General features: G+C 64.5%; 56 protein-coding genes, 1 tRNA gene, 2 pseudogenes and 1 riboswitch (2 of these 60 cut by a window edge). Of the genes and pseudogenes, 29 read left to right on the top strand and 30 right to left on the bottom strand.

The features are described from left to right. From fdnG to EGJ22_RS03485, 7 genes are all read left to right on the top strand, one after another. Positions 1-291: the final stretch of a formate dehydrogenase-N subunit alpha gene (gene fdnG, locus EGJ22_RS03515; protein WP_146073866.1), read on the top strand. 2778 nt of this gene lie to the left of the window's left edge; only the last 291 of its 3069 coding nucleotides appear in the window; its start codon lies beyond the left edge, outside the window; the stop codon is at positions 289-291. Further along, positions 291-1241, top strand: a complete 951-nt coding sequence (fdxH, locus tag EGJ22_RS03510) for a formate dehydrogenase subunit beta (RefSeq protein ID WP_009685687.1) — start codon at positions 291-293, stop codon at positions 1239-1241. Before fdnG ends, fdxH begins: the two co-directional genes overlap by 1 nt. Next, complete coding sequence (locus EGJ22_RS03505; RefSeq protein ID WP_009685688.1) at positions 1238-1894, top strand: formate dehydrogenase subunit gamma; 657 nt, start codon at positions 1238-1240, stop codon at positions 1892-1894. Before fdxH ends, EGJ22_RS03505 begins: the two co-directional genes overlap by 4 nt. 4 nt (positions 1895-1898) lie before the next feature. Continuing rightward, positions 1899-2819, top strand: coding sequence for a formate dehydrogenase accessory protein FdhE (fdhE, locus tag EGJ22_RS03500; protein WP_029885050.1), 921 nt, complete (start codon positions 1899-1901; stop codon positions 2817-2819). Positions 2820-2981: 162 nt separating this feature from the next. Beyond that, on the top strand, positions 2982-4409 hold the full coding sequence (gene selA / locus EGJ22_RS03495) for an L-seryl-tRNA(Sec) selenium transferase (protein WP_009685690.1): 1428 nt from the start codon (positions 2982-2984) through the stop codon (positions 4407-4409). After that, a complete protein-coding gene (gene selB, locus EGJ22_RS03490; RefSeq protein ID WP_125920119.1) occupies positions 4406-6328 on the top strand; it encodes a selenocysteine-specific translation elongation factor in 1923 nt (640 codons plus the stop codon). The genes selA and selB overlap by 4 nt, the downstream gene beginning before the upstream one ends. Positions 6329-6334: 6 nt before the next feature. After that, a tRNA-Sec gene (locus EGJ22_RS03485) sits at positions 6335-6430 on the top strand. A 36-nt stretch (positions 6431-6466) separates the two neighbouring features. On the opposite strand, the gene EGJ22_RS03480 is transcribed toward EGJ22_RS03485, so the two are convergent. Both EGJ22_RS03480 and EGJ22_RS03475 read right to left on the bottom strand, forming a co-directional pair. Further along, the gene (locus EGJ22_RS03480; RefSeq protein ID WP_029885048.1) at positions 6467-7453 is read right to left on the bottom strand and encodes an asparaginase; all 987 of its coding nucleotides are present in this window, start codon (positions 7451-7453) and stop codon (positions 6467-6469) included. A gap of 71 nt (positions 7454-7524) precedes the next feature. Further along, positions 7525-8967, bottom strand: a complete 1443-nt coding sequence (locus EGJ22_RS03475) for a sodium:alanine symporter family protein (RefSeq protein ID WP_029885047.1) — start codon at positions 8965-8967, stop codon at positions 7525-7527. Between the two features lie 178 nt (positions 8968-9145). On the opposite strand from EGJ22_RS03475, the gene EGJ22_RS03470 reads away from it, so the two are divergent. From EGJ22_RS03470 to EGJ22_RS03460, 3 genes are all read left to right on the top strand, one after another. Beyond that, complete coding sequence (locus tag EGJ22_RS03470) at positions 9146-9955, top strand: helix-turn-helix transcriptional regulator (protein WP_029885046.1); 810 nt, start codon at positions 9146-9148, stop codon at positions 9953-9955. A 98-nt stretch (positions 9956-10053) separates the two neighbouring features. Then, positions 10054-10938: a sugar nucleotide-binding protein gene (locus tag EGJ22_RS03465; protein WP_080709155.1), complete on the top strand. Its 885-nt coding sequence runs from the start codon at positions 10054-10056 to the stop codon at positions 10936-10938. After that, on the top strand, positions 10931-11863 hold the full coding sequence (locus tag EGJ22_RS03460) for an NAD-dependent epimerase/dehydratase family protein (RefSeq protein WP_009685699.1): 933 nt from the start codon (positions 10931-10933) through the stop codon (positions 11861-11863). The genes EGJ22_RS03465 and EGJ22_RS03460 overlap by 8 nt, the downstream gene beginning before the upstream one ends. 301 nt (positions 11864-12164) lie before the next feature. Here the strand turns inward: EGJ22_RS03460 and EGJ22_RS03450 are convergent. Next, positions 12165-12353, bottom strand: a pseudogene (locus EGJ22_RS03450) (transcriptional regulator); the annotation flags it as partial. Between EGJ22_RS03450 and EGJ22_RS03445 the strand changes: the two are divergent. Further along, a pseudogene (locus tag EGJ22_RS03445) lies at positions 12352-12789 on the top strand (MFS transporter); the annotation flags it as partial. The pseudogenes EGJ22_RS03450 and EGJ22_RS03445 overlap by 2 nt on opposite strands. Here EGJ22_RS03445 and EGJ22_RS03440 read toward each other — a convergent pair. The 5 genes from EGJ22_RS03440 to EGJ22_RS03420 all read right to left on the bottom strand — a co-directional run bounded on the left by EGJ22_RS03440 (position 12777) and on the right by EGJ22_RS03420 (position 16755). Beyond that, the gene (locus EGJ22_RS03440) at positions 12777-13460 is read right to left on the bottom strand and encodes an OmpW family protein (RefSeq protein WP_009685701.1); all 684 of its coding nucleotides are present in this window, start codon (positions 13458-13460) and stop codon (positions 12777-12779) included. The pseudogene EGJ22_RS03445 and the gene EGJ22_RS03440 overlap by 13 nt on opposite strands. A gap of 109 nt (positions 13461-13569) precedes the next feature. After that, positions 13570-14082: a DUF3299 domain-containing protein gene (locus tag EGJ22_RS03435; RefSeq protein WP_029886261.1), complete on the bottom strand. Its 513-nt coding sequence runs from the start codon at positions 14080-14082 to the stop codon at positions 13570-13572. 108 nt (positions 14083-14190) lie between these two features. Beyond that, complete coding sequence (locus EGJ22_RS03430; RefSeq protein WP_009685703.1) at positions 14191-15456, bottom strand: ABC transporter permease; 1266 nt, start codon at positions 15454-15456, stop codon at positions 14191-14193. Then, the gene (locus EGJ22_RS03425; RefSeq protein ID WP_029886262.1) at positions 15456-16166 is read right to left on the bottom strand and encodes an ABC transporter ATP-binding protein; all 711 of its coding nucleotides are present in this window, start codon (positions 16164-16166) and stop codon (positions 15456-15458) included. The genes EGJ22_RS03430 and EGJ22_RS03425 overlap by 1 nt, the downstream gene beginning before the upstream one ends. A gap of 1 nt (position 16167) precedes the next feature. Beyond that, a complete protein-coding gene (locus EGJ22_RS03420; protein WP_029886263.1) occupies positions 16168-16755 on the bottom strand; it encodes a DUF2796 domain-containing protein in 588 nt (195 codons plus the stop codon). A 128-nt stretch (positions 16756-16883) separates the two neighbouring features. On the opposite strand from EGJ22_RS03420, the gene EGJ22_RS03415 reads away from it, so the two are divergent. Further along, positions 16884-17228 (top strand): hypothetical protein, encoded by a 345-nt coding sequence (locus EGJ22_RS03415; RefSeq protein ID WP_029886264.1) that lies wholly within the window; start codon positions 16884-16886, stop codon positions 17226-17228. A 75-nt stretch (positions 17229-17303) separates the two neighbouring features. On the opposite strand, the gene trxA is transcribed toward EGJ22_RS03415, so the two are convergent. From trxA to EGJ22_RS03400, 3 genes are read right to left on the bottom strand one after another with little or no spacing between them, the layout of a single operon-like run. Further along, on the bottom strand, positions 17304-18176 hold the full coding sequence (gene trxA / locus EGJ22_RS03410) for a thioredoxin (protein WP_009685707.1): 873 nt from the start codon (positions 18174-18176) through the stop codon (positions 17304-17306). 31 nt (positions 18177-18207) lie between these two features. Further along, entirely contained in the window at positions 18208-18867 is a 660-nt protein-coding gene (locus EGJ22_RS03405) for a methyltransferase (RefSeq protein WP_009685708.1), read from the bottom strand. Further along, positions 18868-19320: a YbaY family lipoprotein gene (locus EGJ22_RS03400; RefSeq protein ID WP_009685709.1), complete on the bottom strand. Its 453-nt coding sequence runs from the start codon at positions 19318-19320 to the stop codon at positions 18868-18870. Positions 19321-19426: 106 nt separating this feature from the next. On the opposite strand from EGJ22_RS03400, the gene nrdR reads away from it, so the two are divergent. The 12 genes from nrdR (at position 19427) to EGJ22_RS03340 (ending at position 28134) form a co-directional block, all read left to right on the top strand. Continuing rightward, positions 19427-19891 (top strand): transcriptional regulator NrdR, encoded by a 465-nt coding sequence (gene nrdR, locus EGJ22_RS03395; protein ID WP_009685710.1) that lies wholly within the window; start codon positions 19427-19429, stop codon positions 19889-19891. 2 nt (positions 19892-19893) lie between these two features. Next, positions 19894-21024 carry a bifunctional diaminohydroxyphosphoribosylaminopyrimidine deaminase/5-amino-6-(5-phosphoribosylamino)uracil reductase RibD gene (ribD, locus tag EGJ22_RS03390; protein ID WP_009685711.1) on the top strand — a complete coding sequence of 377 codons (1131 nt, stop codon included), beginning with the start codon at positions 19894-19896 and terminating at the stop codon, positions 21022-21024. Positions 21025-21065: 41 nt separating this feature from the next. After that, positions 21066-21731, top strand: a complete 666-nt coding sequence (locus EGJ22_RS03385; protein WP_009685712.1) for a riboflavin synthase — start codon at positions 21066-21068, stop codon at positions 21729-21731. Between the two features lie 18 nt (positions 21732-21749). Further along, entirely contained in the window at positions 21750-22841 is a 1092-nt protein-coding gene (gene ribBA, locus EGJ22_RS03380) for a bifunctional 3,4-dihydroxy-2-butanone-4-phosphate synthase/GTP cyclohydrolase II (RefSeq protein ID WP_029886265.1), read from the top strand. A gap of 91 nt (positions 22842-22932) precedes the next feature. Then, the gene (ribE, locus tag EGJ22_RS03375) at positions 22933-23409 is read left to right on the top strand and encodes a 6,7-dimethyl-8-ribityllumazine synthase (RefSeq protein ID WP_003255395.1); all 477 of its coding nucleotides are present in this window, start codon (positions 22933-22935) and stop codon (positions 23407-23409) included. Further along, a complete protein-coding gene (gene nusB, locus EGJ22_RS03370) occupies positions 23406-23906 on the top strand; it encodes a transcription antitermination factor NusB (RefSeq protein WP_029886266.1) in 501 nt (166 codons plus the stop codon). The genes ribE and nusB overlap by 4 nt, the downstream gene beginning before the upstream one ends. Before the next feature lie 18 nt (positions 23907-23924). Beyond that, positions 23925-24893 (top strand): thiamine-phosphate kinase, encoded by a 969-nt coding sequence (thiL, locus tag EGJ22_RS03365; protein ID WP_009685715.1) that lies wholly within the window; start codon positions 23925-23927, stop codon positions 24891-24893. Next, positions 24890-25393, top strand: a complete 504-nt coding sequence (locus EGJ22_RS03360; protein ID WP_009685716.1) for a phosphatidylglycerophosphatase A — start codon at positions 24890-24892, stop codon at positions 25391-25393. The genes thiL and EGJ22_RS03360 overlap by 4 nt, the downstream gene beginning before the upstream one ends. Positions 25394-25409: 16 nt before the next feature. Continuing rightward, positions 25410-26153, top strand: coding sequence for an ABC transporter substrate-binding protein (locus tag EGJ22_RS03355; RefSeq protein WP_029886267.1), 744 nt, complete (start codon positions 25410-25412; stop codon positions 26151-26153). Positions 26154-26282: 129 nt separating this feature from the next. Next, positions 26283-26900, top strand: coding sequence for a GTP cyclohydrolase II (gene ribA / locus EGJ22_RS03350; protein ID WP_029886268.1), 618 nt, complete (start codon positions 26283-26285; stop codon positions 26898-26900). Next, a complete protein-coding gene (locus EGJ22_RS03345; protein ID WP_029886269.1) occupies positions 26897-27316 on the top strand; it encodes a hypothetical protein in 420 nt (139 codons plus the stop codon). Before ribA ends, EGJ22_RS03345 begins: the two co-directional genes overlap by 4 nt. After that, the gene (locus tag EGJ22_RS03340; RefSeq protein WP_029886270.1) at positions 27316-28134 is read left to right on the top strand and encodes a cobalamin-binding protein; all 819 of its coding nucleotides are present in this window, start codon (positions 27316-27318) and stop codon (positions 28132-28134) included. Before EGJ22_RS03345 ends, EGJ22_RS03340 begins: the two co-directional genes overlap by 1 nt. Here the strand turns inward: EGJ22_RS03340 and EGJ22_RS03335 are convergent. The 8 genes from EGJ22_RS03335 to EGJ22_RS03300 all read right to left on the bottom strand — a co-directional run bounded on the left by EGJ22_RS03335 (position 28106) and on the right by EGJ22_RS03300 (position 37436). Beyond that, positions 28106-29977, bottom strand: coding sequence for a TonB-dependent receptor domain-containing protein (locus tag EGJ22_RS03335; RefSeq protein WP_029886271.1), 1872 nt, complete (start codon positions 29975-29977; stop codon positions 28106-28108). The genes EGJ22_RS03340 and EGJ22_RS03335 overlap by 29 nt on opposite strands. Positions 29978-30118: 141 nt before the next feature. Then, a complete protein-coding gene (dxs, locus tag EGJ22_RS03330) occupies positions 30119-32014 on the bottom strand; it encodes a 1-deoxy-D-xylulose-5-phosphate synthase (RefSeq protein ID WP_029886272.1) in 1896 nt (631 codons plus the stop codon). 107 nt (positions 32015-32121) lie between these two features. Continuing rightward, positions 32122-33009: a (2E,6E)-farnesyl diphosphate synthase gene (gene ispA, locus EGJ22_RS03325; RefSeq protein WP_009685725.1), complete on the bottom strand. Its 888-nt coding sequence runs from the start codon at positions 33007-33009 to the stop codon at positions 32122-32124. Then, positions 33006-33248: an exodeoxyribonuclease VII small subunit gene (locus tag EGJ22_RS03320; protein WP_009685726.1), complete on the bottom strand. Its 243-nt coding sequence runs from the start codon at positions 33246-33248 to the stop codon at positions 33006-33008. The genes ispA and EGJ22_RS03320 overlap by 4 nt, the downstream gene beginning before the upstream one ends. Before the next feature lie 197 nt (positions 33249-33445). Then, entirely contained in the window at positions 33446-34096 is a 651-nt protein-coding gene (gene ribB / locus EGJ22_RS03315; RefSeq protein ID WP_029886273.1) for a 3,4-dihydroxy-2-butanone-4-phosphate synthase, read from the bottom strand. An 80-nt stretch (positions 34097-34176) separates the two neighbouring features. Beyond that, positions 34177-34318, bottom strand: a riboswitch (FMN riboswitch). Between the two features lie 95 nt (positions 34319-34413). Continuing rightward, a complete protein-coding gene (locus EGJ22_RS03310) occupies positions 34414-35316 on the bottom strand; it encodes an alpha/beta hydrolase (protein WP_029886274.1) in 903 nt (300 codons plus the stop codon). An 81-nt stretch (positions 35317-35397) separates the two neighbouring features. Beyond that, positions 35398-36744 carry a sensor histidine kinase gene (locus EGJ22_RS03305; protein ID WP_029886275.1) on the bottom strand — a complete coding sequence of 449 codons (1347 nt, stop codon included), beginning with the start codon at positions 36742-36744 and terminating at the stop codon, positions 35398-35400. Further along, positions 36744-37436, bottom strand: a complete 693-nt coding sequence (locus EGJ22_RS03300) for a response regulator transcription factor (RefSeq protein ID WP_029886276.1) — start codon at positions 37434-37436, stop codon at positions 36744-36746. The genes EGJ22_RS03305 and EGJ22_RS03300 overlap by 1 nt, the downstream gene beginning before the upstream one ends. A gap of 180 nt (positions 37437-37616) precedes the next feature. Between EGJ22_RS03300 and EGJ22_RS03295 the strand changes: the two genes are divergently transcribed. Next, complete coding sequence (locus tag EGJ22_RS03295) at positions 37617-39794, top strand: TonB-dependent siderophore receptor (RefSeq protein ID WP_029886277.1); 2178 nt, start codon at positions 37617-37619, stop codon at positions 39792-39794. 285 nt (positions 39795-40079) lie between these two features. Here the strand turns inward: EGJ22_RS03295 and EGJ22_RS03290 are convergent, their stop codons facing one another. The 9 genes from EGJ22_RS03290 to EGJ22_RS03250 form a co-directional block, all read right to left on the bottom strand. Beyond that, positions 40080-40781, bottom strand: coding sequence for an XRE family transcriptional regulator (locus EGJ22_RS03290; RefSeq protein WP_029886278.1), 702 nt, complete (start codon positions 40779-40781; stop codon positions 40080-40082). 176 nt (positions 40782-40957) lie between these two features. Next, complete coding sequence (gene ppa / locus EGJ22_RS03285) at positions 40958-41485, bottom strand: inorganic diphosphatase (RefSeq protein ID WP_003255365.1); 528 nt, start codon at positions 41483-41485, stop codon at positions 40958-40960. Between the two features lie 93 nt (positions 41486-41578). After that, positions 41579-42394: a zinc-dependent peptidase gene (locus EGJ22_RS03280; RefSeq protein ID WP_029886279.1), complete on the bottom strand. Its 816-nt coding sequence runs from the start codon at positions 42392-42394 to the stop codon at positions 41579-41581. 9 nt (positions 42395-42403) lie between these two features. After that, positions 42404-43051: a DedA family protein gene (locus tag EGJ22_RS03275; protein ID WP_009685738.1), complete on the bottom strand. Its 648-nt coding sequence runs from the start codon at positions 43049-43051 to the stop codon at positions 42404-42406. 189 nt (positions 43052-43240) lie between these two features. Continuing rightward, positions 43241-43699, bottom strand: coding sequence for an N-acetyltransferase (locus tag EGJ22_RS03270; protein WP_029886280.1), 459 nt, complete (start codon positions 43697-43699; stop codon positions 43241-43243). Positions 43700-43807: 108 nt separating this feature from the next. After that, entirely contained in the window at positions 43808-44626 is an 819-nt protein-coding gene (gene eutC, locus EGJ22_RS03265) for an ethanolamine ammonia-lyase subunit EutC (RefSeq protein WP_009685740.1), read from the bottom strand. Positions 44627-44634: 8 nt separating this feature from the next. Continuing rightward, positions 44635-46029, bottom strand: coding sequence for an ethanolamine ammonia-lyase subunit EutB (locus EGJ22_RS03260; protein ID WP_029886281.1), 1395 nt, complete (start codon positions 46027-46029; stop codon positions 44635-44637). Positions 46030-46075: 46 nt separating this feature from the next. Further along, positions 46076-47524 carry an ethanolamine permease gene (gene eat / locus EGJ22_RS03255; RefSeq protein ID WP_009685742.1) on the bottom strand — a complete coding sequence of 483 codons (1449 nt, stop codon included), beginning with the start codon at positions 47522-47524 and terminating at the stop codon, positions 46076-46078. Positions 47525-47709: 185 nt separating this feature from the next. After that, entirely contained in the window at positions 47710-49230 is a 1521-nt protein-coding gene (locus EGJ22_RS03250) for an aldehyde dehydrogenase family protein (protein ID WP_009685743.1), read from the bottom strand. A 254-nt stretch (positions 49231-49484) separates the two neighbouring features. Between EGJ22_RS03250 and EGJ22_RS03245 the strand changes: the two genes are divergently transcribed. The 4 genes from EGJ22_RS03245 to EGJ22_RS03230 all read left to right on the top strand — a co-directional run bounded on the left by EGJ22_RS03245 (position 49485) and on the right by EGJ22_RS03230 (position 53811). Beyond that, positions 49485-51485: a sigma-54-dependent Fis family transcriptional regulator gene (locus EGJ22_RS03245; protein WP_029886282.1), complete on the top strand. Its 2001-nt coding sequence runs from the start codon at positions 49485-49487 to the stop codon at positions 51483-51485. A gap of 66 nt (positions 51486-51551) precedes the next feature. Then, positions 51552-52901, top strand: a complete 1350-nt coding sequence (gene mpl / locus EGJ22_RS03240; RefSeq protein WP_009685746.1) for a UDP-N-acetylmuramate:L-alanyl-gamma-D-glutamyl-meso-diaminopimelate ligase — start codon at positions 51552-51554, stop codon at positions 52899-52901. Beyond that, positions 52898-53527, top strand: coding sequence for a flavin prenyltransferase UbiX (gene ubiX / locus EGJ22_RS03235; RefSeq protein WP_029886945.1), 630 nt, complete (start codon positions 52898-52900; stop codon positions 53525-53527). The genes mpl and ubiX overlap by 4 nt, the downstream gene beginning before the upstream one ends. After that, positions 53524-53811 carry a YceK/YidQ family lipoprotein gene (locus tag EGJ22_RS03230; protein WP_029886944.1) on the top strand — a complete coding sequence of 96 codons (288 nt, stop codon included), beginning with the start codon at positions 53524-53526 and terminating at the stop codon, positions 53809-53811. The genes ubiX and EGJ22_RS03230 overlap by 4 nt, the downstream gene beginning before the upstream one ends. Positions 53812-53838: 27 nt before the next feature. On the opposite strand, the gene EGJ22_RS03225 is transcribed toward EGJ22_RS03230, so the two are convergent. Both EGJ22_RS03225 and EGJ22_RS03220 read right to left on the bottom strand, forming a co-directional pair. Continuing rightward, positions 53839-54483, bottom strand: coding sequence for an oxidoreductase (locus tag EGJ22_RS03225; protein WP_009685749.1), 645 nt, complete (start codon positions 54481-54483; stop codon positions 53839-53841). A 27-nt stretch (positions 54484-54510) separates the two neighbouring features. Beyond that, positions 54511-55935, bottom strand: partial view of a C13 family peptidase gene (locus EGJ22_RS03220; RefSeq protein ID WP_029886943.1) — the 3' portion only. The gene runs 309 nt beyond the window's last position; the window shows 1425 of its 1734 coding nt (coding positions 310-1734); its start codon lies off the right edge, out of view — the gene reads right to left on this strand; it ends in the stop codon at positions 54511-54513.

Genomic DNA, 55935 nt, shown 5'->3' with positions numbered 1-55935 from the left:
GTCGAGATCGGCGAGGTGCTGGCCAATGAAAAAGGCATCAAGGCTGGCGACCGGGTGCGGGTGTCGAGCAAGCGTGGCCACATCGATGCGGTGGCGGTCGTGACCAAGCGGATTCGCCCGCTGCAGGTCAACAACCAGACCGTGCACCAGATCGGCATTCCGCTGCACTGGGGCTTCACCGGCGCAACCCGGCATGGCTACCTGACCAACACCCTGGTGCCATTCCTGGGTGACGGCAACACGCAGACGCCAGAGTCCAAGTCGTTCCTCGTCAAAGTGGAGAAACTCTGATGGCCAGCCAAGACATCATCGCCCGCTCGGCCACCACCACCGTGCCGCCCTCGGTACGCCAGCAGCAGGAAGTCGCCAAGCTGATCGACACCACCAAGTGCATCGGCTGCAAGGCTTGCCAGGTGGCGTGTTCGGAGTGGAACGAACTGCGTGACGAGGTCGGCCACAACCACGGCACCTATGACAATCCCCAGGACCTCACTGCCGAAACCTGGACGCTGATGCGCTTTACCGAGCACGAGCGCGACGACGGCAACCTGGAATGGCTGATCCGCAAGGACGGCTGCATGCATTGTGCCGAGCCAGGCTGCCTCAAGGCGTGCCCAAGCCCAGGGGCGATCATCAAGCATGCCAACGGTATCGTCGACTTCAACCAGGACCACTGTATTGGCTGTGGCTATTGCATCACCGGCTGCCCGTTCAACATTCCGCGCATCTCGCAGAAAGACCACAAGGCGTACAAGTGCACCCTGTGTTCCGACCGCGTGACCGTGGGCCTGGAGCCGGCCTGCGTGAAAACCTGCCCGACCGGGGCAATTGTGTTCGGCACCAAGGACGAGATGAAGGTGCATGCCGCCGAACGCATCGTCGACCTGAAATCGCGTGGCTACGACAACGCCGGGTTGTATGACCCGGATGGCGTCGGCGGTACCCACGTGATGTACGTGTTGCACCATGCCGATACCCCCAAGCTGTATGCCGGCCTGCCGGACCAGCCGGTGATCAGCCCGCTGGTAGGGTTGTGGAAGGGCTTTACCAAGCCCTTGGCGTTGTTGGCGATGGGCGCGGCGGTGCTGGCCGGGTTCTTCCACTATGTGCGGGTCGGGCCACAGCGGGTGGAGGAGGACGAACACCCGGCCGCAGCCGACCCGAGCGTGCAGACAGTGGACCCTGCAGTGCATGTCTATGATCCGAGCAAGCCCGGTGGGCAAGGGGAGCAGCGGCCATGAACGACAACAAACCCATCTTGCGCTACAACGCCAACGAGCGCAGCAACCACTGGCTGGTGGCGATCCTGTTCTTTCTCGCCGGGCTGTCGGGGTTGGCGCTGTTTCACCCGGCACTGTTCTGGCTCAGCAACCTGTTTGGCGGTGGGCCGTGGACGCGCATCCTGCACCCGTTTCTGGGGGTGGCGATGTTCGTGTTTTTCGTTGGCCTGGTGGTGCGCTTCTGGCGGGCCAACTTCATCACCGCGAATGATCGCCTCTGGCTGCGCCGGGTTGACCGGGTAATGCGTAACCAGGAGGAGGGCGTACCGCCAATCGGCAAGTACAACGCCGGGCAGAAGCTGCTGTTCTGGACCCTGCTGGTTTGCATGCTGGTCTTGCTGGTCAGTGGTGTGGTGATCTGGCGAGCGTATTTCAGCCACTGGTTCGGCATCGAGGTAATTCGCCTGTCGGCGTTGCTGCATGCACTGGCGGCCTTCGTGCTGATCCTCAGCATTATCGTGCACATCTACGCCGGTATCTGGATCAAAGGCTCGATTGGCGCCATGCTGCACGGCTGGGTAAGCCGCGCCTGGGCACGCAAGCACCATGAACTGTGGTACCGCGAGGTGACTGGCGACAAGCCGCCGAGTCATCACGGACGAAAAGAAGGATGAGCGCTTGAGCACGATACTCGAACCTGGGCAGATCGAAGCGTCGGCGGTGATGCCGCCGTTTCTGCACCTGCCGCCGGCCAACCTGTTTGAAGTGCGGGCTGCGCGTTTGGACACGCTGGCCCAGGGCAATGCCCTGGGCGACTACCTGAGGCTGGTTGCGCGGTTGTGCCGTGTGCAGCAGCAGCTTGTGGATAACCCCCCTGGCGCCCTGCCGGTGGCTGAGGCGCGCCAGCGCCTGTGCATAAGCCATGGTTTGCCGCCGCTGGCGGCAGACAGCCTGGTACGTGACGGGGCTTGGCTGGTCTGGCTGCAGGCCTTGCTAGGTCACTTTGGCGACGAACCCCAGGGTCCGTTGGCGGAGGCCTTGCAGGTGCTGCGTGGCAGTGATGACAACCAGCGCAAAGGCTGGGGGTTCGCGTTGCTGGCAGGGCAGTATGACGCGGTGCCGGCCGCACTGGTGCCATTGCTCGGGGCTGCGTTGCAGGCGGCCTGGTCCAGTTGGCTGCTGGCATTGCCGGCGCCTGAACTCAAACCCGCTGGCAGCCTGGCCCAGTGCCCGGCCTGCGGCTCGCCAGCGATGGCCGGGGTGGTACGCAACCGTGGCAAGCACAACGGCCTGCGCTATCTGGTGTGCGCGTTGTGTGCCTGTGAATGGCATGTGGTGCGGGTCAAGTGTGTGTACTGCGAGTCGAGCAAGGACTTGCGCTATACCAGCCTTGAGAATGACCGCCATCTACCCGGCAAGGCGCCCCTGCGGGCCGAGTGCTGCCCGGGGTGTGAAAGCTACCTCAAGCAGAACTACCTCGAAAACGATGCAGCGGCCGAGCCCTTGGCCGACGACCTGGCCAGCCTTGCGCTGGACATGCGCCTGGACGAGGAAGGCTTTCATCGCCTGGCGCCCAACCTGATGCTTGCGCCCGGTTAGTGGGTGAGTGTCTACACTGAAAAACCGAGTCGCCTGCTTCGCGGGTGAACCCCTTCCTTAAAGACCTGGTACAGGATCAGACACCTGCGCAGGCTTTTGTGGGGGCGGGCTCACCCGCGAACAGGCCAGTACCGACGACGGATCAATCCTAGGTAGTACCGCATGTCCAACAGCCTCGCCAGCGACACCCCACGCTTGCCGTCCATCGACACCCTCCTGCGCCATCCGGCCTGCCTCCCACTGATCGACCGCCACGGCCGCGATGCGGTGTTGAGCGCCCTGCGCCAATTGCTGGACGACCTGCGGGAGCCCGCGCGCAGCGGCCAGCTCAGTGCCGCCGAGCTGTCTCTCGAGATCCTTCTGGGCCGCGCCGGCGAACGTCTGGCCGCCCAGCAACGCAGCCAGGTACGCCGAGTGTTCAACCTCACCGGCACCGTGCTGCATACCAACCTCGGCCGTGCCCTGCTGCCGGAAGAAGCCATCGAGGCGATGCAGACCGCCGCCCGCTACCCGCTCAACCTGGAGTTCGACCTGGCCAGCGGCAAGCGTGGTGACCGCGACGACCTGATCGAGGGCCTTATCCGCGAGCTGACCGGCGCCGAGGCGGTTACCGTGGTCAACAACAATGCCGCGGCGGTACTGCTGGCGCTCAACAGCCTGGGTGCGCGCAAGGAGGGCATTATCTCGCGCGGCGAACTGATCGAGATCGGTGGCGCCTTCCGCATCCCGGACATCATGGCCCGCGCCGGGGTGAAGCTGCACGAGATCGGCACCACCAACCGCACCCATGCCCGCGACTACGAGGCTGCCATTGGCCCGCGAACAGGGTTACTGATGCGCGTGCACTGCAGCAACTACAGCATTCAAGGTTTCACCACCCAGGTGCCGACCGCCGAGCTGGCGCGAATCGCCCACCAGCATGACCTGCCACTGCTCGAAGACCTCGGCAGCGGTAGTTTGCTCGATCTCACCCGCTGGGGCCTGCCGGCCGAGCCCACGGTGCGCCAGGCCCTGGCTGATGGCGCCGATCTGGTGACCTTCAGTGGCGACAAGCTGCTGGGCGGCCCGCAGGCCGGGATCATCGTCGGGCGCAAGGCATTGATCGCCAGGATCAAGAAAAACCCGCTTAAGCGTGCGCTGCGGGTCGACAAGATCACCCTGGCCGCACTCGAAGCGGTGCTGGCGCTGTACCGGAACCCGGACCGGTTGGCCGAGCGCCTGCCCAGTTTGCGCTTGTTGACCCGTGGCCAGGCCGATATCCAGGCCCAGGCCGAACGCCTGCTGCCAGACCTCCAGGCCCGCCTTGGTGCGCAATGGGTCGTCAGCGTAGAACCTGCGTTGGGCATGATAGGCAGTGGCAGCCAGCCGGTTGCGCGCCTGCCCAGTGCAGCGCTGTGCCTGCGCCCACAGGTGTCGAAGAAGTTGCGCGGGCGCAGCCTGCACGTGCTGGAACGGGCCCTGCGGGGCCTGCCAGTGCCGGTGCTTGGTCGCATCGACGACGACGCGCTATGGCTGGACCTGCGCCAGCTGGACGACGAAGCCCAATGGCTGGCGCAATTGCCGGCGTTGCAGTTGGGGCCGGTGCAGTGATCGTTGGTACCGCCGGCCACATCGACCATGGCAAGACCGCACTGCTGAAGGCACTGACCGGCCAGGCCGGTGACCTGCGCCAGGAAGAGCGTGAACGGGGCATGACCATCGACCTGGGTTACCGCTACGCGGCGCTGGCCGAAGGTGCACCACTGACGGGCTTCATCGATGTGCCGGGCCACGAGCGGTTTATCCACAACATGCTGGCCGGGGCCCATGGTATAGACGTGGTGCTGCTGGTGGTGGCGGCAGACGATGGCGTCATGCCGCAGACACGTGAGCACCTGGCAATCATCGAGCTGTTGGGTATCCCCCAGGCACTGGTGGCGATCAGCAAGTGCGACCGCGTCGAGCCGGCGCGCCTGGCCCAGGTGCAGGCGCAGGTCAGTGAGCTGCTGGCGCCAGGGCCCTATGCCGGGGCGCGGCAGTTCCCGGTGTCGAGCCTTGGCGGGGAGGGCATCGACGCGTTGCGCCAAGCCTTGCTGCAGGCGCAAACCGCTGTGCGGCAACGCAGTGCGCAAGGCGGTTTTCGCCTGGCTATCGACCGCGCCTTCGCCGTTACCGGTGCGGGGGTGGTGGTGACTGGCACGGCGCTGGCCGGCCGGGTGAGTGCCGGCGATACCCTGGTCCTGGGCAAGGCCGGCAAGGCGGTGCGGGTGCGGGGCCTGCATGCACAAAACCAGGCCGCGCAGGTAGCGCAGGCCGGCCAGCGAGTAGCGCTCAATATCGCAGCCGAACGCCTTAGCGCGGAGCAAGTTCACCGTGGCGACTGGCTGCTGCCACAGTGGCTGCACGCGCCCAGTGTTCGGGTGGACATCGAGTTGAACCTGCTGCCGGGCGAGCTGCGGGCGTTCGAGCACTTCAGTGCCGTGCATGTGCACCTCGGCACCCAGGACGTGACGGCCCGTGTCGCGTTGCTGGAGGGTGAAACCCTGGCCGCCGGCCAGCGCATGTTTGCCCAGTTACTGCTCAATGCGCCGTTGCAGGCCGTGCATGGCGACCGCCTGGTACTGCGCGACCAGCGTGCTCAGCGCACCTTGGGCGGCGGCAAGGTACTCGATCCGTTTGCCCCCAGCCGCCAGCGCCGCAGCCACGAGCGTCTACGCCAGCTGCAGGCGCTGCGGGATGCCCAGGGCCTGGAGCAGGCGCTGCCGGCACTGCTGGCCAGTGCCCCCGGTGGTATCGACCCACAGCGCCTGGAGCGGCAGTTCAATCGCCTGCGCGAAACCTGGCAGCTACCGGCGAACGTGTTGGTGGTGGCCACGCGACAGGGCCAGCTGCTGTTCGCCAGCGCCCAGTGGCAGGCGCTGAAACGGCAGGTGCTGGCGCAACTTGCCCGCTTCCACGAGCAAGAACCCGATCAGCTGGGCCCCGACCGTGACCGCCTGCGACGCTTTACAGCATTGCCGTTGGAGCGGCCTGCGTTTGTCAGCCTGCTTGAGGAACTGCTAGAGGAAGGGGCGATTGCCGCCAGTGGGCCCTGGCTGCATTTGCCGGATCACAAGGTCCAGTTGAGTGAAGCCGACGAGGCACTGTGGGCGCGCCTGCAGCCCAGGTTGCTGGCGGAGCAGTTCGATCCGCCCTGGGTCAGGACATTGGCGGCAGAAGAGAACTGCCTTGAAGCCGACGTTCGTTTGTTGTTGCGCAAGCTGGCGCGTTTGGGCGTGGTGCACCAGGTGGTGCGCGACCTGTTCTACCCCGCAGCGACGCTACAGCGCATGGCAGAGCTGCTGCTGGGGCAGGCGGCTGGCACTTCAGTAGTGCAGGTTGCTGCATTTCGCGATATGTTGGGCATCGGTCGCAAGCGCAGTGTGCAGATTCTGGAATACTTCGACCGCATCGGCCTGACCCGCAGGGTGGCCGAGCAGCGTCACATTCGCGCTGACAGCGCCCTGGCCCAGCAGTACGCCAGGCACTGAGTTCAAGGAAGGCAATCGCGCCCGGTGGCGCGGCCGGGCTTCAAACCCGGTTGGGGACGGCAGCCGTTCCCGGGCAGGTTCGACTCCCGCTGCCTTCCGCCATCTTCTTTTCTTGCCCGGGCGAGTTGCGGGCAGCGCCTACGCCCGCTCCCCACACAGGTCCAGGGCAAACCAGCGTTCTGCTGATTCCACATCCAACCCTGCACCCAGCAGCGCAACCATCTTGCCCAGCGCTGCCTCGCGGGTCATGCCGCCGCCACTGACCAGGCCCGCGCTACGCAGTCGGTTGCCTGCCGCATAGGTATCGAATACCACCGAGCCTTCAGGGCATTGGCTGATTGCCGCCAGCAGCACCCCGCGCTGGCGCGCTGCACGCAGTACCTCGAGCAACGCCAGGTCATCCGACGGCCCGGTACCACTGCCATAGCACTCCAGCAGCAAGCCCTGCACGCCGCTGCCCAACAAGGCCTGCAGATGGCTGGCCTGCAGCCCGGGGAACACAGGCACGACCGCCAGGTTGACCGGCTGGCGCGGCTGGCGGTAATCCAGCTCGGCCGGGATGGCTGCCGCACGCTGGCTGTCGCGATGCCGCGGCAGGGCAACGAACGCATCGAACGCTTCACTGCGCAACTTGGTAGCCCGGCAACCGTGCACCAGCTGCCCATGGAAGTACAACTGCACGCCGTCTTCCAGCCCTTGTTCGAACAGGCGCAGCGCGCCACACAGGTTGGGCCAGGCGTCGCTGCCGGCAGCGCCGGCCGGCAGCATCGAACCGGTCAGCAGTACCGGCACGGGCAAGCCCAGCAGCAGGAACGACAAGGCAGCCGCGCTATAGGCCAGGCTATCGGTGCCGTGCAGCACCAGCACCCCATCATGGCCAGCATCCACCGCCGTGACGATGGCATCACGCATGGCCAGCCAGTTGTGCTGTTGCATGTTGGCGCTGTCCAGCAGCGGGTTCAGCTCTTGCAGGGTCCACTGCAGCTGGGGGGCATCGGACAGTTGCGCAAAGTGTTCACGCATCCGCCCGTCGAAACCGCCGGCCGGTGCCAGGCCCTCCGGGGTTTCGAGCATGCCGATGGTGCCACCGGTATAGAGAACGAGAAGATTCTTGACTGCACGCATGGAAAGCATCCGTGGCGGTGAGCGGAGAAAAAAGCCGCCCACGGACGGGGCGGCTTTGGCAGGGCAGGGTATCAGCGCTGTGGCTGGGCCTGGACGGCTGCTTTGTCAGCGGCTGTTTCCAGCTCAGGGTTGGCTGGCCAGGCATTGCGGTCCAGGTCCAGGTCGGCGAACTTGGTCGAATCGAACACTGGCTGCTTGATACCGGCCTTGCGCTGGTCGTCGTAGTCGCGCATCACCCGCAGGCCAATCTTGAACAACAGGGCCAGGGCGATCAGGTTGACGAAGGCCAGGCAGGTCATGGTGATGTCGGCGAAGGCGAACACGGTCGACAGGTCTTGCATCGAACCCCACACCACCAACGCCAGTACCAGGCCACGGAACACCATCAGTACCACGCGGTTGCGGCTGAGGAACTGCAGGCTGTTCTCGCCCAGGTAGTAGTTGTAGAGAATGCAGGTGAACACGAACAGCGACAGCGCAACGCTGACGAACACGCGGCCCCAGTCACCCACCACCGCGGCCAGCGAGTTCTGGGTCAGGACAATGCCGTCGCCCTCGAAGCCTGGGGTGTAGAAGCCCGACAGCAGGATCAGCAGTGCGGTGCAGGTGCAGATCACGAAGGTGTCGAGGAACACGCTGAAGGCCTGGACCACGCCCTGCGCGCCCGGGTGTTTCACTGCCGCCACGGCGGCAACGTTCGGTGCACTGCCCAAGCCTGCTTCGTTGGCGAACACGCCCCGCTTCACGCCCATGACGATGGCGCTGCCGAGCAGGCCGCCAAACGCAGGGTCAAGGCCGAAAGCGCTCTTGAATATGGTTTCCAGCATGGCGGGTACGTGGTCGATCTGGGTGCCGATCACGTACAGGGTCACGCCGATGTAGGCCAGGGTCTTGACCGGCACCAGCAGGTCCGAGACCGCCGCGATGCGCTTGATGCCACCGATGAAGGTGATGGCCAGCAGCACGGCCAGCACCAGCCCGGTGTGGCTTGGCTTGAAGTCGAAGGCATTTTGCAGCGAATGGGTAACGGTGTACGACTGCAGGCCGATGAAGGCGAAGCCGTAGGTCACCAGCAGCAGGATCGAGAACACGATGGCCATGCTTTTCAGCTTCAGGCCATGCTGAATGTAGTAGGCCGGGCCGCCACGGTACAAGCCGTCGCCATCGGCGCGTTTGTACATCTGGGCCAGGGTACATTCGAAGAAACTGCTGGCCATGCCGACCAGGGCAGTGACCCACATCCAGAACACCGCGCCAGGGCCGCCCAGGGTCACGGCAATGCCGACCCCGGCGATGTTACCGGCGCCCACGCGGCCAGCCAGGCTCAGCATCAGGGCCTGGAAGGAGCTCAACTGGCCTGCCTGGCCACGCAGCGATTCCTTGAACACGGCGAACATGTGGCCGAAATGGCGGAACTGTACGAACCGCGAACGGATGGTGAAGTAACCGCCGAGACCGACGATCAGCACGATGAGGAGTTTCCCCGAGAGGAAATCGTTGAGTGCTTCGAGCATTGGAAAATGACCTCGATTCTTATTCTTCGTGTGGATTGATCAGCGGACGGCAGGCGCACCGCTATTCGTTGGGGCGCATGGTTGGCCATGACAAGAGTCGTTACAATTTCGCGGGTTGCTCTGACTTGATGCGACTTGATGCTACAATGGCGTCATTCGCGTCACTTGGATTCCGCACATGAGTGAGCATTTCGCTACCAACCTCAAACTGGCTTGCAGCCACTACCGCTCTATTTCCGAAGTTTGCCGCCAGCTCTCGATCAACCGAGCGCAGTTCAACAAGTACCTCAGCGGGCAGAGCCGTCCGACGGCTTTCAACCTGAAACGCATCGGTGATTTCTTTGGCGTCGAGGATTACGAGCTGAACCTGCCTGCCGAGCAGTTCGCCCGCCTGATCGGTGCCCGCGTCTCGACCCTGGCCGAACAACCCAGCGACCCGATCAGTGAACTGTTCCGCCCTCTGCATGAGCACGCCGGCAACCTGTCGCGTTATTGCGGTTATTACTTCGAGTATTCGAACTGCATGTCGGTGCCCGGCACGATCCTGGTGTCGCTGGTGCACCTGTGGGAAGAGCGGGGGCGTTTCCTGTTCGAGCGCCAGGAGCGGCAGGAGCGCTCCAGCGCCACGGACCTGCATGCCGAAGTCCGTTGTCGCTATCTGGGCGCGGCGTTTCAGTTGCAGGACCGAGTGTTCCTCATCGACTACGAGTCGCTGACTTTCAACGAGATGAGCCAGACCATCCTGATTCCCAGCTTCAAAAGCCGGATCACCCGCCTGAACGGCCTGAAGGCCGGGGTTTCCAGCGGCGACCGGCGCAACCCGGCCTGCACACGGGTGGTGTGGGAGTACCTGGGTGAGGAGATCAATCGCATCAATGCCTACCGACAGGTCAAACTGTACCGCCCGGATGATCCGCGTATAGATGATGACGTCAGGGAACGGCTGAGCGTGGGGCCGTTGCGCAACAGTTTGTTTGAGATTGAATAGGCGGTTTGCCTCAATAAACCCTGTGGTTGGACTTCCCCGCCCGGAAACCGCAAAATGACCCACTTTCCTTAATCAACCTCTCCGGATCTGCTGACTCTATGCGTATGCGCCTAATGCTGTTGGGTGGTGGCAATGCCCTCGGGCAAGCGCTGATTCGTCTTGGGGCCGAGGAGGACATCGCATTCCTGGCGCCGCGCCCGCCCGAGAGCGGCTGGACGCCGGCGAGCCTGACCCAGTTGCTTGACGACCATCGCCCCGATGCCCTGGTGAACCTGGCCTATTACTTCGACTGGTTCCAGGCCGAGTCGGTCAGCGAGCCGCGCCTGGCGCAGCAGGAGCGGGCAGTCGAGCGGCTGGCAGAGCTGTGCCAGCACCACCAGATCACCCTGGTGCAGCCTTCCAGCTACCGGGTATTCGATGGCTCGCGGGCCACTGCCTACAGCGAGAAGGACGAGCCCGTACCCCTGGGGCTGCGGGGCCAGGCCTTGTGGCGGATCGAGCAGAGCGTGCGTGCGGCGTGCCCGCAACATGTACTGCTGCGCTTTGGCTGGTTGCTGGACGAAAGCATCGATGGCTCGCTCGGTCGTTTCCTCACCCGTGCCGAGCAACCGGCCGAGTTGCTGCTGGCCGATGACCGGCGCGGCAACCCCACACCTGTGGACGATGCGGCTCGGGTGATCCTGTCTGTGCTCAAGCAACTCGATTGCAACGCGCCGCTATGGGGCACCTACCATTACGCCGGCAACGAGGCGACCACGCCGCTGGTGTTGGGCCAGGCGATCCTGGCCGAGGCCGGCCAATATCGCCAGCTGGCAGTGCAGGCACCCACGGCGCAAGCGCATGCCGCGCGGCCGGATGCCAGCGAAGAGCCGCAGCATGCCGTATTGGCCTGCAAGAAAATCCTTCATACCTTTGGCATCAAGCCGCGTGCCTGGCGCGCCGGCTTGCCGCCCCTACTGGACCGTTTCTACCGCCATGGCTGATGCCCCCATCCTGATCACCGGCGGTGCCGGCTTCATTGGTTCCCACCTGTGCGATGCGTTGTTGGACAAAGGCTACGCCGTACGCATTCTCGATGACTTGTCCACTGGCCGGCGGGGCAACCTGCAGGTCGACCACCCACGGCTGGAACTGATCGAAGGCGATGTCGCCGATGCTGCTCTGGTCATGCGGGCTGCGGCAGGTTGCAGTGCCGTGGTGCACCTGGCCGCAGTGGCTTCGGTGCAGGCCTCGGTCGAAGATCCGGTGCGTACCCACCAGAGCAATTTCATCGGCACCCTCAATGTTTGTGAAGCCATGCGCGTGCACGGTCTGCGCCGGGTGGTGTTCGCCTCCAGTGCCGCCGTGTATGGCAACAATGGCGAGGGCGAGTCGATCGCCGAGGATACGCCCAAGGCACCGCTGACGCCCTATGCCGTGGACAAGCTGGCCAGTGAGCAATACCTGGACTTCTACCGCCGTCAGCACGGGCTGGAGCCGGTGGTGTTCCGCTTCTTCAATATCTTCGGGCCTCGCCAGGACCCGTCCTCGCCCTATTCCGGGGTTATCAGCATCTTCTGCGAGCGTGCTGTGCAGGGCCTGCCGATCACCGTGTACGGGGATGGCGAGCAGACCCGCGATTTCCTGTATGTAGGCGACCTGGTGCAAGTGATGGTGCAGGCGCTGGAGCAGCCGCAGGTCGAGGAGGGGGCGGTGAACATCGGCCTCAACCAGGCAACGTCGATCAACCAGATGCTCGCGGCGCTGCAGAAAGTCGTGGGCAGCTTGCCAGCGGTGACCTACGCGGCGGCGCGTGCCGGTGATATTCGCCATTCGCGGGCCGATAACCAGCGCTTGCTGGCGCGGTTTGCATTCCCGCAGGCTACGCCGATGGTCGAGGGGCTGGCCCGGCTACTGGGTAAAAGCTGAAGTCACGGGCCAAGCGTTGCCCTGCCTGCACGGCCTGTAGGATCAACTGTCTTTCTCAAAATTTGAAAAGCCTGCGCGATCCATTGTGGGAGCGGGCGTGCCCGCGAAGCAGGCGACGCGGTGTCTGGCACCGGCTGCGCCGGTGTTCGCGGGCACGCCCGCTCCCACAGGAACCGTGTGATCTTCGAGTCCTGCATTTTGGCTGTTGATCTACACCCTCTTCGGCTGAGGCAACACCAGATCCCTCTCTCAAGACACAAGCGGCCTTGTGTCGCGACAGGGCTGCGCAGCAGCCCCGGGATCAGCCATGGCGCACCACCTTGCGCACGCAGTCCTCGGGGTTCAACATCCGCCCATCCAGGCTTCTCACCTGTAACGGTTCAAGCCCCTGCCCGCTGCCGGCGTCCACCAGCGCTGAACGCGTTTCACCCGCCTCGAACAAATACCGTTCCCCCCATTGCCGCAAACCCACCACCAGCGGAAATACAGCGGGCACGGTGGTCGCATCGCGTGCCGGGCGCTTGGCCGACCAAGGGCAGGGTGAGCGGACCACGGGGCTGGCGCTGTTGCTGCTGACGCTTTCATGGCTGCCCACGGCCATGCTCGGGCAATCCGTGATGGCCTTTGTCCTCGGCGTGCTGATGCTGGATTTTGCCGTGCAGGCGGTGCATGTCACCAACCAGACGGTGTTGCTGGCCGGGCGTGGCGAAATGGCCAGCCGCCTGATTGCGGCCTACATGTGCTGTTATTCGCTGGGGAGCGGGGTGGGGGCGGTGCTGGCGAACTGGTGTTATGCGCACTGGGGTTGGGTAGCGGTGTGCGGCCTGGGCATGGCCATCAGCGCGGCGGCCCTGGCTTATTGGCTGTGGCTGCAACGCGCAAGGGCGGCCGAAGCCGCCCTGCAGTGTTCCGGTCAGAACTTGTAGCCTAGGCCGACCATGTACACCCATGGGTCGACATCCACGTCGACCTTGGTCTTGCTGTAGCCCAGCGCGGTGGGGCCGTTGACGCTGGCCTTGGTGTCGATGTCCACATACCAGACCGCGGCGTTGACCAGCAGGTTGTCCGTGAGCATGTAGTCCATGCCCAACTGGCCGGCGATACCTACCGAGTCTTGTAGCTTCAGGTTACTGAAGCCCTGCTGCTTGCGGGCGCTGCTGAGGTCTTCATCGAAGAACAGGGTGTAGTTGATACCTACGCCGGCATACGGCTGGAACTTGGAGTTCGGTTCCATCGGGTAGTACTGCAGCGACAGTGTTGGCGGCAGTTGCTTGATGTCGGCCAGCTTGCCGTCCAGCCCGCCACCCAGGCCTTTTACGCCTACGGTGTGCTTGAACGGCGTAGCCGCCAGCAGCTCCAGGCCAACGTGGTCGGTGAGCATGTAGGCGAACGCCAGGCCCAGCTGGGTGTCGCTGTCCAGTGTCGCCTTGGTGCCCGAAACCTTGTTGCCGTCGAATTTCAGGTCGCTGCTGCTCTCATTCGGCGCAGTGGTGATTGCACCGGCGCGAACGATGACATCACCCGCCTGGTGGGCGTGGGCAACAGGGGCGGCGAAGGCCAGTGCCGCGAATGCGGCCCCGAGCAAGGACTTGTTCATGGAAGCTCCCAGAGGACGTTAATAATCGAGTAGTCCAATGGTACGGATGGGTCTAAACAGAATGTTTGACCCAGCTCAACGAAGCGTCTTCATGAACCGGTAATAGCGCTCACTTCAGCTCATAAGCGTAGATTTTTTCGGCTTCCATCTGGTAGCCGGCATCGGCCAGTTCGCTGCTGGAGGCTTTGACCTGCATCTTTCCCTCGATCCAGTAGGGTTGATAAAGGTCTTCGACGCGCACGCCCATTTCGCTGAAAATGTGCACGATCTGGTTCGAGGGCGGTGGCGGCACATGGATGCACGCGCCGTAGTAAGGCACCAGCAGAAACTCGGTGGTGCGCCCCTCCTCGCTGACTTCCAGCGGCACGATATACCCGGGCAGTTTGACCTGCTGGCCATCGAGGCTTTTCACCACCGGCGCGTTCGGCGCCTGCTGCCGGGCTGCTGGCGCAGACTCGGCGGCCAGGGCGTTGCTCAATTGCGACATGTCGTGCAAGGGGGTGAGTTGCGGTGGAATGACCGGGGCGCCTTCCGGGATCAGCGCTGGCCAGTCGAGCTCCTTGGGTTCGGCGGCCCACAGCGGCATCGCTGCCGCAAGCAGCAGGATCAGCAGCGTTTGCAGTGCCGGCTTCTTCGCGGGTGAACCCGCACCTACACGGGGAACGCGACCCGATGTAGGAGCGGGTTTACCCGCGAAGCAGGCGGTGAGGTGTTTGATCATTACGCGCACTCATAGGTGTATGGACAGGCCATCGGCCAACGACTGCCGATAGGCGCGCCACGCTGGCACGCTGCCCATCAGCAGTGCAGCCCCCAGGATGATAGCCAGCAAGCTCCATTCATGAGCGCTCGGCAGCGCCAGCGGCAGGTACAAACCATAGTTGGCCTGTACATACCCCTGTGCCAGGGCGATACCCGCATACAGCAAGCCCAGCCCGGCGACGATGCCGACTGCCGCCAGTGACAGCGCCTCCAGCACCAGCAGCCCGGCGATATGCCACGGCCTGGCCCCTACGGAACGCAAGATCGCCATCTCCCGGCGGCGTTCGTTGAGGCTGGTGAGAATGGCCGTGAGCATGCCGATCAGGCCCGTGAGCACAACGAACAGCGAAACCACGAACAAGGCTTGTTCGGCCGTGCCCATCAGGCTCCACAGCTCCTGCAAGGCAACGCCAGGCAGGATCGCCAGCAGCGGTTCGTTGCGGTACTCGTTGATTTCCCGCTGCAGGCTGAACGTGGCGATCTTGTTGTTCAGGCCCAGCATGAACGCCGTGATGGCGGCAGGTTGCAGGTCCATGCTGCGTGCTTGCTCGGCGCTGATGCGCCCGGCGCCACGTGCCGGCACGCCATTGTGCCAGTCGATATGGATCGCCTCCATGCCGCCCAGGCTGATGTGCAGGGTGCGGTCGACCGGTGTGCCGGTACGCTTGAGCACGCCCACCACGGTGAACGGTTTGTCGTCATGCTTGACCAGGCTGATTGCGGCCACACCGTGCGCCAGCACCAGCTTGTCCCCCAGCTTGTAATGCAGTGCCTCGGCCACTTCGGCACCCAGTACCACCTCGAACGGGTCACTGGCGAATTCGCGGCCCTGGCTCAGCTGCAGGTGCTGTTTGCGGCCGTACTGGTAATGCTCGAAGTAGTCGGCAGTGGTGCCCATTACCCGATAGCCGCGGTGCGAGTCGCCCAGCGAGATCGGAATCGCCCACTTCACCCGTGGGTCATGGGCGTAGTGCTGAAAGCTGTCCCAGCGGATGTTGTTGGTGGCGTTGCCGATCCGGAATACCGAATACAGCAGCAGGTTCACCGAGCCCGAGCGCGCGCCCACGATCAGGTCGGTACCGCTGATGGTACTGGCGAAGCTGGCACGGGCCTCGGTCCGCACCCGCTCCACGGCCAATAGCAGGCAGACCGACAGGGCGATGGCAAAGGCCGTGAGAAAAGCGGTGAAACGGCGGTTGGCCAGGCTGGCCAGGGCAAGGCGGAGCAGGTACATCAGGCCTCCACGGGCTTGGCGGCACGGTTGAGTTCGGCCAGCGACAGGTGGCGATCGAACAGCGGCGCCAGGCTCTGGTCGTGGCTGACGAACAGCAGGCTGGCACCAGCGGCCCGGCACTCATCGAACAGCAGGCGGATGAACACCTCACGGGTGTCGGCGTCCAACGCCGAGGTCGGCTCGTCGGCGATCACCAACTCGGGTTGACCGATCAGCGCGCGGGCTGCGGCAACCCGCTGTTGCTGGCCTATCGACAGGCTGTCGGCACGGCGCGCCAGCAGTGCCGGGTCGCCCAGCCCCAGGTGGGCGAGCAGTTCGCCTGCCGCCTGGTGAACACTGCCATGGCGCTGGATGGCCCGTTCCGCCCGGCTGCGGGAGAAGCGGCATGGCAGTTCGACGTTCTCCCTTACCGACAGGAAGGGCAGCAAGTTGAATTGCTGGAAGATATAGCCGGTGTGGTCGACGCGGAACCGGTCGCGTGCACCTTGGCCTAGCGCGGCCAGGTCCTGGCCAAGCAGCCGGATTCGCCCTTGGTCCGCCCGGTTCACCCCGCCCAGCAGGCCCAGCAGGGTGGTCTTGCCACTGCCGCTGGGGCCTTTGAGAAACAGGGCCTCACCGGCTTGCAGGCGAAACGCCGGGATGTCCAGCAGCGGCGCTTGGCCGGGCCAGGCGAACACCAGGTCCTGTAGGTCAATCAGTGCCTGATTCATCTCAGAACGCGACCATGGCCTTGGCGGGCGAGGTTTCAACACCTTTCTGGCCGTTGGGGCCGATTAGCTGCACGTTGATTTTTTGCGTGGCCGGGAAGGCTTTGTACAGGGGGGCCAGGTCCAGCTGGGTGAGTTTCTCCGGGATGGCGCATGTCAGCTGGTAGTGGGCATTGATATCGCTGTGCATGTGGCCCTTCTCATGCTCGTCACCGTCGTCGTCCGCTTTGGCGGCGTCACCGAACAACGGGCTTTCCAGCGCTTGCTGGTCTTCCTTGCAGCCGGCTGCCGAGGCCAGGCCGAACAGCTTCAACGGTTGTTCCAGCTGCTGGCGCACCGCGGCAACCTTGGCCTTGTCGGCGTCGCTGCTGGCAGCGTGCTCGAAACCAACCAGGTTCATGGCGGGGCTGTCCAGCTCCAGTTCCAGAGTATTGCCGTCGAGCACGACATTGAGCTTGGCCACGCCGTGTTCATGCGCGCCCAAGGTGCCATGGGTGTGGGCGTGGTCGTGATCATGGTCATGGTCTTCGTGGGCATGGGCCACGGCCAGTGGCAGCAAAGCGAAGGGCAGGGCGAGCAACAGGCGACGCATGGAAGGCTCCGGGGCGGACTGGATGATTGGGTTATGTTATAACAACTTTTCTGCGTCCTGCCAGCCCGCATGGCGCAGGTTTCATCTTGCGGTAGCATGGGCCATCGACCTTGCTCAAGGAATGCATCGTGAGAATTCGTGGACAGATTGGGGAATGGCCGGTGGACCTGACCATCGAGCTTGAGCCTGAAGAGTGGGCGCAATTGGGGCGGCAGACCGAGGTGCCTGCGGCGGCGCATGCCGTTGCGGCGGCCCCGGTGGCTGCGCCACGGCAGGATGACGGGCAATGGACGGCGGCGCGCGAGGTGTTGCGCCTGGCGGGGCAGATGAGCGGGCCGCAATTGCTCGACCGGCTGGAAGGGCTGGCCGGCAGTACAGCGGCGGGCAAGCGGCTACTGGTGCGTTTGCGCCATAGCAGTGAGGTGAAGGTGGAAAACGGTGGGGATGCACCGGTTTATCACTGGGTTGGATAAACCGGTGTTGAGGTCCACCTTGTGGGAGCGGGCGTGCCCGCGAACGCGGGCGAAGCCCTCGCCCCCAGCTTCAGGTCAGAACATCGCCGCCGACAGCTTGCGACGATAAACCCCAACCAGCGGGTGATCGCCACCCAGCAGTTCAAAGACCTGCAGCATCGCCTTCTGCGGCAGCCCATTGTCATAGCTGCGGTTACGCTGGAACAGCTTCAGCAACCCTTCCAGCGCCGCCTCATACTGCTGGCGTGCCAACTGCTGGACGCTCAGCTGGTAGGCGGCTTCATCATCCTCAGGGTTCTGGGCCAGGCGGCTTTTCAGCTCCGCCACCTCCGGCAGGCTGGCCGCTTGGCGCAGGAAGGTCAGCTGGGCCTTGGCGCCGGCCAGTGCGGCCTTGTGCTCATCGCTCTTGACCGCGTCCAGTACCACCTGCGCCTCCCCCAGCTCGCCACGCTCGGCCAGGCAACGGGCGTACAGGATCAGTGCCTCGGCATTGCTGTTGTCTTCACCCAGCAGGGCCTGCAACAGCGCTTCTGCTTCGGCGAAACGGCTTTCGGCGAACAGCGCCTTGGCCTGTTCCAGCGGCGATGCCTGCGGTGCGGCAGGCATTTGCACGTGCGGCTCGAGCATGGCGCGGATCGCCGATTCCGGCTGGGCACCGGCAAAGCCGTCCACCGGCTGGCCGTCCTTGAACAGCACAACGGTCGGCAGGCTGCGAATGCCGAACTGGGCGACCACCTGTTGTTCCACGTCGCAGTTGATCTTGGCCAGCAGCAGTTCGCCCTGGTAGCCCTCGGCGATCTTCGCCAGCAAGGGCATCAGTGCCTTGCATGGCGCACACCACTCGGCCCAGAAATCTACCAGCACCGGTTTGTGGAAGGAGTTCTCGATCACCAGCTGCTGGAAGGTGGCATCGGTAGCGTCGAAAATGTAAGGCGTGTCTTGGCTCATTGCGCTTCTCGCAAACTCGTGAATACCACCACTATAAGGTGTCGCGGCTGGCGTGGTACAGGCTGACCCGGCGGAATTCGTGCGGCTCGGCCAGGTCGGGCAGGGTCAGCGCTTCAAGCACCCCCAGCTGCTGATAGAGCGGGTGGCTGAAGTCGCGTACCCGCGAGTCGGCCACCAGGGCCTGGCGACCCCGGCCGAGGAAGGCATCCAGAAGCGGCAGGTTGGCTCGGTCGTACAGCACGTCGGCGACCAGGATCAGGTCGAAGCGGTCGTCCTCGGCGAAGAAGTCGTCGCTGTAGCCCAGTTGCACACCGTTCAGTGCGGCATTCGCGCGGCAGGCTTGCAGGGCCAGTGGGTCCAGGTCGCAGGCCACCACCTCCCGGGCACCCGCGCGGGCGGCAGCAATGCCGGCAATGCCGGACCCGGCGCCAAAGTCCAGCACCCGCTTGCCGGCCACCCATTCCGGGCGCTCGGCCAGGTAACGGGCCATGGCCAGGCCACTGGCCCAGCAGAAGCTCCAGTAGGGCGGGTCTTCGAGAATGCGCCGGGTTTCGTCGCTGCTGAAGGCACGGTCCATGTTCTGGTCGTCGATCAGCCACAGTTTCAAGGCGCAGCCGGGCAGTTCGCTGACGACCAGCCGCGCTTCACCGATCAGGCCGCTCAGGGCCTGCTGCAGGGCGAGCGGTGCCACTCAGGGCGCCTTCTCGAAACGTAGCGGCCCGGTGGCCTGGGTCTGCGCCTGGGTGATGCGCAGGGGCGGCAGGTGCATGATCAGCTGGCCGGAGCGGCTGGCGCGGCCACGCAATTCCACGCGTGCACCGGCCGGGAAGGCTTCGGGGTTGAAGCGCAGTTGGTAGGGCAGGGCCTGGCCGGTAGCGGTCAGGTTGCTGCTGGCCAGCAGGCGCTGCGGGCGGTCGCGTTCGTCGATCACCAGCAACGCCAGTTCCACGTCGGCGCCGGCCGGGATTTCCAGCAAAGTGCCGCTCAACTCGCGCTGGTAGGCCGGAAGCGGGCCGGGCGCTTCGGCGGTTTTGGCCACGCGGGCCGGTGCCGGCGCAACGGAGGTATCGGTCTTCGGCCTGTCGCTGCCGCAGGCGGCGAGCAGGGCGGCGCAGCACAGCACGACGAGCGCTCGGTAGTGCATGGAGGAGTCCTTAACGGGCAGATTTCCCATGGATGTTAACCCCTTTGGCTTGTCTTGCCAGTGCAATGCGCTACCATGGCCCTCCCTTTTTTTGTTGCCTGCCACCATGCACTGTCCCTTTTGCGGTGCCAACGACACCAAGGTCATCGACTCTCGCCTCGTCGCCGAGGGCGAGCAGGTGCGCCGCCGCCGCGAATGCGTGGCCTGTGGCGAGCGCTTCACCACCTTCGAAACCGCCGAGCTGGTGCTGCCCCGGCTGATTAAGCAAGACGGCACGCGCCAGCCTTTCGACGAAGACAAGCTGCGTGCCGGCATGCAGCGGGCGCTGGAAAAACGCCCGGTCAGCGTCGAACGCCTGGAAGCGGCGCTGGCGCACATCAAGAGCCGCCTGCGTGCCACTGGCGAGCGCGAAGTCAAGTCGCTGGTGGTGGGTGAAATGGTCATGGCCGAGCTGCGCAAGCTCGATGAGGTGGCCTATATCCGCTTTGCCTCGGTGTACCGGCGCTTCCAGGACCTCGACGAGTTCCGTGAAGAAATCGACCGCCTGGCCCGCGAGCCGGCCAAAGAGTGAGCATGCCCAGCCAAGCCGCGATTCTTGACGCCCACTACATGGCGCGTGCGCTGGAGCTGGCGCGCAAAGGCCTGTTCACCACCCACCCGAACCCCCGCGTAGGCTGCGTGATCGTGCGCGACGGCGAAGTGGTCGGGGAGGGCTGGCACGTGCGCGCCGGTGAGCCCCATGCCGAAGTGCATGCCCTGCGCCAGGCCGGAGAACGCGCCCGTGGCGCGTGTGCCTATGTCACCCTGGAGCCTTGCAGCCACCATGGCCGCACGCCCCCGTGCGCCGAAGCGCTGGTCAAGGCCGGTGTGGCCCGGGTGGTAGCAGCCATGCAGGACCCTAACCCGCAAGTGGCAGGGCGGGGGCTGCGGCGCCTGGCCGAGGCCGGCATCGAAGTGGCCAGCGGTGTGCTCGAGGCCGAGGCCCGCGCCCTGAACCCGGGCTTTCTCAAGCGCATGGAGCATGGCGTGCCGTACGTGCGCGCCAAGCTGGCCATGAGCCTTGACGGCCGTACCGCCATGGCCAGTGGTGAAAGCCAGTGGATCACCGGCCCGGCCGCGCGCTCGGCCGTGCAGCGCCTGCGCGCCCGCTCCAGCGTGGTGCTGACCAGCGCCGCCAGCGTGCTGGCCGACAACGCGCGCATGACCGTACGGGGCAGCGAGTTGGGCCTGGATGCCGAAACCACCGCCCTGGCGCTCAGCCGCCCTCCACTGCGCGTGTTGGTCGATGGCCGCCTGCGCCTGCCGCTGGATGCGCCATTCTTCCAGGCCGGGCCGGCCCTGGTGGTAACAGCTGTCGCAGATGACCCCGGTTATGCCGCTGCCGGCCACGAACTGCTCTGCCTGCCGGGTGACAATGGCCAGGTCGACCTGGCGGCGCTGCTGCATGCCCTGGGCGCGCGTGGTGTCAACGAAGTGCTGCTGGAAGCCGGTGCCAGCCTGGTCGGTGCCTTTGCCCGCCTTGGCCTGGTGGACGAGTACCAGTTGTTCGTCGCCGGTACCTTCCTCGGCTCCCATGCCCGCCCATTGCTGGACTGGCCGATGGAGCGGATGAGTGAAGCACCGCGGCTGAAAATTACCGAAATGCGCGCAGTGGGCGATGACTGGCGGGTCACAGCCGTGCCCCTGCCGGCGCCCGGCGTATAATGCCGGGCTTGCCCCGTGCAAACCGTTTTGAGGAAGACCCCATGTTCACCGGCATCATCGAATCCATTGGCAGCATCCGCAGCCTGACCCCAAAGGGCGGCGACGTTCGCGTCTACGTCGAAACCGGCAAGCTGGACCTGGGTGACGTCAAGCTGGGCGACAGCATCGCCGTCAACGGCGTGTGCCTGACCGCCGTGGAACTGCCTGGTGACGGCTTCTGGGCCGACGTCAGCGTCGAAACCCTCAAGCGCACTGCCTTCATCGACCTCAAGAGCGGCAGCAAGGTCAACCTGGAAAAAGCCCTGACCCCTACCACCCGCCTTGGCGGGCACCTGGTCAGCGGCCATGTCGACGGGGTGGGTGAAATCATCTCGCGCAGCGATAACGCCCGCGCCATCCAGTTCCGCGTACGCGCACCGAAGGAGCTGGCCAAGTACATCGCCCACAAGGGCTCGATCACCGTCGACGGCACCAGCCTGACGGTCAACGAAGTCAATGGCGCCGAGTTCGAGCTGACCATTGTCCCGCACACCCTGTCCGAAACCATCATGGCCGACTACCGCGCAGGGCGTCGGGTGAACCTTGAGGTCGATCTGCTGGCCCGTTACCTGGAGCGCTTGCTGCTGGGTGACAAGGCCGCCGAACCGAGCAAGGGCAGTGGCATTACCGAAAGCTTCCTGGCCGCCAACGGCTTCTTGAAATCCTGATTGAGAAGGGGGTGCCGCGTGGCGCTCAACAGCATCGAAGAACTGGTCGAAGACATCCGCCAGGGTAAAATGGTCATCCTCATGGATGACGAAGACCGCGAGAACGAAGGCGACATCATCATGGCCGCCGAGTGCTGCCAGCCCGAACACATCAACTTCATGGCCAAGCATGCCCGTGGCTTGATCTGCATGCCGATGACCCGTGAGCGTTGCGAAACGCTGAAGCTGCCATTGATGGCGCCGCGCAATGGCTCGGGCTTCGGCACCAAGTTCACCGTGTCGATCGAAGCCGCCGAAGGCGTCACCACCGGCATCTCCGCCGCCGACCGCGCGCGCACCGTGCAAGCCGCTGCTGCCCGGGACGCCAAGGCTGAAGACATCGTCAGCCCTGGCCACATCTTCCCGCTGATGGCCCAGCCTGGCGGCACCCTGGCGCGTGCCGGCCACACCGAAGCGGCCTGCGACCTGGCGCGCATGGCCGGTTTCGAGCCAAGCGGCGTGATCTGCGAAGTGATGAACGACGACGGCACCATGTCGCGCCGCGCCGAGCTGGAAGTCTTTGCTGCCGAGCATGGCCTGAAGATCGGCACCATCGCCGACCTGATCCACTACCGCATGATTCACGAGCGCACCGTGCAACGGGTCTCCGAGCAACCGGTAGAGAGCGAGCTGGGTGAGTTCAACCTGGTCACCTACCGCGACGCGGTGGAAGGCGACGTGCACATGGCCCTGACCCTGGGCAAGATCTGCGCCGAAGAGCCGACCCTGGTGCGGGTACACAACATGGACCCGCTGCGCGACCTGCTGCTGGTCAAGCAACCGGGCCGCTGGAGCCTGCGCGCGGCCATGGCGGCCGTGGCCGAAGCCGGCAGCGGCGTGGTCCTGCTGCTGGGCCACCCGCTGGACGGCGACGTGCTGTTGGCGCACATCCGCGAAAGCGCCGGCGACCTACCGGCCAAGGCACCGACCACCTACAGCACCGTGGGTGCTGGCTCGCAGATCCTGCGCGACCTCGGGGTGCGCAAGATGCGCCTGATGAGTTCGCCAATGAAGTTCAACGCGATATCCGGATTCGATCTGGAAGTTGTAGAATACGTGCCCTCCGAGTGACTTGAGGCGGCAATGACGCCCCCAGCTCGAGTCCAGACCCCTGTCGAGGCCGCTTGCAAGCGGCCTCGCTCTTGAATATGAGAATATCGGAATGACCCTGAAGACCATCGAAGGTACCTTCATCGCCCCCAAAGGTCGCTATGCTTTGGTGGTTGGCCGCTTCAACAGCTTCGTTGTCGAAAGCCTGGTAAGCGGTGCCGTTGACGCCCTGGTTCGCCACGGTGTCAGCGAAAGCGACATCACCATCATCCGTGCCCCGGGTGCATTCGAAATTCCGCTGGTGGCACAGAAGGTCGCCCAGCAAGGCGCCTACGACGCGATCATCGCCCTGGGCGCCGTGATCCGTGGCGGTACCCCGCACTTCGAATACGTGGCGGGCGAATGCACCAAGGGCCTGGCCCAGGTGTCCATGGAGTTCGGTGTTCCGGTGGCCTTCGGCGTACTGACCGTCGATTCCATCGAGCAGGCCATCGAGCGTTCCGGCACCAAGGCTGGCAACAAAGGTGCTGAAGCTGCCCTGTCCGCTCTGGAAATGGTCAGCCTGCTGGCGCAGTTGGAGGCCAAGTGATTAGCGACGAAAGCGATCGTTTCAACCCGCGCGATCCAAAACCTGCGGATGCCGGCAAGCCCTCCAAGAGCGCCAAGCGTCGCGAAGCCCGCAAGCTTGCGACCCAGGCCCTCTATCAGTGGCACATGGCCCAGCATTCGCTGAACGAGGTCGAAGCGCAGTTCCGGGTGGATAACGATTTCACCGACGTCGACGGTGCCTATTTCCGGGAGATCCTGCATGGGGTCCCGGCAATCAAGGACGAAATCGACAAAGCGCTGGCCCCGTGCATGACCATTGGCCTGGACGAGCTCGACCCTGTGGAACTGGCCGTGCTGCGCCTGTCCACCTGGGAGCTGATCAAGCGCGTAGACGTACCGTACCGTGTGGTCATCAACGAAGGCGTGGAGCTGGCCAAGGTCTTCGGTGCTACCGACGGTCACAAGTTCGTCAACGGTGTGCTCGACAAGCTTGCCCCGTCCCTGCGTGAAGCAGAAGTCAAGGCGAACAAGCGCTGATCCCGGCGCTGCCTGGCCATGGGTGAATTCGAGCTGATCAACCATTACTTCGCCGCCGCGCCCTGCGCGCAAGGCGGCGAAGGCGTGGCCCTGGGGATCGGCGACGATTGCGCCTTGCTCGACCTTCCCCCCGGTGAACAATTGGCGGTGTCGACCGACACGCTGGTAGCCGGGGTGCATTTCCCTGCCGTGTGCGACCCGCAACTGCTGGGCCAGCGGTCGCTGGCCGTGGCGGCCAGTGACCTGGCTGCCATGGGCGCGACCCCGATCGGTTTCACCCTTGCCCTGACCCTGCCAAGCGTTGGCCCGGACTGGCTTGCAGCCTACGCCAACGGCCTGAGCCGCATGGCGCACCGCTGCCGCATGAGCCTGATTGGCGGCGACACCACCCGTGGCCCATTGAGCATCACCGTGACCGTGTTCGGTCGGGTGCCGGCTGGCCAGGCGTTGCGCCGCAGCGGTGCGCGGCCAGGCGACTTGCTGTGTGTTGGCGGCACCCTGGGCAAGGCCGCCGGTGCCTTGCCGCTGGTACTGGGCGAGCGCCAGGCGCCCGCCGAGCTGGCCGAGCCGCTGCTGGCCCATTACTGGTCGCCGATGCCGCAGCTCACCCTGGGCACATGGCTGCGGGGCAGGGCCACGGCGGCGCTCGACGTCTCCGATGGCCTGCTAGCCGATTGTGGGCATATCGCCAAGGCGTCCGGGGTGGCACTTGAGGTGAACCTGGCCCAGGTGCCAGTGTCTCCTGCCTTGCAGGCATTCCTCGGCCACGAGGCGGCACTGCAGGCAGCACTCACCGGTGGCGATGATTACGTACTGGCATTCACCTTGCCGCCTGCAGCACTGCCGCCCCTGGCCGAGCTTGGCTTCATCGAGGTACACACCATTGGTCGTGTGCTGCAAGGTCGCGGTGTGACCCTGCGCGACGCACAGGGCCAGGACATCACCCCCGCCCAGCGGGGCTATCAACACTTTAGGGAGACACCGTGACCGATCACCCCAACCAGGTGCCTGCGGAGTTCGTTCCGCCTTCGGTCTGGCGCAACCCATGGCACTTCATCGCGTTCGGCTTTGGTTCCGGCACCTTGCCCAAGGCACCGGGTACCTGGGGCTCGCTGGTGGCCATACCGTTCATCCCCCTGTGGCAGATGCTGCCCGACTGGGGCTACTGGCTGTTGCTGGGCATCAGCATGCTGTTCGGTATCTGGCTGTGCGGCAAGGTCGCCAATGACTTGCGTGTGCACGATCATGAAGGCATTGTCTGGGATGAAATCGTTGGCATGTGGATCACCCTCTGGCTGGTGCCGGAAGGCTGGCAGTGGCTGCTGGCGGGGTTCCTGATGTTCCGTTTCTTCGACATCCTCAAGCCGTGGCCCATCCGCTGGATCGACCGCCATGTGCACGGGGGCGTCGGCATCATGCTCGACGATATCCTGGCCGGTGTGTTCGCCTGGCTGGGCATGCAGGTTCTGGTATGGGCGGTTGCCTGAAACAGGGAGCGCGTGAATGGCCATGAGGGTTGTGCTGCTGGCGATGCTGCTGAGTGTCGCCCCGTGGGCGGTGGCTGCCGAAGGCCTGCCAAAGCAGATCCAGCTGGTCAGCGAGGAGTGGATCGACTACACCAATGCTGACGGTACCGGCGTTGCCTGGGACGTTCTGCGCAAGGTGTTCGAGCCGGCCGGGGTCAAGGTGGTGACCCAAAGCGCACCCTACAGCCGCGCGGTCGGGCTGGTGAAACGTGGCGAGGCGGATGCCTGGGTCGGCTCCTACAAGGAAGAGAACGGCGACAACCTGTACCCGCGCTGGCACTTCGATATGGATCATATCTATGCGCTGGGGCTGGCCAGCAAGCCTGTGCCCACGTCGCAGAATGTGGGCAAGTACCGCTTGGCCTGGGTACGTGGCTACGACTACGGCAGCTACTTGCCCGATGTGCATGAGTTCCGTGAAATCCAGCGCCGCGAAGGCATCCTGCCGATGCTGGAGCATGACCGTGTGGACTTCTACATCGATTCCCAGACTGAAGTCGATTACGTACTGAACCAGTCATCCCAGCCCGAACGCTTTCGCCGCACCCACGTGGCCGAGCTGCCGCTGTACCTGGCCTTTGCCCGCAACGACCAGGCCAAGGCCCTGCGCGACCTGTTCGACAAGCGCATGGCCGAGCTAGTACGCAGTGGCGAGCTGAAGCCGATTTTCGAGCACTGGCGGCAACCGTATCCGTTCACTGCGGATAGCAAACCGCACTGAGGCCGGGCCTGCCTGGCCTAAGTATCGAACTTTTCGATCTTACCCCGCGGTATTCAGCCAGCCCATAGTGTGCAACCTGCTGATACAATCGGCTCACGAGATATGTCCCACTTTTTCCAGGAGCACAACGTGCCCGTCGTCTTTGTTGCCGCCTCTAAACTCCCGACGCCCTTCGCGACCTTCACCATGCATGGCTTTCTTGATGAAGCCACCGGCCGGGAGCATGTGGTGCTCAGCCTGGGTGACATCGCGGATGGTCAGCCGGTGCTGGGGCGCCTGCATTCCGAATGCCTGACCGGCGATGCCCTGTTCAGCCAGCGCTGCGACTGCGGCTCGCAGCTGGAGGCCGCACTGCAGGCAATCGCCCGCGAGGGCCGCGGCGTATTGCTGTACCTGCGCCAGGAAGGCCGTGGCATTGGCCTGCTGAACAAGATTCGTGCCTACGAGTTGCAGGACGGCGGGGCGGACACCGTGGAAGCCAACGAGCGCCTGGGGTTTGCCGCCGACCAGCGTGACTACGCCATGTGCCTGCCCATGCTCGAACACCTGGGCGTGAAGGCGCTGCGGCTGATGACCAACAACCCACGCAAGGTCAAAGCCCTGACCGACATGAGCATCGTGGTTGCCGAGCGAGTACCGCTGCATACCGGGCATAACCCGCACAACCGCTACTACCTGGCAACCAAAGCCGGCAAGCTTGGCCACATGCTGGGCAACGAACACCAGGGCGAGGTGCCCCAGGCGTGACCCGCGCCGAGGTCAAGCGGCGGCTGGCGCTGGCCTGGTGGCAGTACCTGGCGGTGGGCCTGCTGCCGCTGCCGGTCATGAGCTGGGCTTTTGGCGGCGGTGAGGCGCTGGTGCCGATTCTGGCCATGCCGTTGTTCATTGCCGGCGCGGCCACCATGTTCCTCAGCCTGCCACGTTTCGGTGCCTACAAGCGTGCACTCATCGCCACCTCGAAAGCCCTGGGTACTGCTGAAGAGCCTGCCGCGTGGATCGAGCTGGCACGGGTACGGCGCCTGGCCATGTTGTACGCCTGCTTCCCGGCCTGGGTGGCGGCCCTGTCTGTAGGGGTCGGTCTTGAAGCGGTGCCGCAGATCCTGTTGGCGATATCCACCGTGGTGGTGTTGTCCCTCTACCGCATTCCACGACAGCTCGGCTGATGCGCCTGCTGCCTGGCCTGCTGGCACTGTTCGCCTGTGCCGCGCTGGCTGGCGAACCCTTGCGAGTGGTCAGCCTGGCGCCTTCGATGACGGAAATCATGCTCGAACTGCAGGCCGATGACCTGCTGGTGGGTGTGCTTGATGGGGGCGAACGGCCAAATGCGTTGCGCGATTTACCCTCGGTAGGCCGCCAAGGCCAGCTGAACATGGAGCGCCTGCTGAGCCTGCGCCCCGACCTGTTGCTGCTGTGGCCAGGCAGCGTGCCGCCGGCGCAACGCGAGCAGCTCAAACGCCTGGGTATCACGACCTTCAGCGCCGAACCCCATGACCTGGACCAGCTCATCGAGCAGATCGCCGCGATTGGCGAGCGCGTCGGCCGTGCCGAGCAAGGGCAGCAGTATGCCCGGGCCCTGCGCGAGCGGTTGCGGCAACTGCGCCAGCAGTACCGACGTGACGAGCCTTTGCAGGTGTTCTACCAGGTGTGGGATCGGCCTTTGTACACCCTTGGTGGCCGCCAGGTGGTGAGCGACGCACTGGCCGTATGCGGGGCGCGCAATGTGTTTGCCGACCTCAGCCAACCGGCGCCGCAGGTGAGTGTGGAGTCGGTGTTGCTACGCAACCCCCAGGTCATCCTGGCCGGTGACCAGGCGCAGTTGACCGGCTGGCTGGCCTGGCCGCAGTTGCGCGCCGTTGCCCACGCCGGTTTGCTGGTGGTACCCGACAAAGGCCTGGAGCGCCCGAGCGGGCAAATGATCGAAGCCACCGCCCGCTTGTGTGCGTTGCTGGCCGCTAAAGCCCCGGCGTCCACGTCACGCTGAACAGCACCGTGCGGCCTTCTTCGCGGTACGGGTAGTAGGCCCCTTCGTAGCTGTACAGGGCGCGGCTATAGCGGCGGTCCAGCACGTTATCCAGTCTGGCTTCCAGTTTCACTTCGTCGCTGGCAGCCCAACTGCCACGCAGGCCCAGCAAGCTGTGGCCACCGATGCGGTTACGGTTGGCCTCATCGTCATAGCTGCTGCTGACGGCCTGCCAACTGGCGCCCGCGCTGAAACGCCCGAAGTCGCGGTCCAGGTCCAGGCTCAACGTGCGCCGGGCGCGGCGGGCCAGGGTGTGGCCAGTGTCGCGGTCACGTGGGTCGATCAGTGCCATGCCCAACTGGGCGTGCCAACTCGCCCACTGCTGGGACAGGGCCATTTCCAGGCCGTTGATGCGTGCCGAGGCGACGTTGCGCGGGATCGAGTCCTGGCCAAATACGATTGCGTCGCGCAGGTCGGTCCGGTACAGCGAGGTCTCCAGGCGGGTGGTGGTCGCCAGCTGGCTGCGCCACTGCAGCTCATAGCTTTTCGAGTGCTCTGGGTCCAGGTTCGGGTTGCTGTATTGCGGGTAATACAGGTCGTTGAACGTCGGTGCGCGGAAGCCTTCGCTGTAGGACAGCAGCACATCGTTATCCGCGTTCAGCGGCACGGTCAGGCTGCCACTCCAGGTGGTCTGGCCGCCAAACTGCTGGTTGCGGTCGTGGCGCACGCCCAGCTCGGTGGAAAACTGCTCGCCCTGGTAGCGGTGCTGGGCAAAGACCGCCCGGTTCCAGCGGCTGTCTTCGGTGAAGTCGGTACTGGCATGGACACGGTCTTCATACCAGTCCCCACCGATCAGCAATGTGTTTTGTTCGCCCAGGGCGAGGTCGTTCTGCCAGGTCAGCTGATCGCGGTAGGTGTTGAACACGAAGCGCTCGGCGCTCAGCTTGTCACGCTTGTCGTCGCGGTTCTCGCTGTGGGCCAGTTCCAGGCGCGAGCGCCAGGCATCGTTGAGCTGCGCAGCGAAATAGCTGCCCAGGCTGCTGACGCTGAAGTCCGTGTAGGGCTTCTGGCCGAAGCTCTCGAAGGTTACCGGGTCGAACCCCCCGAACGGGTTGTCGTATTCACTGCGGCCACGGCTGTCGAGCAGGTTGACCCCGGCCTCGAAGCGCTCGCTGAAGGTGTGGCTCAGGCTCAGGTTGAAGGACTGGTTACGGTAGGCATCATGGTCGCCGTCACTGGCGAAGGATGGGCCAGTCGAGTCGATGCCGGCTGTTTCATCCAGGCTGGCACCGAGGTTGAAGCGGGTCGCGTCGTTGCCGCCGGAAAGCCCCAGGCTACGCTGGACGGTCTGGTGGCTGCCTGCCGCGATGCGCAGCCGCGGCTGCAGGCCGGGCGTGTTGCTGCGGCGGGTGAAGATCTGGATCACCCCGCCGATGGCATCGCTGCCGTACACCGCCGAGCGCGAGCCACGCAGCACTTCCACCCGTTCGATCTGGTCAACGTCGAGGAACTGCAGGCCGCTGTCGCCCGAAGTGGCGTTGGCAATGCGTACGCCATCCACCAGCACCAGGCTTTGCGCCGCCTTGGTACCGCGTATGAAGATGCCCGGCAGGCTGCCACGGCCGCCAGTGGGGGCCACTTGTACGCCGGGTACGCGGCTTAGCAGGTCGGTGATGCTGGTGGGTTGCAGGCGGTCGATGTCGGCGCGGGTGAAGACCGTGTTGGCGGCGCTGGTGGCGGTGCGTGACTCGACCTGGCGGCTGGCGCTGATCAGCACGTCGGGGAGCTTCAGCGCGTCATCGCGTTCGGCGGCGATTAACAATGTGGGGGCGCAGAGTAGCGCGGCACAGGCAGATTTCTTCATAAGCAGTACCATTTTGCGAGGGCTGCGCCCTCGATCGCGACACAAGGCCGCTCCTACAGGTATTGCACAAACCGGTAGAGCGGCGCGGTCTCTGTAGGAGCGGCCTTGTGTCGCGAAAGGGCCGCAACGCGGCCCCGGGGATTACAAGCCGAGCTTGGCCATGCGGGCTTTCACCGAAGCCTCAATCCCGGCCGCATCCAGCCCGCACTCGGCCAGCATCTGCGCCGGCTTGGCATGTTCGACGTAGATATCAGGCAGGCCCAGGTGCAGCAGTGGCTTGACCACGGCCTGGCTGGCCAGGAACTCGCCTACCGCAGCGCCAGCGCCACCCATGATGGCGTTCTCTTCGACGGTGACCAGCAGCTCATGGCTGCCAGCCAGTTCCAGCACCAGGGCTTCGTCCAGAGGTTTGACGAAGCGCATGTCGACCACGGTGGCATCGATCAGCTCGGCAACCTGCATGGCCTCTGCCAACTGCACGCCGAACACCAGCAGGGCGACTGTCTGGCCTTGGCGGCGGACCACGCCCTTGCCGATTTGCAGCGGCTCGAGGTCGCCGCTGATCGGCGCGTTCGGGCCGGTGCCGCGGGGGTAGCGCACGGCAGCCGGGCCGTTGTACAGGTGGCCGGTGCTGAGCATCTTGCGCAGCTCGTTCTCGTCGCTGGGGGTCATCACCAGCATGCCCGGGATGCAGCGCAGGTAAGACAGGTCGTAGCTACCCGCATGGGTCGGCCCGTCTTCGCCCACCAGCCCGGCGCGGTCGATGGCGAACAGCACATCGAGGTTCTGCACCGCCACATCGTGGATGAGCTGGTCGTAGGCGCGCTGCAGGAAGGTGGAGTAGATCGCCACCACGGGCTTGCTGCCCTCGCAGGCCATGCCGGCGGCCAGGGTGACCGCGTGCTGCTCGGCGATCGCCACATCGAAGTAGCGTTGCGGGTAGCGCTCGCTGAAATCGACCAGGTCGGAGCCTTCTTTCATCGCCGGGGTGATGCCCACCAGGCGGTTGTCAACAGCGGCCATGTCGCACAGCCACTGGCCGAACACCGCGGAGTATTTCGGCCCGCTGGGCTTCTTCGGCTTGACAGGCTTGTCGGCGGGCTCCAGCTTGGTGATGGCGTGGTAGCCGATAGGGTCGAGTTCGGCGGGGGCGAAGCCCTTGCCCTTCTTGGTCACCACGTGCAGGAACTGCGGGCCCTTCAGGTCACGCATGTTGCGCAAGGTGGCGATCATGGTCGGCAGGTCATGGCCGTCGATCGGGCCGATGTAGTTCCAGCCCAGCTCTTCGAACAGTGTGCCCGGCACCAGCATGCCCTTGGCGTACTCTTCGGTGCGCCGGGCGATTTCCCAGGCACCGGGCAGGCGCGACAGCACTTTCTTGCTGCCTTCGCGCATGCTTGCGTAGGTGCGGCTGGACAGGATCTTGGCCAGGTAGTTGGAGAGGCCGCCGACATTGCGCGAAATCGACATGTCGTTGTCGTTGAGGATCACCAGCATGTCGGCATTGACTTCCTGGGCGTGGTTCAACGCCTCGAAGGCCATGCCGGCGGTGAGGGCGCCATCACCGATCACGGCGATCGACTTGCGCGCGCTGTTCTGCAGGCGGGCGGCAATGGCCATGCCCAGCGCTGCGCTGATCGAGGTACTGGAGTGGCCCACGCCAAAGGTGTCGTACTTGCTTTCGCTGCGGCGCGGGAAGGCGGCGATACCGTCCTTCTGGCGCAGGCTGAGCATGCGGTTACGGCGCCCGGTCAGAATCTTGTGCGGGTAGGCCTGGTGGCCCACGTCCCACACCAGCCGGTCGTCCGGGGTATCGAACACGTAGTGCAGGGCGATGGTCAGTTCGATCACGCCCAGGCCGGCACCAAAATGCCCACCGGTCTGCCCCACGGTATACAGCAACTCCTGGCGCAACTCGTCGGCCAGGGTCTCCAGGTCGGCTTCGGCCAGCCGGCGCAGGCCGGCAGGCGTGTCAGCGCGGTCGAGCAACGGCGTGACCGGGCGTTCGCGGGGAATCTCTTGAAACGTCGTGGGCATCAGGCGAGTCGTTATAGGTGTGTGAAGACGCGGCAGTTTACCCCATTGTGGGAAAAGTGCCCATTCGACCACTGCTTGTGACACCCCAATGGCGCGGGTATCCGTGCTTAGTTGCGGCGCTCGACGATATAGCGCGCCAGTGCCCGCAGCGGCTCGGCTTTTTCGCCGAACCCTTCCAGTGCGACCAGCGCCTGGTCGCGCAGTTCGATCGCATAGGCCTTGGCCGCGTCCAGGCCCAGCAGGGCCGGGTAGGTCGGTTTGTCACGGGCGATGTCTGCCCCTTGGCGTTTGCCCAGGGTGGCGGTGTCGCCTTCCACGTCGAGGATGTCGTCCTGAACCTGGAATGCCAGGCCAATGGCCTGTGCATAAGTTTGCAGGGCGTCCAGTTGCTGCTGGCCGGCACGGGCGCTGGCCAGTGCGCCCAGGCGCACGCTGGCCTCGATCAGGGCGCCGGTCTTGTGCCTGTGCATGAATGCCAGTGCCCGCTGGTCGAGCTTCAGCCCGACCGAGCCAAGGTCGATGGCCTGGCCGCCCACCATGCCGGCTGGGCCGGCGGCCGTGGCCAGGGCCTGGACCATGGCCAGGCGGACGCTGTCGGCCTGCGGGCTGAGGTGCGGATCGAGCAGGGCGCTGAACGCCAGGCTCTGCAACCCGTCACCGGCCAGGATGGCGCAGGCTTCGTCGAAGGCCTTGTGCGTGGTGGGCTGGCCCCGGCGCAGGTCGTCGTCATCCATGGCAGGCAGGTCGTCATGCACCAGCGAGTAGGCATGGATCAGCTCCACCGCACAGGCCGCGCCGTTGGCCTGTTCGGCAGGGGCACCCAGGGCTTCGCACGCGGCGTAGGCCAGCAGTGGCCGCACGCGTTTGCCGCCGTTCATCACGCTGTAGCGCATGGCGGCATAGAGGCGTTCGAGTTCTTTGGTCGGGGCGACGAACAGCGGTTCGAGGGCTGCATCCACCCGCCTCTGGCAACTGGCCTGGTAGCTGCCGATCATGCTTCGGGCTCCGCGTCGAAGGGCTGGGCAGCCAGCTCGCCGTCACGCTCCAGCAGAATTTGCACCTTCTGCTCGGCCTGGGCCAGGGCACCTTGGCATTCTCGGGTCAGCGCGATGCCTTGCTCGAAAGCGGCCAGCGACTCTTCCAGCGACAACTCGCCGTTCTCCAGGCGCTCGACCAGTGTTTGCAGGTCTGCGAGGGATTGCTCGAAATCAAGGGAGGATTTTTTGCGGGCCATGGCGACTGTCTCGGAGGCATTCAGAACGGCGCGACACTAGCAGAGCAGGGCGGGGGGAGCAAACTTCCGGGGCCGTGAGGTTGGTTTCACAGGCCCTTTCGCGGGCACGCCCGCTCCCACAGGTCCATCACAGCCTTCAAGCGCTGCGCCATACCTGTGGGAGCGGGCGTGCCCGCGAATTGCCCCAAAGTGGCTTATCAGGCCGGCTCGGCTTCCAGCACCACCATCGCCTCCCGGTACCGCGCCAGCTCTTCGATGGTCAGCACCGGCAAATTGTACTGCCGCGCGTACACTGCCACCTGTTCGCCACGGGCCATGGTCCCGTCCGGGTTCATCAGTTCGCACAGCACCGCCGCCGGGCGCAGGCCGGCAAGGCGGGCCAGGTCCACCGAGCCTTCGGTATGCCCACGGCGGGCCAGCACGCCGCCATTGCGGGCACGCAGCGGGAATACATGCCCCGGGCTGACGATATGACGCTGTTCGGCGCTGGAACGCAGTGCCGCAGCAATGGTGGTGAGGCGGTCCTGGGCAGAAACCCCGGTGGTGATCCCTTCGGCCGCCTCGATGGTGACGGTGAAGCCGGTGCCATGGCGGGCCTGGTTGTTCTGCACCATGGGCGCCAGTTGCAACGCATCGACGGTGGCTTCGTCCAGGCACAGGCAGACGATACCGCTGCAATCGCGAATCATCATGGCCATGGTTTGCAGCGTAATGTTTTCGGCGGCGGCAATGATGTCCGCCTCGTCTTCGCGGTCGTCATCGTCCAGCAACAGGACAGGGCGCCCAGCCTTGAAGGCGGCGATGGCGGCGGAAACATTGGGGTAGTGCGCGTGGTGCTGGGTGGACATGAAACGCTCCTCGTGAATGATCGATGAACGTCTCGGGGCGAACAAAATGCGTGCGCAGGGGCGCCCGGATGGCCCCTGCCTGACGCCTTCTTTCATCCGGACTATGACCGTCGGCTCTGGAGTTGCACCAGATCTGCTGACCCCCGGCATGGCCGGGGCGCTCGCGGGCTCATCTTTCGATTTACCGCCGGTGGGGACTTTCACCCCGCCCTGAAGACCGCCACAGCATACCGCACGTGGCCACCCCGCTGGCAAGCCGCGGTTCTACGACCTTGGGCGGTAGCGTGGGGCGGGCTTTGTGGAAGGTGCTGACAGGCTTACCGCGACATCCCTTCAATCACCTGCTTCAGCGAAGCCGGCAACATAGGCCCATGCCCCAACCCGGCAAACCGCTCGAAACGAACCTGCAAGCCTGGCACCCTGGCCAGGCTTGCCACCAGCTCACGCGCCGGCCGCTCGACATCGCCTTGCACCTGCGTGCGCGGGTTCGCCGGCTCTTCACTGCCACGCATCAGCAACAGCCGCGGCCGGCTGCTTCCCAGGCGCTGCTCGAGCCCCTGCGCCTCACCCACGATCGCGCCGTCGTGCCACCATAGCGAAGGGCTGGCAGCCGCGTAGTCGCTGAATGACCAAGGCCGGGTGAAAAGCGCATGCAAAACGGCCAGCCCGCCATAGGAATGCCCCCACAATGTCTGCCGTTGCAGGTCGATCGGTGCCACATCTGCCACCATCGCCCGTATGCGCCCGGTCAGCAGGTCCAGGAAAACGTCGGCACCGCCACTGGGCGCTCCGGTCAGTGGGTCAAGCTGCTCAGCCTGGCCAGGCACCGCCGGGGTGTAATCCCGGGTGCGCCCGGCACGGTCGATACGCTGCTCGGTCTGGTACCCCACCGCCACCAGCAATGGCGCCTGCCCTGCGGCAAGCCGGCCCAGCTGCTGGCCATCCAGTGCGCCCAGCGCGGCATTGCCATCGAGCATCCACAGCACCGGGTAGCCCGCCGCTGGCGCCGGCTGGTTCGGTTTGCCGACCCACAGCCGGTAATGCCGCTGGCCGTCGGCCGAGTCCAGGTCGAGCTGAGTGAAGCGGTAGGCCAGGTCATGGCGCTGCAGCAGTGAGGTGTCCATCTTCTGCTCATGGTCGGGCTGCGCAAGGGCAACATGAGCAGCAAGCGGCTGTGCCAGGCACAGTGCCATCGTCACGGCCAGGGTCAACTTGCTCATCAGGCATCTCTTCAGGGCTTTGCAGGCGCGCAAAGCGGGAACAGCAAGATGATAATCAGTCCTGATTGAGGGTAAAGCGCATTAACTTTCTAAACAGTCCCGGGCCGCCGGCAAGGTCATGTGCAGGCACAGGCCTGGGTGGCCATTGCTGGCCCACAAGCGGCCACCCTGCAGTTCGATGGCGCGGCGGGCGATGGCCAGGCCCAGGCCAAAGCCAGCGCCACTTTCGGTCAGCCGCTGGTAAGGCTGGAAGATGCGCTCCAGGTCGGCGTGCGCGACCCCCGGCCCCTGGTCACTCAGGCGCAGGTGCCAGTAATCCCCCTCGCGCCAGCCATCCAGGCTGATCCGGCCTTCGGCGGGCGAGTGGCGAACGGCATTGCGGATCAGGTTTTCCAGGGCCTGGGCCAGGCTGTCGAGGTTGGCCTGCACCCGGCACGCGGTGCCCAGCGAACAAGGTAGGCGGCTTGGCGCCCAGCCACTTTCGAAACAGACGTCCTGGCACAAGGCTTCCCAGACGGCCACCATCAGCACCGGCTCGGTCGGCAGGCTGGGCTGTTCGGTGTCCAGCCAGGCCAGGTCCAGGGTGTCCTCCAGCAGCTTTTGCATGTCGGCGACTTCGCGGTCCAGGCGCTCGCGCAACTGCGGCGGCGGCAAGTCGCTGTCATGGGCGATGCGCAGCCGCGCCAACGGCGTGCGCAGCTCGTGGGACAGCGTACGCAGCAGCAGGCGCTGTTGCTCCAGGCTCTGGCGCAGGCGTACCGCCATGTGCTCGAAGGCTTGGGCCAGCTCACCCAGCTCATCGCGGCGCTCCTGCAACGGCAGTGCGGGGCTGTCTAGGTCGTCGGCCCGCAAGGCGTCGGCCCGGTCGCGCAGGCGGTTCAGGGGAACTACCAGATGGCGGTACAGGGCCAGGCCCAGCAACAGGGCAAGCAGGGTGGGGGCGACCCCATGGGTGATCAGGTGGGTACAGGGCGTAAGGCCAGTGGGTAGCAGGCGTTCGGGTAATTGCATCACCAGCCGGCCATTTTCGGGGTGTTGCGGGAACGCGATGCTGACGTACGGCAGTTCGTCCTGCAGGCGCCGGCTCATGGGCCAGTTCAGCTTGCGCATGAAGGTAAGGTGGCTGGCCTCCTCGGCGCTCAGTGGCGTGGTGCCCAGGCTTTGCAGGTCGGGGCCGATCAAGGCTGCCCAGGTGCCTTCGGTACGTTGCAGCTGCCTACGCCAGGCTTCGGCGCCCGTGGCGCCGCCTTGGTTCCAGGCGTGTTCGGCCTGTTGCGCGTAGCGCGCCAGGTATTGCTGGTCAGCCGGCGACAGGAAGTAGGTACTGCGTTCCACCGACAGCCCCCAGGTCCAGATCAGCCAGGTCAGCAACAGACAGAAACCGACCTGCAGCAGCGCCAGTTTCCACAGCAGGGGGTGCCGCCGCATCAGGGCTGGTCCGTGTCTATCAGGATGTACCCTTGGCCCCTGACCGCCTGGATCTGCAAGTGCTGGGCGCTGATGTCGGCCAGCTTGCGGCGCAAGTTGCACACATGCACATCCAGGCCACGGTCCAGGCGCGTGTAGGCGCGGTGCAGCACGGTCTGGTAGAGGAAAGGTTTGCTCAACGCCTCCCCGGGGTGAGCCCGCAGCGTGGCCAGCAGGCGGAATTCGGATGCGGTCAGCCCAGCAGGCCTGCCCTGGTGAAGGGCGTCCTGGCGCTCATGGTCCAGCATCACTGCCCCCCCATCGGCCCGCAACGCCGGCCCGCGGTCGAGCGCCACGCGCCGCAGCAGGGCATCGACCCGGGCGTCGAGTTCGGCCAGGCTGAACGGCTTGGGCAGGTAATCGTCCGCGCCCCGGGTGAAGCCACTGATGCGATCCTGTTCGGCCCCCAGCGCCGACATCAGCATCACTGGCACCGCTTGCTGGTGGCGCAGTTCGTCCAGCAGGCTGAGGCCGTCGATGCCCGGCAGCATGATGTCCAGCAAAACCAGGTCGAAGCGTGATTGCCGTATGGCATTCAGGGCCTGGCTGCCATTGGCGCAGGCCAGCACCTGAAACCCACGGTTGAGGAAATGGCGTTCCAGGTCCTGGCGCAGGCGTGGGTCGTCTTCGGCAAGGAGCAGTGAGGTGGGCACGTTGAGCCTTGAATGAGAATTTCTATCAGTTAGCATCATCCCATTGACCGTGGGGCGAGGGCAACGCCGCAATGTGTTAAGAAGGTTAATCATGCTGCACCCCGGTTTTCGCTCCGGTATCTTCCGCAAAAAGCAATTTCTGTCGTTTGCGAATTATTATCAATTGGGCGAGGGTGGGTCATGAGCGGTTTGAACAGTGTGGGGGGGCCGCGACGGGTGCGGGGCTGGCTGGTAGTAGGGCTGCTGGCGCCCTTTTCGGTGTCGGCACTGGCTGAAACGGTAGCGACGCAGGCGGCCGGTGGTGGCAACTCGCTCGACCTGCCGGCACTGACCATCGAGGGCAACCGCCTGTACGACATGCTGCCTTCGGAGCAAACCGGCGGCTACAGTGTCGATGCTGCAACCGTGGGCACCAAGACCCCGGCGGCGCTCAAGGACATCCCGCAGTCGATCACCGTGTACACCCAGGATTACGTCAAGGATCGCCAGTTCGTGCACCTGGATGACCTGGCCAAGTACACCGCCGGCCTGCGGACCCTGACCAACGACAGTGGCCGCTCATCCATCTATGCCCGTGGCTACGAGTACAGCGAGTTCAATATCGACGGGCTACCGGCGCCCATGGCCAGCATCTTCGGTACTGTGCCGTCGTTGGCAGCGTTCGACCGGGTCGAAATCATGCGCGGCCCGGCGGGGCTGTTCAGCAGCACCAGCGAGCTGGGCGGCATCGTGAACATGGTGCGCAAGCGCCCCACCGCCGAGTTCCAGGGCCACGTCGAAGGCAGCTATGGCACATGGGACACCAACCACGAAGAACTCGACCTGAGCGGGCCGCTCGACGATGCGGGTCGTGTGCGTGGGCGCTTCATCGCTTCGCGTGATGACACCAATGGCGAGGTCGACTACAACGCCAACACCAGCAATAGCTACTATGGCGCCCTGGACATCGACCTGAGCGACGCTACTGCCGTGTCGTTCGGCCTGATGCACGAAGTGAAGAACATCACCCCGCATAATGGCTACCCGGCCACCTTGTCGGGTGAGGTGCCCGACTTCAGCCATTCACGCTTCCTCGGGGCCGACTGGAACTACTTCGACGGCAAGACCACCGACCTGGTCGCCGAACTGACCCACCGCTTTGACAACGGCGGTTACGGCCGTATTGCCGCCCGTGGCTCCCACCGCGACACCCAGTACCTGTACGCCTTCACCGCCACCAACGCCACTACCGGTGGCAATTCCGAGCGTGCCAGCGCCCGCGATTTCACGCAGGACACCTACTCGCTGGACGCCAGCTACAGCCAGCCGTTCGAGACCTTCGGCCAGGTCAGCGAGTTCGTGGTCGGCAGCGACTACAAGAACTACGACACAGAGTACCTCAATGGCACGACCAACCTGGGCGCCATCAACGTCAACACCTACTCGCCAAAGCAGTTTGCCAAGCCGTCGCCCAACTACAGCACCGAAACCGGTATGCAGGAAGAGGAATATGGCCTGTACTCCAAAGTTACCTTCCGCCCCGTCGAGCGCCTGGCGCTGATCGCCGGTGGGCGTTTCAGCTGGTACCGCGGTGACTTCTACACCACCACCCTCGGCAGTGGCGCCAGCACCAACGACAGCAAGCGCGTCGACGGCCACTTCACCTCCTACGGCGGCGTGGTCTACGACCTCACCGACACCCACGCGCTGTACGCCAGTTATTCGCAGGTGTTCAAGCCGCAGTCAGCCACCGACAGCAGCGGCCGGGTGTTGAAGCCCCGGGAAGGCGAGCAGTATGAATTCGGCTTGAAAAGCAGCTACTTCGGGGGCGACCTGAACACGCGGTTGTCGGTATTCCGCCTGACCGACAAGCACCGTGCTACCACCCTGTACGACGCCGATGGCGTGGCGACCACCGACTCGGTAGCCGCCGGTAAAACCCGGGTCAAGGGCGCGGAAGTGGAAGTAAGCGGCAAGCTGACGCCGAACTGGGAACTGCTGGCCGGCTACACCTGGATGGAAACCGAAACCGTCAAGGGCGATGCCGAGACCACGTTCTTCATCATGCCGCGCAACCAGGCCTCATTGTGGAGCAAGTACACCATCAGCCAAGGCCCGTTGAACGGCCTGGCAATCGGGGGCGGTATTTCGGCGATGAGCAATTTCTACGCCGAGAACGGTGGCGTGCGCATCGATGCGCCAGGGTATGCCACGGTGGATGCGATGCTGTCGTACCCGGTCACTTCGCAGCTGACCGCCACATTCAACGTCAACAACCTGTTCGACCGCGATTACTTGTCGCGCGTGGGCTCGACGTCGACCTTCAACTTCTATGGGCCGTCGCGCAGCATGATGGTGGGCGCGCGCTATGACTTCTGAGGGTTGCTCTGGCTGAAAGCGCTCTGCCCGGGCGGGCAGGCGAGTATGCGGGGGCATTAAAAAGCCGGCTTGTGGCCGGCTTCTCGGGGACGCTTCCGACTAATTTATGGTAAGCCGCAATCGCCTTAACTGTGTGGCCATCAAGGGCCTGGAAGAGATGGCAGACACCCGTGTGAGATGTCGCCGAGCCCTCTGGACTGCGGCTTGCGCCGGTCGGGGCTGAATGTGCGGCGTAGCATACAAGGGCACGCTCTGGATGCCCAGCAAAAAATGGCACAGGGTGTTTCAACCGGGCCGCTGCTGGCGAAAATACGACCAGTGGAACACCCAGCCAAGCACTTCCAGGCCCTGCGCCTGGCGCTGCGCCGGGGTATAGCGCTCAACCGCATAGTTGCGCCGGTCATGGCTGTGCAGGTACAGCGTGCCATGTTGGCCGAGGCTGAGGGTATTCACCCGCAGCGCGCCGTTGTGCAGCAAGGCGTAGGTTTCGCCCTCGAACACCTGGGTCATGCTCACGTCGATCACCAGCACCGCCTCCTGCGGGATCAGCGGCAGCATGTTGCTGTCGGGCATCGTCACGCTGATTGCATCGTCGGCCCGAACCCCCAACCCCTGCAGCGCTTTTGCCGGCAGGCGCAGGTGTTTGCTGGCGACTGGGCTGAGCAGGCCGTCATGCAGTTCGTAGTACGGCACCTTGACCAGCCGGCCATGGTCCACCAGCAGCGGGGACGGCGCGGGCGTGTGCAACTTTCGCGGCCGGGCGTTGCGCAGGATCGGGCTGGGGTGCTTGGGCCCTTCGCCCGTGTGCAGCCAGCGGCGATGCACACAGAACAGGTCGGCCATCTCGTCCAACCGTGCCAGGGGCACGCCGCGCTTGACCCAATTGTTGACGTGCTGCGGTGTGACGCCGCGTTGGGCAGCGAAATCGGAAGGGGTAAGGCCGCATTCGTGAAGCAGGGCCCTGAGGCGGTCACCGGAGGTCTTCATGCCAGCGAGTGTAGCGGTGCGGTGCCAGCAAGGATATCAACTTGATGTTGACGGGGCTTGTATGAAAAGTGGCTGGTTGTAGGGCACAGCTGTAGGGCTGTGTAGGAGTATTCGCCGAGTACAGCGATTGGCCATAAAAAAACCCCGCCATGGCGGGGTTCTTCCTGCAACCGGTATCAGCCCTTGTAGGCAGCGACCGATTTGGTGATCGCGGCACGGGCAGCGTCAGCGCCTTCCCAGCCTTCGATCTTGACCCACTTGCCCTTCTCGAGGTCTTTGTAGTTGGCAAAGAAGTGCTCGATCTGCTGAATCAGCAGGGCTGGCAGGTCGGTGTATTCCTTCACGTCGACGTACAGCTGCGACAGCTTGTCGTGAGGAACCGCGATGACCTTGGCGTCGCCGCCGCCGTCGTCGGTCATGTTCAGTACGCCAACCGGGCGGGCGCGGATAACCGAGCCTGGGGCGACCGGGTACGGGGTAACGACCAGCACGTCGAGCGGATCACCGTCGTCCGCCAGGGTGTTCGGGATGAAGCCGTAGTTGGCTGGGTAGAACATCGGGGTAGCCATGAAGCGGTCGACGAACAGCGTGTCGCTGTCCTTGTCGATCTCGTATTTGATCGGCGCGTGGTTGGCCGGGATCTCGATGGCGACGTAGATGTCGTTCGGCAGGTCTTTGCCCGCCGGAATCTTGCTGTAGCTCATTGGGCAGTGCCCCCGTGTTTGACCAAAAAAGTGGCGGCGATTATAGGCACATTCTGCCGGGGCATGCCACGCCTGGCCTGATGTGCGGCCGCGTCAGGCGTGGCTTTCGCGGTAGTCGGGGTGCTCGGCCTGAAGCCGGCGCAGGCGCGCCAGCGGGTCTTGCCGGTAGAACAGCGCCAACTGCTGATAGACCAATGGATAGGCCTGATGGAGCAGGTCGGGGGCACTAAAGAAGTATTCGCTGGTGACGGCAAAAAACTCGGCGGGGTTCTCTGCCGCATAGGGGTCGATGGCGGTTTCGGCGTCGGGGTTGGCATCGAGCTGGCGGTTGAGGTCGTCGTAGGCCTGTTGCATGGCGGTGGCCCACTCGGCCACGGGCATGCCGCTGTGCAGCGGCGGCAGGCCGTTGGCATCGCCATTGAGCATGTCGAGCTTGTGCGCCAGTTCGTGGATGACCAGGTTGTAGGCCTCCCAGCCGCCACTGGCCAGTACGCCGTTCCAGGCCAGGATGATCGGGCCCTGCTGCCAGGCCTCGCCACTGTGCTCGCCGTCCCACACGTGCTCCACGCCACTGGCATCGCGGTGGCGCTGCGGGCTCTTGAAGTCGTCGGGGTAGAGCACGATTTCGTGAAAGCCCTGGTACCAGTTCAATTCGCCCAAGTGCAGCAGTGGCAGTTGCGCCTGGGCGGCCAGCAGCAGCCGCTGCTGGTCGCCCAGTTCAACGCCCGGCAGGCACGTGAGGTGCTTGTCGAGCAGGAACAGGATGCAGGCTTCGCGCAGCCAGTGGTCTTCTTCGTCGGTGATGCCGTCCAGCATCGGCAGGCATTCGCGTACGGCCTGCCATTGCTGTGGCGTGATCGGGTAGCGTGCCAAGGCCCGCTTGCGCCGCCAGGCGCGGAACGACCACATGCTGGCCGGTCAGTGCGCCTTGGCTGCGCGGCCCAGGCGGGTACGCAGCAGGCCGAGGATCATCGGGACCAACGACAGGATGATGATGCCCACTACCATCAGCGACAGGTGTTGCTTGATGAACGGCACGTTACCGAAGAAGTAGCCCAAGGTGACCAGGCCACCTACCCACAGCAACGAGCCGGCCACGCTGAAGCCCAGGAAGCGCGGGTAATGCATGTGGGCAATACCGGCCACGAACGGGGCGAAGGTGCGCAGAATGGGCAGGAAGCGCGCCATGGTCACGGTCTTGCCGCCGTGGCGCTCGTAGAAGTCGTGGGTCCGCTGCAGGTAATCGCGACGGAAGATCTTCGAATTGGGGTTGTTGAACAAACGCTCGCCTGCCGTGCGCCCGATCACGTAGTTGGTGCTGTCGCCCATGATTGCAGCAGCCATCAGCAGGCCGGCCAGCAAGACCGGGTCCATGCCGCCCCCTGCGGCTACGGCGCCGGCGATGAACAGCAACGAATCGCCCGGCAGGAAGGGCATCACCACCAGCCCGGTTTCACAGAAGATCACGGTAAACAGGATGGCGTAGATCCAGGGGCCGTAATTGGTGACCAGCAAATCGAGGTAGGCATCGAGATGCAGGATAAGGTCGAGCGGGTTGAAATCCATGTACAGCACCTGTGTTCTTGGGCGTAGGCTCGGTTTACCGGCGGATCGGTAAATTTTCACACATGACAGGCGGGCCATTATACGGCTAAGTGACGATCATGCCCGGGGAGTTTGTAGCGGGGGGTTACTGCACGCGGTAGTGCCGTATCCGCCCCTGGGTGGGCTTGCCCGCGCAGGGGCGGACGCAGGTCAATCCGGGTTGATGGGCAGAATGTAGCTCTTGAACTCGGTATCTTCACGAAAACCGATGGACTCGTAGGTCTTGTGCGCCGTGTCATTGTTGCTGCTTGTGGACACCCGCATGCGCACGGCGTTGGTGTCCTTGGCCATTTTCTTCGCTTCGCGCATCAGGTGGTCGGCTACCAGCATGCGCCGGGAGTCTTCGGCCACGTAGATATCGTTGAGGATCCATACCCGCTTCAGCGACAGCGACGAGTAGCTCGGGTACAGCTGGCAGAAGCCCAGCAGCTTGTTGTCGTCATCATCGGGGAGCGCCAGGTAGATCACCGATTCGTCCCGCTGCAGGCGTTTTTCCAGGAAGCTGCGCGAGCTGTCGGGGTAGGGCAGTTGCCCATAGAATTCACGGTATTTGACGAACATAGGCGTCAACAGGTCGAGGTGTTCCAGTTTTGCCTTGATGATGCGCATGTGCGGCCCTCAGAGTCCATTAGGGAAAACAGCGGATTGCCAGCAGCTTCGAGGGCATGCTGCCCCAAGCCCGGCCCGCGGTGCAATCCGCTTTGCATGACAGGGTGTTCAGCCCTCGCCAAGCAGGAAGTTGCCTCGCTGCGCGGGGCCATGTTCGCTGTCGATGCTATGGACCTCGGCTTCGTCCTTCAGATTCACCCCCGACAGCTGGCGCCGGCAGGCTTCACGCATCAGGTACAGCAGGCGGTGTGCGGCCATGCCATAACTCAAGCCCTCCAGGCGTACGTTGGAAATGCAGTTGCGGTAGGCATCGGTCAGGCCGACCTTTGGCGCATAGGTGAAATACAGTCCCAGGCTGTCGGGCGAACTGAGCCCGGGCCGCTCGCCGATCAGCATTACTGTCATGCGCGCGCCCAGCAGTTCACCCACCTCATCGGCCACTGCCACGCGGCCCTGCTGCACCAGCACCACCGGTGCGCTGGTCCAGCCGTCGGCGGCGGCCTGTTCCTCGAACCGGCTCAGCAACGGCAGGGTATGCCGGTGCACGGCAAGCGCCGACAGGCCATCGGCAACCACGATGGCCAGGTCGACCCCGCCTGGGTTGGCCTGGGCGTGCTGGCGCAGGGTGGCGACCGATGCTTCGTTCAGGCGCCGGCCCAGGTCGGGCCGTTGCAGATATTCGTGGCGGTCGCTGGCGGCGCTGTGCAGCACCAGGCTTTCCCGGCCGCGTTCAGCCAGCTGGGTAGCCAGGCCAGCGTGGTCGAACGCCAGGTGCACGGCATCACGGGCCTGGGCATGGGCGAACTGGAAGTCCAGTTGCGCCCCGGTCGGCAGGCTGGTACCGCTGCGGCCCAGGGCGATACGCGCCGGGGTCAGCGTGCGCAGGGCCAGCCAAGGGTTTTCAGGGGTAGGGGTGCGATGGTCCATGGTGATCCCTATGCAAGCTGTGCCAAGGCCTGGCGGAAGGCCGGCGGCAGGTTGTCACCGAAGCGCACCCGGCCATCGGCCTGGGTGAAGATGCCGGTGCGGGCCAGCCATGCCTCGAATTCCGGCCCGGGCTTCAGGCCCAGGGTCTGGCGCGCGTAGAGCGCGTCGTGGAACGAGGTGGTCTGGTAGTTGAGCATGATGTCGTCGGAGCCGGGGATACCCATGATGAAGTTGATCCCGGCCACACCCAGCAGGGTCAGCAGGGTGTCCATGTCGTCCTGGTCGGCCTCGGCGTGGTTGGTGTAGCAGATGTCGCAGCCCATCGGCACGCCCAGCAACTTGCCGCAGAAGTGGTCTTCGAGCCCGGCGCGGATGATCTGCTTGCCGTTGTACAGGTACTCCGGGCCAATGAAACCGACCACGGTGTTGACCAGGAACGGCTTGAAGTGGCGGGCCACGGCATAGGCGCGGGTTTCGCAGGTTTGCTGGTCGACCCCGTGGTGGGCATTGGCCGACAGCGCACTGCCCTGGCCGGTTTCGAAGTACATCAGGTTCTGCCCCAGGGTGCCGCGCTTGAGCGAAAGGCCGGCTTCGTAACCCTCCTGCAGCACGTTCAGGTTGATGCCGAAGCCGGCATTGGCCGCTTCGGTACCGGCGATGGACTGGAACACCAGGTCCAGCGGCACGCCGCGGTTGATCGCTTCGATGGAGGTGGTGACGTGGGTCAGCACGCAGGACTGGGTGGGTATGTCGTAGCGCTGGATGATGGCATCGAGCATTTCCAGCAGGGCGCAGATCGAGGCAATGCTGTCGGTTGCCGGGTTGATGCCGATCATGGCATCGCCGTTGCCGTACAACAGGCCGTCGAGAATGCTGGCGGCAATGCCGGCCGGCTCGTCGGTCGGGTGGTTGGGCTGCAGGCGGGTCGACAGGCGCCCGCGCAGGCCCATGGTGCCGCGAAAACGGGTGACCACACGGATTTTTTGCGCCACCAGCACCAAGTCCTGCACGCGCATGATCTTCGATACCGCCGCCGCCATTTCCGGGGTCAGCCCTGGCGCCAGGGCGCGCAGGCTGTCCTCGTTGGCCTCTTCACTCAGCAACCAGTCACGCAGGCCGCCGACGGTGAGGTGGCTGACCGGCGCAAATGCCTGAGCATCGTGGCTGTCGATGATCAGCCGGGTGACCTCGTCGGCTTCGTAGGGGATCAGGGCTTCGTTGAGAAAATGCGTCAGCGGGATATTGGCCAAGGCCATCTGCGCGGCTACGCGCTCGCCGTCGTTGCTTGCCGCAACGCCCGCCAGGCAGTCCCCGGAGCGCGCCGGGCTGGCCTTGGCCATGACATCCTTGAGGCTGTCGAAGCGGTAGACCAGGTGGCCGACCGTGTGTACGAAACTTGCCATACAGAATCTCCAGAGCCGCGGGTTGCCCCGCGGCGGGTGGCGCCGGTCAGTGCAGAGCCTCTTCGGCCTGCTGGATCGCGGCGAATTCCTCTTCCGGGGTGCCCGCTACCAGGTGGTGGCGGCTGTAGAAAGCAAAGTAGGCAATTAATACCGCATAGATCACTGCGGCGCCAATCACCACGCGCGGGTCCACCAGGAAACCGGCGACCACGGCGATGCACGCCAGCACCAGGGCCAGGCCGGAGGTGAAGATGCCGCCAGGGGTACGGTACGGGCGCTCCATCTTCGGCCGGCGGATGCGCAGGGTGATATGCGCGGCCATCATCAGCACGTACGACAGCGTAGCGCCGAATACCGCGACCAGGATCAGCAGGTCGCCCTGGCCAGTCAGCGACAGCGCAAAACCGATGATGCCAGGAATGACCAGGGCCATGACCGGCGCCTTGCTCTTGTTGGTTTCCGACAGCTTGCGCGGCAGGTAGCCGGCGCGGGACAGGGCGAAAATCTGCCGCGAATAGGCATAGATGATCGAGAAGAAGCTGGCGATCAGGCCGGCCAGGCCGACCAGGTTGACGAAGCTGCCCATCCAGGTAGCGCCGCCGTAGGCTTTGGCCAATGCTTCGACCAGGGGGTTGCCGGAAGCTTTCAGCGCCTCGGAACCCGCGCCGCCAGGGCCGACCACCAGGATCAGCAGGGCAAAGGCCAGCAGCACCAGCATGGCGCCGATCAGGCCGCGTGGCAGGTCACGCTTGGGGTTCTTGGTTTCTTCGGCGGCCAGCGGCACGCCTTCGACGGCGAGGAAGAACCAGATGGCATACGGGATCGCCGCCCATACCCCGACATAGCCGAATGGCAGGAAGCTGCTGGCGCCGACAGCGTCCGTTTTGGCGATGTCGAACAGGTTGGCTGCATCGAAATGGGGCACCATGGCCACCAGGAACACCGCCAGGGCAATGGCGGCGATGGCCGTGATGATGAACATCAACTTCAGTGCTTCGCCCACCCCGAAGATGTGGATGCCGATGAACACCACGTAGAACGCCAGGTAGATCATCCAGCCGCCAATGCCGAACAACGACTGGCAGTAGGCGCCGATGAAGGTCGCGATGGCGGCGGGGGCGATCGCGTATTCGATGAGGATCGCCGTGCCGGTAAGGAAACCGCCCCAGGGGCCGAAGGCGCTGCGGGCAAAGCCGTAGCCACCGCCAGCGGTCGGGATCATCGAGGAAAGCTCGGCCAGCGAGAAGCACATGCACAAGTACATGGTGGCCATCAGCAGGGTCGCGAGGAACATGCCGCCCCAGCCACCTTGGGCCAGGCCGAAGTTCCAGCCGGCGTAGTCGCCGGAAATGACGTAGGCCACCCCCAGGCCGACCAGCAGCACCCAGCCGGCCGCGCCTTTTTTCAATTCACGTTGCTGGAAATAGTCCGAACCGACCTTCTCGAAGTCGACGGAAGAGCCTGCCGGCGAGCCGGCGGATTGATCGCTTGGCATAGTTTCACCTGTTGTTTTTCTTGGTGGCCGGAAGGGTTCCGCGCCGATGGTGATGGGTACTGCAGGAAGCGAGCCAGGGAGCTGCAAGACTGAAGCTGCAAGCTGCAAGAGAAAAGCGAGTCGGCGGGCGATTCGCTTTATTCTTGCGGCTTGAAGCTTGAAGCTTGAAGCTTGCAGCTAGTTGCTTAGAAGAAGCCCAACGGATTGATGTCGTAGCTCACCAGCAGGTTCTTGGTCTGCTGATAGTGGTCGAGCATCATCTTGTGGGTTTCACGCCCAACCCCGGACTTTTTGTAGCCACCGAACGCGGCATGCGCCGGGTACAGGTGGTAGCAATTGGTCCATACACGGCCAGCCTTGATCCCGCGGCCCATGCGGTAAGCGCGGTTGATGTCGCGGGTCCACACGCCGGCGCCCAGGCCGAACTCGGTGTCGTTGGCAATCGCCAGCGCTTCGGCTTCGTCCTTGAAGGTGGTGACGCTCACAACGGGGCCGAAGATTTCCTCCTGGAACACGCGCATGCGGTTGTTGCCCTTGAGCAGGGTCGGCTGGATGTAGTAACCGGTGGCCAGCGAGCCTTCGAGTTTTTCAACCTTGCCACCGGTCAGCAGCTCGGCACCTTCCTGCTGGGCGATCTCGAGGTACGAGAGGATCTTCTCGAACTGCTGCTGCGAGGCCTGTGCGCCAACCATGGTGTCAGTGTCTAGAGGGTCGCCGCGCTTGATCTGCAGCACCTTTTTCATCACCACTTCCATGAACTGCGGGTAGATCGACTCCTGCACCAGCGCCCGCGATGGGCAGGTGCACACTTCGCCCTGGTTGAAGAAAGCCAGCACCATGCCTTCGGCCGCTTTCTCGATGAAGCTCGGCTCGGCTTGCATGATGTCTTCGAAGTACACGTTCGGCGACTTGCCGCCCAGTTCCACGGTAGACGGGATGATGTTTTCGGCAGCGCATTTCATGATGTGCGAGCCAACCGGGGTAGAGCCGGTGAAGGCAATCTTGGCGATGCGCTTGCTGGTCGCCAGCGCTTCACCTGCTTCGCGGCCATAGCCCTGCACCACGTTGAGCACGCCTTTGGGCAGCAGGTCACCGATCACTTCCAGCAGCACGGTGATGCCCAGCGGGGTCTGTTCGGCCGGCTTGAGCACCACGCAGTTGCCAGCGGCCAGGGCCGGTGCAAGCTTCCAGGCGGCCATCAGGATCGGGAAGTTCCACGGGATGATCTGCCCGACCACGCCCAGCGGTTCGTGGATGTGGTAGGCCACGGTGCCTTCGTTGATTTCGGCGGCGCCACCTTCTTGTGCACGAATGCAGCCAGCGAAATAGCGGAAGTGATCGACCGCCAGCGGAATGTCGGCATTCAGGGTTTCGCGGATCGGTTTGCCGTTGTCCCAGGTTTCGGTAATGGCCAGCAGTTCGAGGTTCTGCTCGATGCGGTCGGCGATTTTCAACAGCACATTGGAGCGGTCCTGCACCGAGGTGCGGCCCCAGGCGTCGGCGGCAGCGTGGGCAGCGTCCAGTGCCTTGTCGATGTCTTCGGCAGTGGAGCGGGGGAATTCGGCAATCGGCTGGCCGTTCACCGGGGACGTGTTGGTGAAGTATTCACCCTTTACCGGAGGAACGAACTCACCACCGATGTAGTTACCGTAGCGGTTCTTGAAGGAAACCTTCGCGCCTTCGGTACCGGGATGTGCGTAACGCATGGTGTGTCTCCTGGCTATTGTGTTTGTTAGGGAGTAGGAAGCGTAGAGCAAAGGTTGGGCCAGCGTGGGCGGCACCCGTAAAATCAATGGCTTGGGCGGGTGTGGCGGGCACTTGGCAGCCAGCCTGTGCCGGTTGCGGTACGCCTGGGGGTGACATTTTGTGCCGTTCACGACACGTCACCCGTGGGTGCATTGCAATGCCTTCGCCGGTGGAGGATGCTGGTGGCACGCTCTATCTGCGGAGAACTACAACAATGCAGAGCAATCACTTCAGCCGCCATGCCCGGCAGGTCCACACTGTGGCCCATGGTGGTGCTGGCGAGGGCGTCAGCGACCCCTCCATTGCCCGCTCCTGGCTGCGTTGCCTGGAGGACTACCACCTCGACCCAACGGTGATCGAGGCGCCGGTGGTGCTTGAGCACGGGCGCTTGCTGGAAAGCCGCGAGCGCTTGCGCCAGGTGCTGCAGATCGCCGACCACGAAATGAACAGCCTGCACCAGCAACTCTCTGGGGCCGGCCATGCGGTGTTGCTTACCGATGCCCGCGGGGTGATCCTCAATTGCGTCAGCGCGGCCAGCGAGCGGCGCAGCTTCGAGCATGCCGGGCTGTGGCTGGGCGCCGACTGGAGCGAGGCGCGTGAAGGCACCAATGGCATCGGCACCTGCCTGGTCGAGCGCCAGGCGCTGACCATCCACCAGAACGAGCACTTCCGCGGCCGCCACACCGGGCTTACGTGCTCGGCCAGCCCGGTGTTCGACCCCCATGGCGAGTTGCTGGCGGTGCTCGACGTATCCTCGGCACGCCCCGACGTTTCACGGCAAAGCCAGTTCCATACCATGGCCTTGGTCAACCTGTCGGCCAAGATGATCGAAAGCTGCTACTTCCTGCGCCATTTCGAGCAGCAGTGGCTGCTGCGTTTTCACCTGCAGGCGGAGTCGGTTGGCCTGTTCAGCGAGGGCCTGCTGGCCTTCGACGGTGATGGCCGGATCTGCGCGGCCAACCAGAGCGCCCTTAACCTGCTGGGCAGCGTACGCAGTGGTGTGCTGGGCCAGCCGTTGGAGCGGTTTTTTGCCTGCAGCCACGATGAGCTGTTCGGCCGCGCCACGCCCGGGGGCAGCACGGCCTGGCCGCTGCGCACCCTGGACGGCCGCCAGGTGTTCGCCAGCCTGCGCGGGCAGGCGCGCGCGCCTGTATGGTCGGTGCCCGTGGCCCAGCCGCGGCCCACGCGTGTTGCAGAGCCGCTGGTATGCCTGCTCGACCCGGCGTTGCAGAATGATTTCCGCCGCAGTGTGCGGGTGTTCGAGCGCGATGTGCCACTGCTGCTGCGCGGCGAGACCGGCTGCGGCAAAGAGGCCTTTGCCCAGGCCGTGCACCAGGCCAGTGAGCGCCGCAGCCAACCCTTCGTGGCCATCAACTGTGCCTCGATCCCTGAAAGCCTGATCGAGAGCGAGCTATTCGGCTACCGCGGTGGCAGCTTCACCGGTGCGCGCAAGGAAGGCATGCGCGGCAAGCTGTTGCAGGCCGATGGTGGCACCTTGCTGTTGGACGAGATCGGTGACATGCCCCTGGCCCTGCAGACACGCCTGCTGCGCGTGCTGGAGGAGCGTCAGGTAGTGCCGATCGGCGGCGAGCCACAGGCAGTGGACGTGCGCATTGTCAGCGCTACCCACCGTGACCTGCTGCAGCGGGTCGAGCAGGGCACTTTCCGTGAAGACCTGTATTACCGCCTCAATGGCCTGGAAGTGGCATTGCCGGCCGTACGCGAGCGCAGTGACAAGACGCAGTTGCTGGACTTCCTGCTGCGGCAGGAGGCGCAGGGCCAACTGATCGACATCGAACCGAGAGCGCGCCAGGCGCTGCTGGACTTTGCCTGGCCGGGCAACGTGCGGCAGATGCGCAACGTGCTGCGTACCCTGGTGGCGCTTTGCGAAGGTGCCCGCATCACTTTCCCGGATCTCCCTGCCATTGTGCGCAGCCACACCGGGCCTGTGGGACCGGGCGCGCCCGCGAGGCCGTCTGCCCAGCCGACACAAGGCGAGGGCGTCGCCCCGGTTCGCGGGCTCGCCCGCTCCCACAGGTCCGACAATGGACCAGGTGAGGGTATCGAGGTGTTGCAGGACGCAGAACGGCAAGCGCTCATTGAGGTGCTGCAGGCAAAACACTGGCACCTCACCCGTGTCGCCGAACACTTGGGCATCAGCCGCAATACCTTGTATCGAAAACTGCGCAAACACGGCATCACCCGGGGCGACTGAGCGAAACAGCGGGTGCGATTTGTCGCGCCCTGGGCTACCCTGCCTCGATGTTTTGCGAGGTCGACCATGCATATTCACATTCTCGGTATTTGCGGCACTTTCATGGGCTCGCTGGCAGTGCTGGCCAAGGAGCTTGGCCATCGCGTGACCGGTTCGGACGCCAACGTCTACCCGCCGATGAGCACGCAGCTCGAAGCCCAGGGCATCGAGCTGACCCAAGGCTACGACCCGGCTCAACTGGAGCCGGCACCCGACCTGGTGGTGATCGGCAACGCCATGTCGCGCGGCAACCCGGCGGTTGAGTACGTGCTGAACAAGGGCCTGCCTTATGTTTCCGGCCCGCAGTGGCTGGCCGACCACGTGCTGCAAGGCCGTTGGGTGCTGGCCGTGGCCGGTACCCACGGCAAGACCACCACCAGCAGCATGCTGGCCTGGGTGCTGGAGCACGCCGGCATGAGCCCGGGCTTCCTGATTGGCGGTGTACCGCAGAACTTCTCGGTGTCGGCCCGCCTGGGGGCTACGCCGTTCTTCGTGGTGGAAGCCGACGAGTACGACAGTGCCTTCTTCGACAAGCGTTCAAAGTTCGTGCACTACCACCCGCGCACCGCGATCCTCAACAACCTTGAGTTCGATCACGCAGATATTTTCCCGGACCTGGCCTCGATCGAGCGGCAGTTCCACCATCTGGTGCGCACCATCCCCAGCGAAGGCCTGGTGATCCACCCGACCACCGAACAAGCGCTGGAGCGGGTCATCGGCATGGGCTGCTGGACCCCAGTACACACCACGGGTGAAGGGGGCCAGTGGCAGGCCCGCCTGCTCAGCGCCGATGGCTCGCGTTTCGAAGTGCTGTTCGAGGGCCAGGCGCAAGGCGTGGTGGACTGGGCGCTGACCGGTCAGCACAACGTCGCCAACGCCCTGGCTACCCTGGCAGCCGCCCGCCATGTCGGCGTGGTGCCGGCCATGGGCATCGAGGGCCTCTGCGCCTTCAAGAGCGTCAAGCGGCGCATGGAGAAGGTTGCCGAAGTGCAGGGCGTGACCATCTACGATGACTTCGCTCACCATCCGACTGCCATCGCTACCACCCTCGACGGCCTGCGCAAGCGCGTTGGCGAGGCGCCGGTGATCGCGGTAATCGAACCGCGCTCCAACTCGATGAAGTTGGGTGCACACCGCGATGGCCTGCCAGAAAGCGTCAACGACGCCGACCAAGTGATTTGGTACGCGCCGGCCAACCTGGGCTGGGACCTCGCTGCTACTGCTGCGCAGTGCAAGGTACCGAGTGTGGTTGCCGACAGCCTCGAAGCGATCATCGAACGCATCAAGGGCCAGGCCCGTCCGGGCACCCACGTGGTGATCATGAGCAACGGCGGCTTCGGCGGCCTGCATGGCAAGCTGGCCGAGGCGCTGAAGTGAACGGGCCGGAACGCGTTACTCTGGCCATGACGGGCGCTTCAGGCGCCCAGTACGGCCTGCGCCTGCTCGATTGCCTGGTGCGCGAGGACCGCGAGGTGCATTTTCTGATCTCCAAGGCGGCGCAACTGGTAATGGCCACCGAGACCGATGTGCTGCTGCCGGCCAAGCCCCAGGCGATGCAGGCCTTTCTCACCGAATACACCGGTGCTGCCGATGGGCAGATCCGCGTGTATGGCAAGGAAGACTGGATGTCGCCAGTGGCCTCGGGCTCGGGCGCGCCAGCAGCGATGGTGGTGGTGCCGTGTTCCACCGGCACCTTGTCGGCGATTGCCACCGGGGCCTGCAACAACCTGATCGAGCGCGCAGCCGACGTGACCCTCAAGGAGCGCCGCCAGTTGATTCTGGTGCCCCGCGAAGCGCCATTCTCCACCATTCACCTGGAGAACATGCTCAAGTTGTCGCAGATGGGCGCGGTGATTCTGCCTGCGGCGCCGGGCTTCTATCACCAGCCGCAAACCATCGACGACCTGGTCGACTTCGTTGTGGCGCGTGTTCTCAACCTGCTGAACATTCCCCAGGACATGCTGCCGCGTTGGGGCGAGCACCATTTCGGGGTGGATGATTGAAACGGGCGCTGGCCGGCTTGCTGGCGCTGGGGTTGCTGAGTGGTTGTGCCACGGTGCGCACGCTGGATGCCAACAAGCCGGGGGCGCCGGTGGTGTATGCCGGTACGCGTCTGGATCTGTATGCGATCAATGGTGGTTGCTGCCCGCGGGATCGGTTTGGGGCTCAAGCCCCGAGCTATCCGGGGCTGGACCTGCCAGGGAGCATGCTGCTTGATACCCTGTTGCTGCCGTTGTCCTTGCTGACTGCTGCCGGTGTAGGCTTCCAGGCCACAGGGGGGCTGTGAGGGATTGCACGGTCCTGTGGGAGCGGCTTACTTCTTGCCCAGCTTGCGCAATTCATCCGACTCCACAATCCGCACCCCGTCTTCTTCCTCGAGGGCCAGGCGCCATAGCGCACGGGCCAGGGTGCAGGCCTCGATCCCTCGGTATTTGCCCGGAATCAGCCGGGACAACGGTGAAACCAACTGCTCTGCCAGCCGCGGCTTGATGCGCTCGCCCAGCAGCAGAGACGGCCGCACGATGGTCAGTTGCGGCCAATCCTGCGCTTTGAGCGCCTCTTCCATCTCGCCCTTCACCCGATTGTAGAAAATCGATGACTTCGGGTCGGCGCCCAAGGCACTGACCACCAGCAAATGCCGTGCGCCCATTTCCCGGGCCCGTTTGCTGAACGCCACCACCATGTCCAGGTCCACCGCGCGGAACGCCGACTCGGAGCCGGCCTGTTTGAGGGTGGTGCCCAGGCAGCAATAGGCAACGTCGACCCTGCCGGCCAGCTGCGGCAGGAACACTGCCGGGTCACCCACCGGGTTTTCCAGGTGCGGATGTTCGGCCAACGGCCGGCGGGTCGGGGCCAGCACGCGGGTGATGGTGGGCTCGTTGAGCAGGCGGTCGAGCAGGTGTTCACCGGTGAGGCCGGTGGCACCGGCAAGCAGGACATGCTGAGGCGTCAAGTACATGATGTCTCTCCCTTGTTACACCCAAGTCTAGTGGTTGCCCGGGGTTTTTGCCTGTGCGCCCACCTTGGCCTGGGTCGTGTTGCGCAATGCTTCTTCGGCCTGTTGACGGCGCAGTTGCTGCCAATGCTCAAGCACCGCCGGCGGCGCCCACAACTGGGGCTCAGAGGCGTCGAAACCTTCCCTTTGTTCCCTTTCGGCAACACTGCCGCGTGCCAGTTCAAACGCCTGTTTCAGGTCGTCGGTCTGGTTCAGGGCCTGGGCGAACAGGGCTTCGCCAAAGTAGGTGAAATCAGCTTCCTCCGAGCAACCGAAGGAGACACGGTCGGCGCGTGCGGCAGTCATGATCAGGGTACGCTCATCTTTCAGCGGGGCGATATACCCCCCTGAATAGCAGGCCGAGATGACAATGACCTTGTCGCGATCCTTCAGCGGCGCAAGGGCCGTTGCCAGCTCGTCGGCGGACAAGTCGGCCAGTTGCAGGCGGGGTTGGTCGAGCACCAGCTGGTGGTCTGCGCTGCCGTGGCTGGTGAGGTAGATGAACACCAGGTCTTCCGGGCCGCTGCGCTCGGCCAGGGTGCGGGCGGCACGGGTGAGGTTCTCGCGGGTTGCCATGGGGCGGTTGGCCAGGTGGTCGCGGTGGTTGACCAGGGTCACCTGGCCGCGGGCGCCAAAGCGTACCTTGAGCATGTTGCTGACGTAGTCGGCTTCACGCAGGAACACACTCTGTTGGCCATCACCGCCCACCACCAGGCTGTACAGCTGAATCGGCGGGGCCGACCGCGGCACTGCGGCCAGCGCCTGTTGCAGTAGCCGGCCCTGGTTGAGCAGGGCCAGGTCAAGCGGGTCGGGCAGCAGCGTGCCATGCTGGTCGCGCACGCGCACCCCATTGGCCCACACGCCGCTTTCGACCTTGCCGTTGGGCAGGATCAGGCGCCCCTTGCCGTTGTAGGCATCGTTGAGGAAGCCGCCTACGTACTGGCTGCCGTCGGCCAGTTGCAAGCTGCCTTGGCCAGACAGCCGCCAGTCGGCGAACGTGCCTTTGTAATGGCTGCCGTCGCTGCCCAGCAATTCACCTTCGCCGATCAGCGAGCCGTCCTTGAATTGGCCGATCCAAACATCGCCATCGGCACTCTCGTAGCGGCCACGGCCTTCAATACGGTTGTCCTTGAACTCGCCGATGTACTGCTCGCCATCGACGCTGTCGTAGGTGCCGCTGCCTTGCAGTTGGCCATTGCTGAAATGGCCGCTGAACCGGTTACCGCTGGCGTCGCTGCGCACCCCCGCGCCGTTGGGCTTGCCCTTGGCGAACAGGCCCTGGTAACGGCTGCCGTCTGCCAGCACCAGCTCGCCGGCGCCGTCGTACAGGTCGTCCTTGAATTGGCCACGGTAGGTTTGGTCGGCTTGCTTGAGGGTGCCTTCGCCATCGCGGCGGCCGTGCTTGAACGTGCCGGC

This window comes from Pseudomonas sp. p99-361, assembly GCF_003935475.1.
Taxonomy (GTDB): domain Bacteria; phylum Pseudomonadota; class Gammaproteobacteria; order Pseudomonadales; family Pseudomonadaceae; genus Aquipseudomonas; species Aquipseudomonas juntendi.
This window is presented reverse-complemented; position numbering and strand designations above follow the sequence as displayed.

What these genes read in the sequence shown, in the direction of transcription:
- ppa (WP_003255365.1), bottom strand. Translation starts at nt 41,485, where the DNA reads ATGAGCTACAGCAAGATTCCGGCGGGCAAAGACCTGCCGAACGACATC.
- dxs (WP_029886272.1), bottom strand. Translation starts at nt 32,014, where the DNA reads ATGCCCACGACGTTTCAAGAGATTCCCCGCGAACGCCCGGTCACGCCG.
- EGJ22_RS03340 (WP_029886270.1), top strand. Translation starts at nt 27,316, where the DNA reads ATGCGCCTGCTGCCTGGCCTGCTGGCACTGTTCGCCTGTGCCGCGCTG.
- selA (WP_009685690.1), top strand. Translation starts at nt 2,982, where the DNA reads ATGTCCAACAGCCTCGCCAGCGACACCCCACGCTTGCCGTCCATCGAC.
- EGJ22_RS03260 (WP_029886281.1), bottom strand. Translation starts at nt 46,029, where the DNA reads ATGGCAAGTTTCGTACACACGGTCGGCCACCTGGTCTACCGCTTCGAC.
- eutC (WP_009685740.1), bottom strand. Translation starts at nt 44,626, where the DNA reads ATGGACCATCGCACCCCTACCCCTGAAAACCCTTGGCTGGCCCTGCGC.
- EGJ22_RS03440 (WP_009685701.1), bottom strand. Translation starts at nt 13,460, where the DNA reads ATGAACAAGTCCTTGCTCGGGGCCGCATTCGCGGCACTGGCCTTCGCC.
- EGJ22_RS03420 (WP_029886263.1), bottom strand. Translation starts at nt 16,755, where the DNA reads ATGCGTCGCCTGTTGCTCGCCCTGCCCTTCGCTTTGCTGCCACTGGCC.
- EGJ22_RS03505 (WP_009685688.1), top strand. Translation starts at nt 1,238, where the DNA reads ATGAACGACAACAAACCCATCTTGCGCTACAACGCCAACGAGCGCAGC.
- ispA (WP_009685725.1), bottom strand. Translation starts at nt 33,009, where the DNA reads ATGATCGGCAGCTACCAGGCCAGTTGCCAGAGGCGGGTGGATGCAGCC.
- eat (WP_009685742.1), bottom strand. Translation starts at nt 47,524, where the DNA reads ATGCCAAGCGATCAATCCGCCGGCTCGCCGGCAGGCTCTTCCGTCGAC.
- mpl (WP_009685746.1), top strand. Translation starts at nt 51,552, where the DNA reads ATGCATATTCACATTCTCGGTATTTGCGGCACTTTCATGGGCTCGCTG.
- EGJ22_RS03480 (WP_029885048.1), bottom strand. Translation starts at nt 7,453, where the DNA reads ATGCGTGCAGTCAAGAATCTTCTCGTTCTCTATACCGGTGGCACCATC.
- EGJ22_RS03430 (WP_009685703.1), bottom strand. Translation starts at nt 15,456, where the DNA reads ATGTACCTGCTCCGCCTTGCCCTGGCCAGCCTGGCCAACCGCCGTTTC.
- ribE (WP_003255395.1), top strand. Translation starts at nt 22,933, where the DNA reads ATGACCCTGAAGACCATCGAAGGTACCTTCATCGCCCCCAAAGGTCGC.
- EGJ22_RS03335 (WP_029886271.1), bottom strand. Translation starts at nt 29,977, where the DNA reads ATGAAGAAATCTGCCTGTGCCGCGCTACTCTGCGCCCCCACATTGTTA.
- EGJ22_RS03400 (WP_009685709.1), bottom strand. Translation starts at nt 19,320, where the DNA reads ATGCACTACCGAGCGCTCGTCGTGCTGTGCTGCGCCGCCCTGCTCGCC.
- EGJ22_RS03320 (WP_009685726.1), bottom strand. Translation starts at nt 33,248, where the DNA reads ATGGCCCGCAAAAAATCCTCCCTTGATTTCGAGCAATCCCTCGCAGAC.
- EGJ22_RS03280 (WP_029886279.1), bottom strand. Translation starts at nt 42,394, where the DNA reads ATGTGGTCGTTCCGCGCCTGGCGGCGCAAGCGGGCCTTGGCACGCTAC.
- EGJ22_RS03385 (WP_009685712.1), top strand. Translation starts at nt 21,066, where the DNA reads ATGTTCACCGGCATCATCGAATCCATTGGCAGCATCCGCAGCCTGACC.
- ribD (WP_009685711.1), top strand. Translation starts at nt 19,894, where the DNA reads ATGCCCAGCCAAGCCGCGATTCTTGACGCCCACTACATGGCGCGTGCG.
- fdxH (WP_009685687.1), top strand. Translation starts at nt 291, where the DNA reads ATGGCCAGCCAAGACATCATCGCCCGCTCGGCCACCACCACCGTGCCG.
- EGJ22_RS03475 (WP_029885047.1), bottom strand. Translation starts at nt 8,967, where the DNA reads ATGCTCGAAGCACTCAACGATTTCCTCTCGGGGAAACTCCTCATCGTG.
- EGJ22_RS03305 (WP_029886275.1), bottom strand. Translation starts at nt 36,744, where the DNA reads ATGCGGCGGCACCCCCTGCTGTGGAAACTGGCGCTGCTGCAGGTCGGT.
- trxA (WP_009685707.1), bottom strand. Translation starts at nt 18,176, where the DNA reads ATGAGCCAAGACACGCCTTACATTTTCGACGCTACCGATGCCACCTTC.
- EGJ22_RS03465 (WP_080709155.1), top strand. Translation starts at nt 10,054, where the DNA reads ATGCGTATGCGCCTAATGCTGTTGGGTGGTGGCAATGCCCTCGGGCAA.
- EGJ22_RS03310 (WP_029886274.1), bottom strand. Translation starts at nt 35,316, where the DNA reads ATGAGCAAGTTGACCCTGGCCGTGACGATGGCACTGTGCCTGGCACAG.
- EGJ22_RS03225 (WP_009685749.1), bottom strand. Translation starts at nt 54,483, where the DNA reads ATGTACTTGACGCCTCAGCATGTCCTGCTTGCCGGTGCCACCGGCCTC.
- EGJ22_RS03355 (WP_029886267.1), top strand. Translation starts at nt 25,410, where the DNA reads ATGGCCATGAGGGTTGTGCTGCTGGCGATGCTGCTGAGTGTCGCCCCG.
- thiL (WP_009685715.1), top strand. Translation starts at nt 23,925, where the DNA reads ATGGGTGAATTCGAGCTGATCAACCATTACTTCGCCGCCGCGCCCTGC.
- EGJ22_RS03295 (WP_029886277.1), top strand. Translation starts at nt 37,617, where the DNA reads ATGAGCGGTTTGAACAGTGTGGGGGGGCCGCGACGGGTGCGGGGCTGG.
- nrdR (WP_009685710.1), top strand. Translation starts at nt 19,427, where the DNA reads ATGCACTGTCCCTTTTGCGGTGCCAACGACACCAAGGTCATCGACTCT.
- EGJ22_RS03275 (WP_009685738.1), bottom strand. Translation starts at nt 43,051, where the DNA reads ATGGATTTCAACCCGCTCGACCTTATCCTGCATCTCGATGCCTACCTC.
- EGJ22_RS03290 (WP_029886278.1), bottom strand. Translation starts at nt 40,781, where the DNA reads ATGAAGACCTCCGGTGACCGCCTCAGGGCCCTGCTTCACGAATGCGGC.
- EGJ22_RS03270 (WP_029886280.1), bottom strand. Translation starts at nt 43,699, where the DNA reads ATGCGCATCATCAAGGCAAAACTGGAACACCTCGACCTGTTGACGCCT.
- EGJ22_RS03245 (WP_029886282.1), top strand. Translation starts at nt 49,485, where the DNA reads ATGCAGAGCAATCACTTCAGCCGCCATGCCCGGCAGGTCCACACTGTG.
- EGJ22_RS03425 (WP_029886262.1), bottom strand. Translation starts at nt 16,166, where the DNA reads ATGAATCAGGCACTGATTGACCTACAGGACCTGGTGTTCGCCTGGCCC.
- EGJ22_RS03460 (WP_009685699.1), top strand. Translation starts at nt 10,931, where the DNA reads ATGGCTGATGCCCCCATCCTGATCACCGGCGGTGCCGGCTTCATTGGT.
- EGJ22_RS03470 (WP_029885046.1), top strand. Translation starts at nt 9,146, where the DNA reads ATGAGTGAGCATTTCGCTACCAACCTCAAACTGGCTTGCAGCCACTAC.
- ribB (WP_029886273.1), bottom strand. Translation starts at nt 34,096, where the DNA reads ATGTCCACCCAGCACCACGCGCACTACCCCAATGTTTCCGCCGCCATC.
- EGJ22_RS03250 (WP_009685743.1), bottom strand. Translation starts at nt 49,230, where the DNA reads ATGCGTTACGCACATCCCGGTACCGAAGGCGCGAAGGTTTCCTTCAAG.